This window comes from Palleronia aestuarii, assembly GCF_003253995.1.
In the GTDB taxonomy this organism is placed as follows: domain Bacteria; phylum Pseudomonadota; class Alphaproteobacteria; order Rhodobacterales; family Rhodobacteraceae; genus Palleronia; species Palleronia aestuarii.
The window spans coordinates 115,343-170,492 of the sequence record NZ_QKZL01000007.1; the positions used below are offsets into that span (position 1 = coordinate 115,343).

At 67.4% G+C, this 55,150-nt stretch carries 57 protein-coding genes (2 of these 57 cut by a window edge); 20 read left to right on the forward strand and 37 right to left on the reverse strand.

All coding sequences use genetic code 11. From position 1 onward, the window contains the following. Positions 1-433 carry the beginning of a proline--tRNA ligase gene (proS, locus tag LX81_RS10525; RefSeq protein WP_111537277.1) on the reverse strand. The gene continues 908 nt to the left of window position 1, outside the view, so the window shows 433 of its 1,341 coding nt (coding positions 1-433); the start codon lies at positions 431-433; the stop codon falls past the left edge of the window. A 58-nt stretch (positions 434-491) separates the two neighbouring features. Continuing rightward, positions 492-1,295: a glycosyl transferase gene (locus LX81_RS10530; protein ID WP_111537278.1), complete on the reverse strand. Its 804-nt coding sequence runs from the start codon at positions 1,293-1,295 to the stop codon at positions 492-494. A 125-nt stretch (positions 1,296-1,420) separates the two neighbouring features. Between LX81_RS10530 and LX81_RS10535 the strand changes: the two genes are divergently transcribed. The 4 genes from LX81_RS10535 (at position 1,421) to LX81_RS10550 (ending at position 7,039) form a co-directional block, all read left to right on the forward strand. Then, positions 1,421-2,536: an AI-2E family transporter gene (locus LX81_RS10535; RefSeq protein WP_111537279.1), complete on the forward strand. Its 1,116-nt coding sequence runs from the start codon at positions 1,421-1,423 to the stop codon at positions 2,534-2,536. After that, entirely contained in the window at positions 2,533-3,234 is a 702-nt protein-coding gene (locus LX81_RS10540; RefSeq protein WP_308418334.1) for an HdaA/DnaA family protein, read from the forward strand. Before LX81_RS10535 ends, LX81_RS10540 begins: the two co-directional genes overlap by 4 nt. Positions 3,235-3,240: 6 nt before the next feature. Continuing rightward, positions 3,241-5,421 (forward strand): RNA degradosome polyphosphate kinase, encoded by a 2,181-nt coding sequence (locus LX81_RS10545; RefSeq protein WP_111537280.1) that lies wholly within the window; start codon positions 3,241-3,243, stop codon positions 5,419-5,421. A gap of 70 nt (positions 5,422-5,491) precedes the next feature. Further along, a complete protein-coding gene (locus LX81_RS10550; RefSeq protein ID WP_111537343.1) occupies positions 5,492-7,039 on the forward strand; it encodes a Ppx/GppA family phosphatase in 1,548 nt (515 codons plus the stop codon). Between the two features lie 18 nt (positions 7,040-7,057). Here LX81_RS10550 and ureG read toward each other — a convergent pair whose 3' ends face one another. The 9 genes from ureG to LX81_RS10595 all read right to left on the reverse strand — a co-directional run bounded on the left by ureG (position 7,058) and on the right by LX81_RS10595 (position 12,852). Continuing rightward, positions 7,058-7,684, reverse strand: coding sequence for an urease accessory protein UreG (gene ureG / locus LX81_RS10555; protein ID WP_111537281.1), 627 nt, complete (start codon positions 7,682-7,684; stop codon positions 7,058-7,060). Next, complete coding sequence (locus LX81_RS10560) at positions 7,681-8,319, reverse strand: urease accessory protein UreF (protein ID WP_111537282.1); 639 nt, start codon at positions 8,317-8,319, stop codon at positions 7,681-7,683. The genes ureG and LX81_RS10560 overlap by 4 nt, the downstream gene beginning before the upstream one ends. Continuing rightward, a complete protein-coding gene (locus LX81_RS10565; protein ID WP_234822561.1) occupies positions 8,312-8,767 on the reverse strand; it encodes an urease accessory protein UreE in 456 nt (151 codons plus the stop codon). Before LX81_RS10565 ends, LX81_RS10560 begins: the two co-directional genes overlap by 8 nt. 16 nt (positions 8,768-8,783) lie before the next feature. Then, the gene (locus tag LX81_RS10570) at positions 8,784-9,008 is read right to left on the reverse strand and encodes a DUF1127 domain-containing protein (protein WP_234822562.1); all 225 of its coding nucleotides are present in this window, start codon (positions 9,006-9,008) and stop codon (positions 8,784-8,786) included. 120 nt (positions 9,009-9,128) lie between these two features. Beyond that, complete coding sequence (gene ureC, locus LX81_RS10575; protein WP_111537284.1) at positions 9,129-10,838, reverse strand: urease subunit alpha; 1,710 nt, start codon at positions 10,836-10,838, stop codon at positions 9,129-9,131. Positions 10,839-10,940: 102 nt separating this feature from the next. Then, the gene (locus LX81_RS10580) at positions 10,941-11,261 is read right to left on the reverse strand and encodes an antifreeze protein (RefSeq protein ID WP_234822563.1); all 321 of its coding nucleotides are present in this window, start codon (positions 11,259-11,261) and stop codon (positions 10,941-10,943) included. Positions 11,262-11,371: 110 nt separating this feature from the next. Then, positions 11,372-11,677, reverse strand: a complete 306-nt coding sequence (locus LX81_RS10585) for an urease subunit beta (RefSeq protein WP_111537285.1) — start codon at positions 11,675-11,677, stop codon at positions 11,372-11,374. Between the two features lie 11 nt (positions 11,678-11,688). Further along, positions 11,689-11,991: an urease subunit gamma gene (locus LX81_RS10590; protein WP_111537286.1), complete on the reverse strand. Its 303-nt coding sequence runs from the start codon at positions 11,989-11,991 to the stop codon at positions 11,689-11,691. Next, a complete protein-coding gene (locus LX81_RS10595) occupies positions 11,992-12,852 on the reverse strand; it encodes an urease accessory protein UreD (RefSeq protein WP_111537287.1) in 861 nt (286 codons plus the stop codon). A 226-nt stretch (positions 12,853-13,078) separates the two neighbouring features. Between LX81_RS10595 and LX81_RS10600 the strand changes: the two genes are divergently transcribed. The 3 genes from LX81_RS10600 to LX81_RS10610 all read left to right on the forward strand — a co-directional run bounded on the left by LX81_RS10600 (position 13,079) and on the right by LX81_RS10610 (position 15,974). Further along, positions 13,079-14,062 (forward strand): sialic acid TRAP transporter substrate-binding protein SiaP, encoded by a 984-nt coding sequence (locus LX81_RS10600; RefSeq protein WP_111537288.1) that lies wholly within the window; start codon positions 13,079-13,081, stop codon positions 14,060-14,062. A gap of 66 nt (positions 14,063-14,128) precedes the next feature. After that, on the forward strand, positions 14,129-14,689 hold the full coding sequence (locus tag LX81_RS10605) for a TRAP transporter small permease (protein ID WP_111537289.1): 561 nt from the start codon (positions 14,129-14,131) through the stop codon (positions 14,687-14,689). Positions 14,690-14,696: 7 nt separating this feature from the next. After that, complete coding sequence (locus LX81_RS10610) at positions 14,697-15,974, forward strand: TRAP transporter large permease (protein ID WP_111537290.1); 1,278 nt, start codon at positions 14,697-14,699, stop codon at positions 15,972-15,974. Between the two features lie 12 nt (positions 15,975-15,986). On the opposite strand, the gene LX81_RS10615 is transcribed toward LX81_RS10610, so the two are convergent. From LX81_RS10615 to scpA, 4 genes are all read right to left on the reverse strand, one after another. Next, on the reverse strand, positions 15,987-16,310 hold the full coding sequence (locus LX81_RS10615) for an AAA+ family ATPase (RefSeq protein ID WP_234822564.1): 324 nt from the start codon (positions 16,308-16,310) through the stop codon (positions 15,987-15,989). Between the two features lie 94 nt (positions 16,311-16,404). Next, the gene (locus LX81_RS10620; protein WP_111537291.1) at positions 16,405-17,088 is read right to left on the reverse strand and encodes a tellurite resistance TerB family protein; all 684 of its coding nucleotides are present in this window, start codon (positions 17,086-17,088) and stop codon (positions 16,405-16,407) included. Between the two features lie 8 nt (positions 17,089-17,096). Continuing rightward, positions 17,097-17,729, reverse strand: a complete 633-nt coding sequence (locus tag LX81_RS10625; protein WP_234822565.1) for a VOC family protein — start codon at positions 17,727-17,729, stop codon at positions 17,097-17,099. Between the two features lie 90 nt (positions 17,730-17,819). Beyond that, positions 17,820-19,946 carry a methylmalonyl-CoA mutase gene (gene scpA, locus LX81_RS10630; RefSeq protein WP_111537347.1) on the reverse strand — a complete coding sequence of 709 codons (2,127 nt, stop codon included), beginning with the start codon at positions 19,944-19,946 and terminating at the stop codon, positions 17,820-17,822. Between the two features lie 98 nt (positions 19,947-20,044). On the opposite strand from scpA, the gene LX81_RS10635 reads away from it, so the two are divergent. Beyond that, complete coding sequence (locus tag LX81_RS10635) at positions 20,045-20,551, forward strand: DUF4174 domain-containing protein (RefSeq protein WP_373280278.1); 507 nt, start codon at positions 20,045-20,047, stop codon at positions 20,549-20,551. A gap of 42 nt (positions 20,552-20,593) precedes the next feature. Here LX81_RS10635 and LX81_RS10640 read toward each other — a convergent pair whose 3' ends face one another. From LX81_RS10640 to LX81_RS10660, 6 genes are all read right to left on the reverse strand, one after another. Continuing rightward, positions 20,594-22,684, reverse strand: a complete 2,091-nt coding sequence (locus LX81_RS10640; protein ID WP_111537293.1) for an acetyl-CoA carboxylase biotin carboxylase subunit — start codon at positions 22,682-22,684, stop codon at positions 20,594-20,596. Beyond that, the gene (locus LX81_RS22500) at positions 22,681-22,842 is read right to left on the reverse strand and encodes a hypothetical protein (RefSeq protein ID WP_211322747.1); all 162 of its coding nucleotides are present in this window, start codon (positions 22,840-22,842) and stop codon (positions 22,681-22,683) included. Before LX81_RS22500 ends, LX81_RS10640 begins: the two co-directional genes overlap by 4 nt. Positions 22,843-23,134: 292 nt before the next feature. Then, the gene (locus LX81_RS10645; RefSeq protein WP_111537349.1) at positions 23,135-23,482 is read right to left on the reverse strand and encodes a hypothetical protein; all 348 of its coding nucleotides are present in this window, start codon (positions 23,480-23,482) and stop codon (positions 23,135-23,137) included. Positions 23,483-23,543: 61 nt separating this feature from the next. After that, positions 23,544-23,684: a hypothetical protein gene (locus tag LX81_RS22190; protein WP_170133915.1), complete on the reverse strand. Its 141-nt coding sequence runs from the start codon at positions 23,682-23,684 to the stop codon at positions 23,544-23,546. 181 nt (positions 23,685-23,865) lie between these two features. Further along, the gene (locus LX81_RS10655; protein ID WP_111537295.1) at positions 23,866-24,258 is read right to left on the reverse strand and encodes a RidA family protein; all 393 of its coding nucleotides are present in this window, start codon (positions 24,256-24,258) and stop codon (positions 23,866-23,868) included. A gap of 21 nt (positions 24,259-24,279) precedes the next feature. Next, positions 24,280-25,812 carry an acyl-CoA carboxylase subunit beta gene (locus tag LX81_RS10660; protein ID WP_111537296.1) on the reverse strand — a complete coding sequence of 511 codons (1,533 nt, stop codon included), beginning with the start codon at positions 25,810-25,812 and terminating at the stop codon, positions 24,280-24,282. A 165-nt stretch (positions 25,813-25,977) separates the two neighbouring features. On the opposite strand from LX81_RS10660, the gene LX81_RS10665 reads away from it, so the two are divergent. Then, the gene (locus LX81_RS10665; RefSeq protein ID WP_111537297.1) at positions 25,978-27,210 is read left to right on the forward strand and encodes a multidrug effflux MFS transporter; all 1,233 of its coding nucleotides are present in this window, start codon (positions 25,978-25,980) and stop codon (positions 27,208-27,210) included. Between the two features lie 4 nt (positions 27,211-27,214). On the opposite strand, the gene LX81_RS10670 is transcribed toward LX81_RS10665, so the two are convergent. From LX81_RS10670 to betI, 3 genes are read right to left on the reverse strand one after another with little or no spacing between them, the layout of a single operon-like run. Continuing rightward, positions 27,215-27,787: a hemerythrin domain-containing protein gene (locus tag LX81_RS10670; protein ID WP_111537298.1), complete on the reverse strand. Its 573-nt coding sequence runs from the start codon at positions 27,785-27,787 to the stop codon at positions 27,215-27,217. Next, entirely contained in the window at positions 27,766-29,409 is a 1,644-nt protein-coding gene (locus tag LX81_RS10675) for a choline dehydrogenase (protein ID WP_111537350.1), read from the reverse strand. The genes LX81_RS10670 and LX81_RS10675 overlap by 22 nt, the downstream gene beginning before the upstream one ends. 5 nt (positions 29,410-29,414) lie before the next feature. Then, the gene (gene betI, locus LX81_RS10680; RefSeq protein ID WP_111537299.1) at positions 29,415-29,963 is read right to left on the reverse strand and encodes a transcriptional regulator BetI; all 549 of its coding nucleotides are present in this window, start codon (positions 29,961-29,963) and stop codon (positions 29,415-29,417) included. Positions 29,964-30,044: 81 nt separating this feature from the next. Between betI and choX the strand changes: the two genes are divergently transcribed. Together choX and thpR are read left to right on the forward strand one after the other, a co-directional pair. Next, positions 30,045-30,968, forward strand: a complete 924-nt coding sequence (choX, locus tag LX81_RS10685; RefSeq protein ID WP_111537300.1) for a choline ABC transporter substrate-binding protein — start codon at positions 30,045-30,047, stop codon at positions 30,966-30,968. Positions 30,969-30,978: 10 nt separating this feature from the next. After that, positions 30,979-31,521 (forward strand): RNA 2',3'-cyclic phosphodiesterase, encoded by a 543-nt coding sequence (thpR, locus tag LX81_RS10690; RefSeq protein ID WP_111537301.1) that lies wholly within the window; start codon positions 30,979-30,981, stop codon positions 31,519-31,521. A 7-nt stretch (positions 31,522-31,528) separates the two neighbouring features. On the opposite strand, the gene LX81_RS10695 is transcribed toward thpR, so the two are convergent. The 7 genes from LX81_RS10695 to LX81_RS10725 form a co-directional block, all read right to left on the reverse strand. Next, complete coding sequence (locus LX81_RS10695) at positions 31,529-32,080, reverse strand: PNPOx family protein (RefSeq protein ID WP_111537302.1); 552 nt, start codon at positions 32,078-32,080, stop codon at positions 31,529-31,531. Continuing rightward, positions 32,073-33,122 (reverse strand): lipocalin-like domain-containing protein, encoded by a 1,050-nt coding sequence (locus LX81_RS10700; protein ID WP_111537303.1) that lies wholly within the window; start codon positions 33,120-33,122, stop codon positions 32,073-32,075. Before LX81_RS10700 ends, LX81_RS10695 begins: the two co-directional genes overlap by 8 nt. A gap of 3 nt (positions 33,123-33,125) precedes the next feature. Further along, positions 33,126-35,537 (reverse strand): FtsX-like permease family protein, encoded by a 2,412-nt coding sequence (locus LX81_RS10705; RefSeq protein WP_111537304.1) that lies wholly within the window; start codon positions 35,535-35,537, stop codon positions 33,126-33,128. Further along, a complete protein-coding gene (locus tag LX81_RS10710; protein ID WP_234822566.1) occupies positions 35,534-36,190 on the reverse strand; it encodes an ABC transporter ATP-binding protein in 657 nt (218 codons plus the stop codon). Before LX81_RS10710 ends, LX81_RS10705 begins: the two co-directional genes overlap by 4 nt. A gap of 178 nt (positions 36,191-36,368) precedes the next feature. Continuing rightward, positions 36,369-37,034, reverse strand: a complete 666-nt coding sequence (locus tag LX81_RS10715) for an SDR family oxidoreductase (protein ID WP_111537306.1) — start codon at positions 37,032-37,034, stop codon at positions 36,369-36,371. Continuing rightward, entirely contained in the window at positions 37,031-37,435 is a 405-nt protein-coding gene (locus LX81_RS10720; protein ID WP_111537307.1) for a DUF1178 family protein, read from the reverse strand. Before LX81_RS10720 ends, LX81_RS10715 begins: the two co-directional genes overlap by 4 nt. Positions 37,436-37,506: 71 nt before the next feature. Further along, the gene (locus LX81_RS10725) at positions 37,507-37,962 is read right to left on the reverse strand and encodes an NUDIX hydrolase (protein ID WP_111537351.1); all 456 of its coding nucleotides are present in this window, start codon (positions 37,960-37,962) and stop codon (positions 37,507-37,509) included. Between the two features lie 285 nt (positions 37,963-38,247). Here LX81_RS10725 and LX81_RS10730 point away from each other — a divergent pair, with 285 nt between their 5' ends. After that, on the forward strand, positions 38,248-39,366 hold the full coding sequence (locus LX81_RS10730; protein ID WP_111537308.1) for an acetoin utilization protein AcuC: 1,119 nt from the start codon (positions 38,248-38,250) through the stop codon (positions 39,364-39,366). Between the two features lie 5 nt (positions 39,367-39,371). On the opposite strand, the gene LX81_RS10735 is transcribed toward LX81_RS10730, so the two are convergent. Continuing rightward, positions 39,372-40,154, reverse strand: coding sequence for an HpcH/HpaI aldolase family protein (locus LX81_RS10735; RefSeq protein WP_111537309.1), 783 nt, complete (start codon positions 40,152-40,154; stop codon positions 39,372-39,374). 157 nt (positions 40,155-40,311) lie between these two features. Between LX81_RS10735 and amaB the strand changes: the two genes are divergently transcribed. From amaB to LX81_RS10755, 4 genes are all read left to right on the forward strand, one after another. Then, complete coding sequence (gene amaB, locus LX81_RS10740) at positions 40,312-41,811, forward strand: L-piperidine-6-carboxylate dehydrogenase (protein ID WP_111537310.1); 1,500 nt, start codon at positions 40,312-40,314, stop codon at positions 41,809-41,811. Between the two features lie 4 nt (positions 41,812-41,815). After that, positions 41,816-43,114 (forward strand): NAD(P)/FAD-dependent oxidoreductase, encoded by a 1,299-nt coding sequence (locus tag LX81_RS10745; RefSeq protein WP_111537311.1) that lies wholly within the window; start codon positions 41,816-41,818, stop codon positions 43,112-43,114. Between the two features lie 407 nt (positions 43,115-43,521). Continuing rightward, on the forward strand, positions 43,522-43,797 hold the full coding sequence (locus LX81_RS10750; RefSeq protein WP_111537312.1) for a hypothetical protein: 276 nt from the start codon (positions 43,522-43,524) through the stop codon (positions 43,795-43,797). Beyond that, the gene (locus LX81_RS10755) at positions 43,794-46,616 is read left to right on the forward strand and encodes a hypothetical protein (protein ID WP_111537313.1); all 2,823 of its coding nucleotides are present in this window, start codon (positions 43,794-43,796) and stop codon (positions 46,614-46,616) included. The genes LX81_RS10750 and LX81_RS10755 overlap by 4 nt, the downstream gene beginning before the upstream one ends. A gap of 108 nt (positions 46,617-46,724) precedes the next feature. Here LX81_RS10755 and LX81_RS10760 read toward each other — a convergent pair whose 3' ends face one another. Further along, the gene (locus tag LX81_RS10760; protein WP_111537314.1) at positions 46,725-46,997 is read right to left on the reverse strand and encodes a DksA/TraR family C4-type zinc finger protein; all 273 of its coding nucleotides are present in this window, start codon (positions 46,995-46,997) and stop codon (positions 46,725-46,727) included. A gap of 93 nt (positions 46,998-47,090) precedes the next feature. On the opposite strand from LX81_RS10760, the gene LX81_RS10765 reads away from it, so the two are divergent. Then, positions 47,091-47,687, forward strand: coding sequence for a LysE/ArgO family amino acid transporter (locus LX81_RS10765; RefSeq protein ID WP_111537352.1), 597 nt, complete (start codon positions 47,091-47,093; stop codon positions 47,685-47,687). A gap of 38 nt (positions 47,688-47,725) precedes the next feature. Then, positions 47,726-48,574 carry a DMT family transporter gene (locus tag LX81_RS10770; protein WP_234822567.1) on the forward strand — a complete coding sequence of 283 codons (849 nt, stop codon included), beginning with the start codon at positions 47,726-47,728 and terminating at the stop codon, positions 48,572-48,574. On the opposite strand, the gene LX81_RS10775 is transcribed toward LX81_RS10770, so the two are convergent. The 3 genes from LX81_RS10775 to choW are packed head-to-tail and all read right to left on the reverse strand — an operon-like array spanning position 48,571 to position 51,117. Next, the gene (locus LX81_RS10775) at positions 48,571-49,152 is read right to left on the reverse strand and encodes an exopolysaccharide biosynthesis protein (protein ID WP_146259412.1); all 582 of its coding nucleotides are present in this window, start codon (positions 49,150-49,152) and stop codon (positions 48,571-48,573) included. The two genes, LX81_RS10770 and LX81_RS10775, sit on opposite strands and share 4 nt — an antisense overlap. A gap of 49 nt (positions 49,153-49,201) precedes the next feature. Next, positions 49,202-50,227: a choline ABC transporter ATP-binding protein gene (gene choV, locus LX81_RS10780; protein ID WP_111537317.1), complete on the reverse strand. Its 1,026-nt coding sequence runs from the start codon at positions 50,225-50,227 to the stop codon at positions 49,202-49,204. Continuing rightward, complete coding sequence (gene choW, locus LX81_RS10785; protein WP_111537318.1) at positions 50,224-51,117, reverse strand: choline ABC transporter permease subunit; 894 nt, start codon at positions 51,115-51,117, stop codon at positions 50,224-50,226. Before choW ends, choV begins: the two co-directional genes overlap by 4 nt. Before the next feature lie 216 nt (positions 51,118-51,333). On the opposite strand from choW, the gene LX81_RS10790 reads away from it, so the two are divergent. Continuing rightward, complete coding sequence (locus LX81_RS10790; protein WP_111537353.1) at positions 51,334-52,125, forward strand: MBL fold metallo-hydrolase; 792 nt, start codon at positions 51,334-51,336, stop codon at positions 52,123-52,125. A 7-nt stretch (positions 52,126-52,132) separates the two neighbouring features. On the opposite strand, the gene LX81_RS10795 is transcribed toward LX81_RS10790, so the two are convergent. Next, positions 52,133-52,822 (reverse strand): DUF2306 domain-containing protein, encoded by a 690-nt coding sequence (locus LX81_RS10795; RefSeq protein WP_111537354.1) that lies wholly within the window; start codon positions 52,820-52,822, stop codon positions 52,133-52,135. 173 nt (positions 52,823-52,995) lie between these two features. Here LX81_RS10795 and LX81_RS10800 point away from each other — a divergent pair, with 173 nt between their 5' ends. Next, positions 52,996-55,150: the 5' portion of a selenide, water dikinase SelD gene (locus LX81_RS10800; protein WP_111537319.1), read on the forward strand. The gene runs 5 nt beyond the window's last position; 2,155 of the gene's 2,160 nt are visible here — the first part of the coding sequence; the start codon lies at positions 52,996-52,998; its stop codon lies beyond the right edge, outside the window.

Genomic DNA, 55,150 nt, shown 5'->3' on the forward strand with positions numbered 1-55,150 from the left:
GTCGGACCTCGTCGCGGAACTTCCACTGGATGTGGTAGAGCGTCATCGGCAGGTCGCGGTAGCTCGTCACGTGGGAGCGGAAGATGTCGGTGATCAGCTCCTCGTTCGTCGGCCCGTAGAGCATGTCGCGCCCCTGCCGGTCGGTGATCCGCAGCATTTCGGGACCATAGGCATCGTAGCGCCCGCTCTCGCGCCAGAGTTCGGCCGATTGCAGCGTCGGCATGAGCATCGGGATATGGCCCGCGCGCGCCTGCTCCTCGTGGACGATCGCCTCGATCTTCTTAAGCACGCGGTAGCCCAACGGTAGCCAGGAATAGATGCCGGCCTGCGCCTGCTTAATCATGCCCGCGCGCAGCATCAGGCGATGGCTCGCGATCTGCGCCTCCGCGGGCGTTTCCTTCAGGACGGGCAGGAAATAGCGGCTGAGACGCATGGGGAACCTCCGGGTAGCGGTCCGGGATCGGTATGCGATCACCCCAATGCGCGCAAGTTCACTCGCGCCAATGCTCCGCAACCCAGGGCGCCGGCCTGAGATAGTGGCGCAGATACTTGTCGATCCGCTCCGGCCGGTCGGACGAGAAGGCGCCGCGTAAGTGCTCGAGCGGGGCCTTCGGCGCGTAGCGGGGGCCGTAATGCCCGGCGATGGCATGGGGCGGATGCACGCCGCCCGGGAAGATCACGATGCGGGCGTCCTTCGGAAGCTTCGGCGCGAGAGCGTAGTTCAGGGGGAATGTCCGGGTGCAATCCTGCCGGTAGTGGAGCACCCACCGCCGAGGGAAGAAACTGATGCCGTTCGGCGCGTTGCGGGTGACGAAGCGCTGCTCGAACTTGTGCGCCTCGGCGAGCCGCTGCGGATCGGATGCGAGGTAGTCCTGCATCGGCTTCAGGCCGCCCACGGGGAAGCGGAAGACGGAGGTCTGGCCCAGCCGTTCGAAGGGCGTCGATTGGTTGCGGGCGAGGATCACGTCGTCGGAAGCGCCCACCTCGAAGAAGGGATCGAGCGATCCGGTGATCACGAGGTCGAGGTCGAGAAAGAGCACCGGCCCCTCGAGATCGCCGAGGCGTTCACCCCAGAGCCGCGATTTTGGCCAGATACCGTAGCGGGTCCTGGGAATCTCGTAGTCGACTTGCGGAAGGTCGAAAGTCCTGACCTCCGGCCGGAACCCCGAAGGATCGTCACAGAAGCATGTGAAGCTGAAGGGCGGCGTGATGTTGCGCGCGACCATCGCATAGAGGCGATTGACGAAGGGAGGGCCGTATTTGTCGCCCCAGTTGATGCAGATGACCTGTTTCATCGCCCCTCGCGCCGCATGCCGCCTTGTAGCCGCGGGACGCGCCGGGCGACAGTCCCGATGGCCTTGCGCGAGACCGGGGCATAAGAGACAAGGGGTCCGTCCGCCCCCTGAGCCCCGAGGTCGTCTTGGCCCTGCCCGTCCGAGATCAGTTGAAGTACTGGGGCATCGCCGCCCTCGTGTTCCTGTTGCTGCTCTGGTGGCTCGGCAACGTCATCATGCCCTTCCTGCTCGGCGCGGCGCTGGCCTACCTGCTCGATCCCATAGCCGACCGGTTCGAGCGGCTGGGCCTCTCCCGGGTGCTGTCGGTCGCGCTCATGACGGTGATCGGCATCGTCCTCTTCGCGGCGATGATCATCCTGGTCATCCCCACCGTCTTCACCCAAACGGCCTCCCTGGTGGATCGCATCGCGACCATCATCGAACGGACTCCCGACACGATCTCGGGCCTTCAGGACTGGCTCGTCGCGAATCATCCCGGTCTGGTCGAACGGTTTCCCGACATCGGCGATCTCGAGACGCAGATCCGCAATTCCGTAAGTTCGATCACCTCGGGCATCCGGCAGCGCGCGGGAACCCTGCTCGAAGGGGCGCTGGCCTCGGTGAACGGGCTCGTCAACATTCTCATCCTCTTCGTCATCGTCCCCGTCGTCGCCTTCTACCTGCTTCTCGACTGGGACAAGATGGTGTCGAAGATCGACCAGCTCCTGCCCCGAGAACATGCGCCGACGATCCGCGAACTCGCCGCTCAGATCGACGAGACGCTCGCCTCCTTCATCCGCGGCCAGGGTACGGTGTGTCTCATTCTCGGCACATATTACGCATTCGCGCTCTGGTTCGTCGGGCTGCAATTCGGCTTCATCGTGGGTGCGCTCGCCGGCGCGCTGACCTTCATCCCCTATGTCGGTGCGCTCGTGGGGGGCGTGCTCGCCATCGGGCTCGCGCTTTTCCAGTTCTGGGGCGACTGGCTCTGGATCCTCGCGGTCTGGGCGATCTTCCAGTCGGGACAGTTCATCGAGGGCAACATCCTGACGCCGAAGCTCGTGGGCGACAGCGTCGGGTTGCACCCGGTCTGGCTGCTCTTTGCGCTTTCGGCCTTCGGGGCGGTCTTCGGCTTTGTCGGGCTCCTCGTCGCCGTTCCGGTCGCCGCGGCGATCGGGGTGATCGCGCGCTTCGCCACCAAGCGCTACAAGCAAAGCGCGCTCTATCGCGGCACGGACGGGACCGAAGGCCCACGGCAATGATCGCCCGGCAGCTCCCGTTCGACCTGCCGGTCCGGCCGGCGCTCGATCGCGAGGCGTTCTTCGTTTCGCCCGCCAATGCGGACGCGGTCGCGCTTCTCGACGACGACGCCCGCTGGCCGGGCGGAAAGCTCCTCCTGACCGGGCCGGAGGCGTCGGGCAAGACCCATCTTGCCCATGTCTGGGCCGCGCGCGGGGACGCCGTCGTCGTCGCCGCCGAGCAGCTCGGACGCCTCGACGTCCCGACGCTCGCCCGCGCCCGCCATGTCGTGGTCGAGGACATCCCCGCCATCGCGGGACGCCGGCGGGAGGAAGCGGCCCTTTTCCACCTCCACAATCTCGTCCTCGCGGAGGGCGGGCGGCTTCTCCTGACGGGGCGCGGCCGCCCGGCAAGCTGGCCCATCGGCCTGCCGGACCTCGCGAGCCGGATCCGCGCGACGGCGCCCGCGATGCTCGACGCGCCGGACGATCCGCTCTTGGGGGCGCTGCTGATGAAGCATTTCCGCGACCGGCAACTCGTCGTGCCCGAACCGCTCGTGCCGTACCTGCTCGCGCGGATGCGCCGCACCGCGGCCGCGGCGCGGGCCATCGCCGCCGAACTCGACCGCCTGTCGCTCGCCGAGCATCACCGCGTTACCCTGCCGATGGCGAGACGCGCGCTCGAGGCCGACCCGACCCCGGACAAATCCGAGGAAGACTGAGACGTCATGACATCACCCACCGACTTCCTATCCGCCCCGTTCCCGAAAGCGTCGCAGATCGACGGTCAGGTCGATCTGAGCGGACCCGCCCGCTTCGTCAATCGGGAGCTTAGCTGGCTCGCGTTCAACTGGCGCGTTCTCGAAGAGGCGGAGAACCCGCGCGTCCCCCTTCTCGAGCGGCTGCGGTTCCTGTCGATCTCCGCCACCAACCTCGACGAGTTCTACACCGTTCGCGTGGCGGGCCTGCGGGAACTCGCGGGCGCGGGCAACGTGACGCCCGCCGCCGACGGGCTCACCCCCGCAGAGCAGCTCCGTCTCATCAACAGCGACGCACGCAACCTCATGGCACGGCAACAGACCGTCTATTCGGGTCTTTGCGAGGAGATGCGCGGCGAGGGGATCGCGGTTCTCGCCGCCGACGAACTGACCAAGGACGACCGCGACTTCCTCAAGGCCGTGTTCCTCGAACAGGTCTTTCCGGTCCTCTCGCCGCTCGCGATCGACCCCGCACATCCGTTCCCCTTCATCCCCAATGCGGGCTATTCGCTCGCGCTCGACCTCGAGCGCATCTCGGACAAGCTGACCGTGCGGGCGCTTCTGCCGATCCCCAACCAGATCGAGCGCTTCATCCGGCTTCCCGCGGAGGAGGGGCAATACCGCTTCCTGCCACTCGAATCGCTTCTGATGCTGCATCTCGGCACGCTCTATCCGGGCTACCGTTCCAAGGGGCATTGCACCTTCCGCGTGCTCCGCGACAGCGATCTGGAAGTCGAGGACGAGGCTGAGGACTTGGTCCGCGAGTTCGAGGTCGCGCTGAAGCGCCGCCGCCGGGGCGAGGTCGTGCGGATGACGATGAGTGCCGGCGCGCCCAAGGGTCTGCGCCAGATCATCATGTCGGAACTGCCGGTGCGGGAGGACGAGGTCGTCGAAGTCGACGGCGTGATCGGCGTGGCCGACCTGTCGGAACTCGTCCTGAAGGAGCGTCCGGATCTTCTCTGGCCGCCCTTCACCCCCCGCGTGCCGGAGCGGGTGCAGGATCACGACGGCGACATGTTCGCCGCGATCCGGCAGAAGGACATGCTGCTCCACCACCCCTACGAGACCTTCGACATGGTGGTCCGTTTCCTCGCGCAGGCGGCCAACGATCCGAACGTACTCGCGATCAAGCAGACGCTCTACCGGACCTCGCAGGACAGCCCGATCGTCGACGCGCTCTGTGAGGCTGCGGAGCAGGGCAAGTCGGTGACCGCCCTCGTGGAGCTGAAGGCGCGGTTCGACGAGGCCGCCAACATCCGCCAGTCGCGCAAGCTCGAACGGGCGGGGGCGCATGTCGTCTACGGGTTTCTCAATCTCAAGACCCACGCCAAGATCAGCGTCGTGGTCCGCCGCGAGGGCAAGAAGCTCGTCACCTACACGCATTTCGGCACCGGCAATTACCACCACATCACCGCGCGCATCTATACCGACCTGTCGTTCTTCACCTGCGACGCGGCCCTCGCGCGCGACGCGACGCGGCTCTTCAATTTCCTTTCGGGCTATGCCGAGCCGGGCGATCTGGAAAACCTCTCGATCTCGCCCATGATGCTCAAGAAGACACTTCTCGAACGCATCGCGGAGGAGGCGCGCAACGCGGAAGCCGGCAAGCCCGCCGCGATCTGGGCCAAGATGAACGCGCTAATCGAGAACGACGTGATCGATGCGCTCTACGCCGCCTCCCGATCCGGCGTGAAGATCAGCCTCGTCGTGCGCGGCATATGCGGGCTCAGGCCCGGTATCGAGGGCTTGAGCGAGAATATCCGCGTGAAGTCGATCGTGGGCCGCTTTCTCGAACACAGCCGGATCGTCTGCTTCGGCAATGGCAGCGACCTGCCCTCCAAGAAGGCCCGCGTCTACATCTCCTCGGCCGACTGGATGGGGCGTAACCTGAACCGCCGGGTGGAGACGCTGGTGGAGTGCAAGAACCCGACCGTGAAGGCCCAGATCGTCAGCCAGATCATGGCCGCGAACATGGCCGATGTGGCGCAGAGCTGGATCCTCGGGCCCGACGGAACTTTCGTCCGCCCCGAGCCGGAACCCGACGTCCGCAACTTCTCCTGCCACCGCTTCTTCATGGAGAACCCATCGCTCTCGGGCCGGGGATCGGCAGGCGCCGCGGACGTTCCGGAACTGACCCATTCGGAGGAATGAGGGCATGGCCCGCGAGACCGACCATGGACCAAACCGGGGACATCCCAAGCACGGCCAGCGTGAGGCGGAGATGACGCAAGACGCGACCGATCCGCAGGACGACAAGGGCCCTTTCGGCCGGCCCATCTTCGAGGATCCTTCGGCGCGCGCGCTGAGCCGGGTGGGCGTCGTCGATATCGGATCGAATTCCGTCCGCATGGTGGTCTTCGACGGCGCCGCTCGAAGCCCCGCCTATTTCTTCAACGAGAAGGTCATGGCGGGCCTCGGGGCGGGCTTCGCGGAGACGGGACGCCTCAATCCCGACGGCCGGCGCCGCGCCCTTTCGGCGATCCTGCGCTTTGCGGAACTCGCAAGGCGCATGGGGGCCGATCCCCTCACGGTGGTCGCCACCGCCGCGATGCGGGAAGCGGTCGACGGACCGGAATTCCGGGCCGAAGTCGAGGCTGCGACCGGATTGTCGATCTGGATCATCGACGGACAGGAGGAGGCGCGGCTCTCTGCGCAGGGTGTCCTTCTCGGCTGGCCGGAGGCGGAAGGCCTCGTCTGCGACATCGGCGGCTCCTCGATGGAGCTTGCGCGGATCGCGAACGGACGCGTCGGGCGTCGCCTGACCTCCGCGCTCGGCCCGCTGCGGCTCGAGGGTCTCGGAAGCGCGAAGGCGATGCGGGAAGAGATCAAGTCGACCGTCGCGCGGATCGCGGAGGAGATCGGAACGGGGCACCGGCGCCTGTTCCTCGTCGGGGGATCGTGGCGGGCCATCGCCCGGATCGACATGATCCGCGCCGATTATCCACTCCACGTCCTCCACGAATACCGGATGAACCCCGCCTCGCTTCGCACCACGCTTGCCCATATCGGCTCCCGCAGGATCGACGAACTCCGGGCGGAAACCGGAATCGGAGAGGCAAGGATGTCGCTGATCCCGACGGCGAGCCTGGTGCTCAAACACTTGGTGCGCGTCCTGAAGCCTCGGGAGATCGCCATCTCGAGCTACGGTATCCGCGAGGGCCTGCTCTACGAGCAGATGCCGCAGCGCCTGCGCGACCGCGATCCGCTGATCGAGGCCTGCCGTTTCGCGGAGCAGAAGGACGCGCGACTGCCGGGTTTCGGGCGCGCGCTCTACCGCTTCGTCCTGCCGATCTTCAAGGGTGAACCGGACAGCCGGAAACGGATCATCCAGGCCGCCTGCCTGCTGCACGACGTCAGTTGGCGGGCGCATCCCGATTACCGTCACGAAGCCTGCTTCGACAACGCCACGCGGGCCAATCTCGGTGGGCTCACCCATCGCGAACGGATCTTTCTCGGCCTGGCGCTCCTGCACCGGTACAAGAATTCGCGGCAGGGAACGCGCTTCGAGCAGATGATCCAGATCCTGAGCGAGAAGGAGGTCGCGCAGGCCGAGGTTCTCGGAAAGGCGATGCGGTTCGGTGCGATGTTCTCGGCCCAGACACCGGATACGCTCGGCGAGATACTGTGGCAGCCGAAGAAACGTCATCTCGTGCTGCAACTGCCCGAAGCGGCCGAGGATCTCTTCGGGGAGGTCGCGCAGGCGCGGTTCGGCGCGCTGGTCACTGCCCTCAAGGCGACCCCGGAAATTCGACGGGGTGCCGATCACTGAGCCGAGGCTGCGGTTATCCTATGCTACGGGCAATGCGAGCCCCGCGATCTCGCCGAGAAACGAAATAATCTCCTCGACGCCCGCACCGCGCTTGAGATCGGTGAAGACGACGCGCCCCTCGCCACGCATTCGCGCCGCGTCGCGGGCCATCACGTCGAGCGAGGCGCCGACATGCGGCGCGAGGTCGATCTTGTTCACGACCAGAAGATCGGAGCGCGTGATCGCCGGTCCGCCCTTGCGCGGTATCTCCTCCCCCGCGGCAACGTCGATGACGTAGACGGTGATATCCGCGAGTTCGGGACTGAACGTCGCCGAAAGATTGTCGCCGCCCGACTCGATCAGGATGAGGTCGAGATCGGCGTGGCGTTCCCGCATCTCGGCCACTGCAGCAAGGTTGATCGAGGCATCCTCGCGGATCGCGGTATGCGGACATCCGCCCGTCTCCACCCCGAGAATCCGATCGCCGGGGAGGATCTGCATCCGCATCAATGCTTCGGCATCCTCCTGCGTATAGATGTCGTTGGTGATGACGCCGAGCGACACCTGCGGATGCAGGCGCCGTGCGATCGTGGCGGTCAGCGTCGTCTTGCCGGCGCCGACGGGGCCGCCTATGCCGATCCGGACGGGTCCGTTCGGGCTTGTCATGTCTGGAAGATCCTCGGTTGAAGCGTTTCGTGCCGCATCGAGGCGATCTCGGCGGCGAAGGCGGATTGCGACAGATCGTCGAGGCCAAGACCGATACTCGACGCCGCGATCTCCGCGCAGAGATCCGACACGCCAGCGAGGACACTTTGTCCATCGGTCTGACCGAGAGGAACACGGCGCACGGCGGCGGAGACGAGATTGGCGGCGATGGCCTGGAGATAGAGACGAACGGTCAAGTCGATCGGAAGATCGAGCATCCGCGCGGCGCGGCCGACCGCGACGGGATAACTCGTCGCGTCGAGATGTATTTGCCACACCCGCGCGGTCGTCCCGGCGAAGGCGGCGCCTTGCCGCGTGGTCTCCCGCAGGCGCTCCGCGGTCCCAGCCCAAGCTTGGGCTATCGCGTCGATCCGTCGGACCTCGTCGGGCTCGGCGGCATGGGAAACGCGCAGAAGGATGGCGTCCGACCGGCCTGCACCGAAGGCAAGGATATCGGCGATCCATATCCTCAGATCGTCGGCGGATGCGATCTCCCAGTCCACGATCACCTGTTCGAGCCCGTGGGAATAAGCGAAGGCCCCCGTGGGATAGCCGGGCGACAGAAGCTGGAAGAGGATGAGGGCCGGATCATTCATGGGAATGCCCATGGGTCCGGCCATGCCCGTAGGCGCCGCCTTCTGGCGTGAACGGCGCGCTGATGGTGACGACGGACGCCCCGAGCCCCTCGAGCATCCGGCCGATCACCGGATCGTTCTGGATCCTCAGACGGTCCGGAAGAATCTCGCAAGGCTGATGGCGATTGCCGATATGCCAAGCATAGCGGGTGATCGCAGGTCCGCTGATCTCGAACAGATCCTCGGACGCCGCCTCGACCCCGATCGTCCGCCCGTCGTCGCAGAGGAAGGCGTCACCCTCCTCCACGGAAACGGTTTGCGGCAGGTCCACGAGGAAGGGCTGTCCGTCCGAACCCAGAAGCCGGCGCCGTCTCAGGAAGCGGCCCGCGTAGTCCAGCGTGACATGCGCATCGGCCGCGCCCGCAAATCCGCGCTCGAGCTTGCGGGCGACCGGCAGGTCCGCGCTCACGCCAACATGTCCGGGATCAGTAGTACATGACATCCCGGAAGACGTGACGGACGATGTCCTGACGGCGCAGTCCGAGCTTGGCGAGTTCCGCGTCCGATTTGGCGTTCAGGCGTTCGACCTGCTTGGTGCGGGCCTGGCTTTCCATGATGAGAACCATCGTTTCGGAGAACCGGGCGTAACCGTTCGCAAGCGCCTGCCGCAGGCCTGTGAGCGGAGCGTGATGTTTGATCGTAGCGTGCATTGGAAACCTCTTTGAACTTCCAGTCTGGTTTCCTCCCTTGCCTGACAAGATAGCCATTGGGCCCTGAACGCCTAGCCGTCGATCTCTCATAGCCGCATTGCAGCATTCGCAACCCCGATCTCAGAACAGGAAGTATCTCTGCGCCATCGGCAGCGTTTCCGCTGGTTCGCAGGTCAAAAGTTCACCATTTGCGCGAACTTCGTAGGTTTCCGGGTCAACTTCGACCGTCGGTAACGCATCGTTAAGGATCAGGTCCCGCTTACCAATACCCCGCGTTCGCTGCACCGCAGCGGTTCGCTTGGCGAGACCGAGCGTGCCGCGCAGATCCGCAGCCTCCGCGGCGGCCGAGACGAAGGTGATGGAGCTCTCGGTTCTGGCGCGTCCGTAGGCCCCGAACATCGGGCGGGTATAGACCGGCTGCGGCGTCGGGATGGAGGCGTTCGGATCGCCCATCTGCGCCGCGGCAATCGAGCCGCCGATCAGTACCATTTCGGGCTTCACGCCGAAGAAGGCCGGGTTCCACAGGACGAGATCGGCGCGCTTGCCGACCTCGACGGACCCGATCTCGTGGCTCATGCCATGCGCGATGGCGGGGTTGATCGTGTACTTCGCGATGTAGCGGCGGACGCGATAATTGTCGTTGTCGCCCGTCTCTTCCGGCAACCGACCGCGCTGCTTGCGCATCTTGTCGGCCGTCTGCCAGGTGCGGATGATCACCTCGCCGACCCGGCCCATCGCCTGGCTGTCGGACGCGATGATCGAGAACGCGCCCATGTCGTGGAGGATGTCCTCAGCCGCGATCGTCTCCCGCCGGATGCGGCTCTCGGCGAAGGCGATGTCCTCGGGGATCGATTTCGACAGGTGATGACAGACCATCAGCATGTCGAGATGCTCCTCGAGCGTGTTGACCGTGAAGGGCCGCGTCGGGTTCGTAGACGACGGCAGTACGTTCGCGTCGCCGCAGATCTTGATGATGTCGGGCGCATGACCGCCACCCGCGCCCTCGGTATGGAAGGCATGGATGGTCCGGCCCTTCATCGCGGCGACCGTATCCTCGACGAACCCGCTCTCGTTCAGCGTGTCGGTGTGGATCATCACCTGCACGTCCATGTCGTCCGCGACCGTCAGGCAGCAATCGATGGCCGCGGGCGTCGTTCCCCAATCCTCGTGCAGCTTGAGCGCGCAGGCGCCACCCTCGATCATCTCCACGAGCGCGTCGGGGCGCGAGGCGTTCCCCTTGCCCGAAAGACCGAGATTGACCGGGAAGGCGTCGAAGCTCTGCAGCATTCGCGCGATATGCCAGGGCCCCGGCGTGCAGGTCGTCGCCAGCGTGCCATGCGCGGGGCCGGTGCCGCCGCCGAGCATCGTCGTGATGCCGGAGGCGAGCGCGTCGTCGATCTGTTGCGGGCAGATGAAGTGGATGTGGCTGTCGAAGCCCCCCGCGGTGAGGATGCGCCCTTCCCCGGCGATCGCCTCCGTTCCGGGGCCCACGATGATGTCGATGTTCGGCTGCGTGTCGGGATTGCCGGCCTTGCCGATCGCCACGATGCGCCCGTCCCTGAGCCCCACATCCGCCTTCACGATGCCGGAGTGATCGACGATCAGCGCGTTGGTGATGACCGTATCGACGGCCCCTTCGGCGCGGGAGGCCTGGCTTTGCCCCATCCCGTCGCGGATCACCTTGCCGCCGCCGAACTTCACCTCCTCGCCATAGGTGGTGAGGTCACGCTCGACCTCGATGATCAGGTCGGTATCGGCGAGCCGGACGCGATCGCCGATCGTGGGGCCGAACATGTCGGCGTAATCGGCGCGGGAAATCTGGACGGGCATGGCACCTCCGGGGCATCGGTCGGATCGAGACTGACCGATGCCGCCGCCGTCCTCAAGGGATGCACGTCCGGGATCGCGTCCCGCGCGGCGGCATGCTCAAAATCAGAGCATGCAACCGTGCGTGAAGCCGCGCTTGGCCAGACGCTTCTGGTTCGCGCGCGTCTTCTGGCCGATGGGCTTGAGCCACGCGGAGTAGATTTCCTCCGCGGACCCGCCGCTGATCGCCTTCCGCATCGCCGCATTCTGCGCCGCCATGAGCGTCGGCCCCTTCTCGCTGATCATGCGGGAATTCTCGCTGGGCGCGACAGCCCAGAGCCCGGCCATCCCCATCATCCTGTAGACGATCACGGACTGTGCCTCCGCAGCCATTCGCCAGCCCGCGAAGGCGGCGTTCATCGTGTCGAGGGGGTTGAAGCCGTACATGCCTGTATCCTTTATACTGCGATACTGACGCTATGCCGCTTCCTTGGACACTACCAGAAATTAATGGGCATAGCCGCTGTGCAGAAATCGAGTGGAACCGGCAGACCGGTCTAGATCGGACCCATGACGGCTGCGTTGAACCCGAAGATCCGCCGGTCGCCTGCATAGGGTATGAGGGCGACCTCGCGCCGTTGACCCGGTTCGAACCGCACGGCCGTTCCCGCCGCGATGTCGAGGCGATGGCCGTGAGCGGCCTCCCGGTCGAAATCGAGCGCGGAGTTCGCCTCCGCGAAATGGTAGTGGCTGCCGACCTGGACCGGGCGATCGCCGGTATTCGCCACCATCAGCGTGATCGCCGCCCGCCCCTCGTTCAGCGTCAGCGTGCCCTCGGCGGGCAGGATCTCTCCGGGGATCATGGCGTGTCCTCTCAGCGGATGGGGTCGTGAACGGTGACGAGCTTGGTGCCGTCGGGGAAGGTTGCCTCCACCTGGACGTCGTGGATCATCTCCGGCACCCCCTCCATGCATTGCTCCCGCGTGATGACCTGCGCGCCCGCTTCCATCATGTCGGCGACGGAGCGGCCGTCACGCGCGCCCTCAACGACCGCGTCGGTGATCAGCGCGATGGCCTCGGGATGGTTCAGCTTCACGCCGCGCGCGAGGCGTTTCCGCGCGATCTCGGCCGCCATCGCGACCATCAGCTTGTCCTTCTCGCGGGGGGTCAGTTGCATTCAGAGCCTCCAGACAGCGGGCAGGGAGCGTCCGGTCAGCCGGTCGAGAACCGGCAGCACGATCCGCCTGAGCGCGTAGCCGTCACCGGCCAAGGCGCGCAGGGCGATCATATCCCCGGAGATCGCGGAGACACCAGCACTCTCGGGCAGAAGCGCGCGGATCGCCTCGAGATGCGCCGCGGCGTCCGGCGCGATATAGATAAGGGTCGCCACCGCGCCCGCACCGCCACCGATAGCGGGTCTGGACAGATGCGCCCGGAGATCGCCCGCCATGGCGATCGCGTCGAGATAGAGGGGCTCACCCTGCCGGCGGATGGCGACGCGATCCGAGACCCGCGCCGCCCGCAGAACCTCGCCGCGCGCGTGCCGTCCGAAGAGGAGCGATTCGATCATCAGGAACCGCGCATCTTCGGCAAGGTCCACGTCGAGACGGCGGTCGAGCGACGACCGCTCGTAGAGGATCGTTTCCTGCGGCAACCAGTCGATCCGTGCGCCGGACCCGACCTCGAGCCTCGTCCTGACCCGGCCGACTTCACCGGGCTGCGCGGCATAGGCACGCTCCGCCGCCTGGCTCGTCATCGTCAGATGCGCTCCCGCCTCTGCCGCGGCAGCGATCTCGAACCGGTCGCCGCCCGTGATCCCCCCGGCGGTGTTGATGAACACCGCTTCCACCCTTTCGCCGCGGCGGCGCGGGAATAGAAGCTTCGCCGCCCCCGATTGCCTGAGCGTCGCGAGGCGCGGACGCCCTCCCGCCCCGCGCGCGACGCGCAGGATGGCGGTGCCCACGGCGCGCGGCTGCCGCGGATCGGAGGCCAAGGCCACCGCCTCTCCGCAATCCGGTTTTTCAATGCGATCGGTCATCCCGGATGGCCTACGCCGTCCGGTGCGCGGCTCGCAAGGCGATCACGGAAGCTCCCGCATGAAAACCTTGCGGCGAGCCCGAGATGGTATACCGTTCGGGATGGGAGGAGTTCGCGACGATGGGAAACACGATCCCCCGGATTGCCGGGACGTCTGGGCAGGTGCCGAGACCTGCCGCGTGAGATCGCGCGAACGCTCGAAGCAAGACCTCAGGGAGGAGACCGACATGAAGAACACACCCGCCACGATGATCGCGATGGCCGCCACCGCGCTGACCGCCCTGCCCGTCACGGCGCAGGAAGCGGAGCGCGTTCTGCGGTTCGCACATGTCTACGAATCGAGCGAGCCGTACCAGAGCTGCGCCGTGGACGCGAACGCCGACATCATGGAAGCGACCGACAACCGGCTCGGCTGGGAGGTCTTTCCGGCCTCGTCGCTGGGATCGGAGGTCGAGATCAACGAGGCGCTGGGCCTCGGCACGGTCGACATCATCTATACCGGGCAGCTTTTCGCAGGCCGTGCGTACGGTCCGATCGCGATCGGCGGGGCGCCGTTCATGTTCCGCGACTTCGATCATTGGGACCAGTACCGGCAGAGCCCGCTTTTTGAGGAACTCGCGCAGGGCTACGAGGACACGACGGGCAACCACATCACGTCGCTGGGCTATTACGGCAACCGCCACGTCACCTCCAATAAGCCGATCGCGACGCCCGAGGACATGCAGGGCCTGAAGATCCGGGTGCCGAACGCGACGCTCTACATGATGTTTCCCGAAGCCGTAGGTGCGAACCCCACGCCCATCGCCTTTGCCGAAGTCTATCTCGCGCTCCAGCAGGGCACGGTCGACGCGCAGGAAAATCCGCTGCCGACGATCCAGGCCAAGAAGTTCTACGAAGTTCAGTCGGACATCAACCTGACGGCCCATATCACCGATGCGCTCCTGACGATCGTGGGCGGTCCGACCTGGAACAGCCTCGACGAGGCCGACCAGAAGGCGCTCGACACCGTGCTCGACGAGGTCTCGGCCTGCTTCACCGAGGCGATCCGCACGTCGGAGGAAGAGCTCAAGTCCTGGTTCGAGGAGCAGGGCGTGTCGGTCAACGAGGTCGACCGCCAACCGTTCATCGATGCGGTCCAGGCCGTCCATAACGGCGACATGGCGAGCTGGGATCAGGAGACCTACGACCGCCTCCAGGCGATCGGTCAGTAATCTGCTGTCGTTCGGGGCGCGGGCGGCATGGTCCGCGCCCCTTTCAAGGATACGAAAGGAGCGGCGATGGCGGAGGAGGAAAGACGCGAGGTGCCCGAGGTGCATCTCGAGGAGGCGGACATCGACCTGCGGGATTTGCGATGGGACGACAGTCTCGTCCTGGTGATCTTCTGGGTTCTGGCCTTCATCGTCTTCTTGCAGTTCTTCACCCGATACGTGCTGAACAACTCGCTCGGCTGGACGGAGGAGATCGCGCGGTTTCTGCTGATCGCCGTGACTTTCACCGGCGCCATCATGGCCACGCGCAAGAACGAGCATATCGCGGTGGAGTTCGTCTATCGCTGGGTCCCGCGTCCGGCCCGGCGGGTGGCGCAGACGCTGATCGACATCGTCACGACAGGTTTCTTCGCCATTCTGACCTACCTGACCTTCATGCTCTCCGGACGCACGTTCCAGATGATGGTCTCGATCGATGTGCCCAAGTCGCTCGTCTACTACTACGTATCCGCCTGCTTCGCGGCGATGACCCTCTATGCAGCCTGGAACACCTGGCGGCACCTGCGCGACAAGACGAGCCGCCTGATCGACCCCGAAGCACACGCGGCCGAAACCCGGACGATGGAGTAGGTACGAAATGAGCATCATCCTTCTCTTCGTCATCCTCTTCGCCCTGCTGATCCTGGGCGTGCCGGTGGCCATCGCCCTCGCGGGATCGAGCGCGATCTTCATCCTGTTCGGGCCGACCCCGCCGATGGTCGTCGCGCACCGCATGATCAACGGCGTCGACAGCTTCCCGCTCCTGGCCGTTCCGTTCTTCATCCTCGCGGGCAATCTGATGAACACCGCCGGCATCACCGAGCGGATCTTCAACTTCGCCCTCGGCCTCGTCGGCTGGATGCGTGGCGGGCTCGGTCACGTGAACGTGGGCGCGTCGGTGATCTTCGCGGGCATGTCGGGCGCGGCGGTCGCGGATGCCGGCGGCCTCGGCGCGATCGAGATCAAGGCGATGCGCGACGCGAACTACGATCCGGGCTTCGCCGTCGGCATCACCGCCGCCTCCTCCACGATCGGGCCGATCATTCCGCCGTCCCTGCCGATGGTGATCTACGGCGTCGTCGCCGGCGCCTCCATCGGACAGCTCTTCGCGGCGGGCTTCGTGCCGGGCCTCGTCATGGCCCTGTCGCTCATGCTGATGATCGCCTTCTTCGCGCGGCGGCGGAACTTCCCGCGCGACCGGCCCTTCGCGCTCGCCTATCTCTGGGCGTCGTTCAAGGCGGCGTTCCTGTCCCTCCTGACCCCCGTAATTATCGTAGGCGGCATCCTCTCCGGCGCCTTCACCCCCACGGAAGCCGCCGTCGCGGCCTGCGCCTACGCGCTGTTCCTGGGTCTCGTCGTCTATCGCACGCTCACCTGGCGGCGGTTCCTCCGGGTGAGTTTCGACACGATCGAGACGACCGCCGTCGTGCTTCTCGTCGTCGCCGCGGCAGCCATCTTCGCGTGGATCCTCACGTCGAACCGGGTACCGGAACTCGCCGCCGGGGCGCTGCTTTCGGCGTCCGACCGCCCGTGGGTGATCCTGATCCTCATCAACCTCATCCTGCTGGCCGTGGGCTGCTTCATGGAGACGGTCGCCGCGATCACCATCCTCGTCCCGGTGCTCCTGCCCGTCGCGGTAGAGCTCGGCATCGACCCGGTGCATTTCGGGGTGATCATGGTGCTGAACCTCATGCTGGGGCTTCTGACGCCGCCCGTGGGCATGGTGCTCTACGTGCTCTCGCGCGTCTCCGGCGTCCCGTTCGAGCGGTGCGTCGTCGCGACCTCGCCCTTCCTGATCCCGCTCGTGCTGGTGCTGATCCTCATCACCTTCGTGCCGGCGATCACCATGTGGCTGCCGACGGCCATCTACCGGTGAGACCCGACCGGATCAGAGGTCGATCTCACCGTCCATCGGCGTGTCGCGGGGCGTCTTGCGGCGGATGAGGATGTCGCCGTTCGGCAGGACCTCCGGCGGGTGGTAGCGGCCGAGATCGTCGATATCGAGGCCCTCGAAATCCCAGGCCTCGAGCGCATCGGCGAGCTTGCGCATCTCGGGGTCCACCGTGCCCATCAGCCCGCGCAGGAGCGTCCGGGCGCCCTCGCCGAGCTGGTCGAGACCGTTGCGGATGTCGTCCGGCTCGCCGGTTTGTTGGGCGTATGCCGGAGAGAGGCTCAGAAGAGCTCCGAGCAGCAGGGGTGCAAAGCGTTTCATGGGGACGGAGCATAGGGCGTCCGGCCATTATTGCGAAGCCGCTTCGATGCGGCCGCGCGATCACAACCCCGGCAGGCCACGACCGGTGGGGGCGTCAGGCAGCCCGCGCGGCCTGGATCTCGTCCCACGCCCGGTTGATCGCGACGAGCCGTGCTTCGGCAAGCCGGACGGCTTCCTCGGGAACGCCGCGCGCGATCATGCGGTCGGGATGCGTATCGCGGACCCGCTGGCGCCAGACGCGCCTGACCTCCGAAAGCGGCGCATCCGCGTCCACGCCCAGCACCGCCCAGGGATCGGGATCGGCCCCGGGCACGAAGCGGCTCCGCAAGCCGCGGAACTGCCGCTCGTTCAGCCCGAAGATCTCGCGCACGCGGTCGAGGAAGGCCTCCTCGTCCGGATGGTAATCGCCGTCGGCGACCGCGATGTGGAAGAGCCCTTCCATCAGGTCGATCAGGATTGGATGATCGGGGCCGAACATGCGCGCGATGCGCCGGGCGTATTCCTCGAACCCGGCGACGTCCTGCCTCGCGAGATTGAAGACCCGCGCCGCGGCGGGCTCGTCCGGTCCGGGAATGTGGAACACCTCGCGGAAGGCCGTCACCTCGTTGCGGGTGACGCGCCCATCGGCCTTGGCCATCTTGGCTCCGAGCCCGATCACGGCGATGGTGAAGGCGACGGTGCGCTCCGGTGACGTCCGCATACGGTCGAACACCGCGGCGAGGCCCTCGCCGGATGCCAGGGCCGCAAGGGCCTCGGTTATCCTCTGCCAGATCGACATGGGTGAGTTTAACCTGCGGCGACCGCGCTCGACAATCTCCGCATGCCCATGGCCGTGAGGATCTCGGCCTCGAGCGACGGAACCGGTCCCGGCTCCAGGGTCACGCGGTCCAACTGGCCGAGCACGGGCCAGTTCAACTGCAATTCCTCGGATCGCGGATGCCGCAGGATCAGACGCTCGAACCTCAGATCGGAGGGCGGCAGCAGATCCTGCGCGCATGTCCCGCCCGTCCACGAGATGAGAGGCGGTGCGATCCCGTCATACGGCATCCGTCCGCCGGGCGGGGCCGTCATCGACCAGGATAGATCGCCACGGGCAAGGTCGATGATCTCGCCCAGCATGTCCGGCGCCTGCGCGACCTCTGCGCGGAGATCGTCGCAGCGGGCCACCCATGACGCGAGCCGCGGCGCTCCGGGATCGGCGTCGAGACCGAACATCCGTGCGCGCGACGGCTCGGGCGCGTCGGGATCGACAGCGATCACCTCGATATAAACCTCCGGGCCGAGCGACAGGAGGAGGTTGTGCGTGCCCATACCGTCATGACGACCACCCGGACCCGGCGCGACGCCAAGCGCCTCGGCGACATGGTCCGATCCGGCCTCGAGGCTCGGGGCGGTCACGACGAGGTGGTCGATCCGCATGATCATCTCCTTTCGCGGGGCATGTTCCCGTGGCACGGGCGTTCGCTCGCACCCAAACGACGCGAGGACGGTCCCGGGTTCCCTGCGAGTTCAGGCGGCCTTGTCGCGCGCTTCGCGGATGAGCGAGAGGATGCGCGCGGCGGCGTCCGGGATATTCGTGCCGGGCCCGAAGATGGCGGCCACGCCAGCCTGCCGCAGGAAGTCGTAATCCTGGGCCGGGATCACACCGCCACAGACGACGAGGATGTCGCCCGCGCCCCGCGCGCGCAATGCCTCGACGAGCTTCGGTGCGAGGGTCCGGTGACCCGCCGCCTGGCTGGAGATGCCGACGACGTGGACATCGTTGTCGAGCGCGTCGTCGGCCGCCTCCTCCGGTGTCTGGAAGAGCGGTCCGACATCGACGTCGAAGCCGATATCGGCGAAGGCCGTGGCGATCACCTTGGCCCCGCGATCGTGCCCGTCCTGTCCCATCTTGACGACCAGCATCCGGGGCCGCCGCCCCTCGTCCTCCGCGAAGGCCTCGACGTCGCCCTGGATTCGGGCATAACCCTCGTCACCTTCATAGGCCGCGCCGTAGACGCCCGAGAGCGTCCTGACCTCAGCACGGTGGCGACCGAACACCTCCTCGAGCGCGTGGGAAATCTCGCCCACCGTCGCGCGCGCACGCGCCGCCTCCACCGCGAGCGCGAGGAGGTTGCCATCCCCCTCCGCCCCGGCCTTGAGCGCGGCGAGCGCCCGGTCGCAGGCGTCCTGGTCGCGGTCCGCCCGCAGCGTCTCGAGCCGCGCCATCTGGCTCTTTCTCACGCCCGCATTGTCGATGGAGCGGATATCGAGATCATCCTCCTTCTCTAGGCGGAACCGATTGACGCCGACAATGACCTCTTCGCCGCGGTCGATCGCAGCCTGCTTGCGGGCCGCCGCCTCCTCGATCCGGAGCTTCGGCATCCCGCTCTCGACGGCCTTCGTCATGCCGCCAAGCTCGTCCACCTCCGCGATCAGCGCGCGGGCCTTCTCTATCAGGTCGGCGGTGAGCTGCTCCACGTAGTAGGAGCCCGCGAGCGGATCGACGACGTTGGTGACCCCGGTCTCGTGCTGCAGGATGAGCTGCGTGTTGCGCGCGATGCGAGCGGAGAAATCCGTGGGCAGCGCGATCGCCTCGTCGAAGGAATTCGTGTGCAGCGATTGCGTGCCGCCGAGGACCGCCGACATCGCCTCGTAGGCCGTCCGCACGATGTTGTTGTAGGGATCCTGCTCCGCGAGGCTCACGCCGGATGTCTGGCAATGGGTCCGGAGCATGGAGGATTTCTCCTCCTTCGGCTCGAATTCCTGCATGATCTCGTGCCAGAGGAACCGCGCGGCGCGCAGCTTCGCGGCCTCCATGAAGAAGTTCATGCCGATGGCGAAGAAGAACGACAGCCGCCCGGCGAAACGATCGACATCCATGCCGCGCGCCACCGCCGTCTTCACGTATTCCTTGCCGTCGGCCAGCGTGAAGGCCAGCTCCTGCACCAGGTTCGCCCCCGCTTCCTGCATGTGGTAGCCGGAGATCGAGATGGAATTGAAGCGCGGCATCTCGGTGGCGGTGTACTCGATGATGTCGGCGACGATACGCATCGAAGGCTCGGGCGGATAGATGTAGGTGTTGCGGACCATGAACTCCTTGAGGATGTCGTTCTGGATGGTCCCCGAGAGCCGCGCGCGCTCCACCCCCTGCTCTTCTCCCGCGACGATGAAGCTCGCCAGAACAGGGATCACCGCGCCGTTCATCGTCATCGAGACCGAGATGTCCTGGAGCGGGATGCCGTCGAAGAGGACCTTCATGTCCTCGACCGAGTCGATGGCGACGCCCGCCTTGCCGACATCTCCCTCCACCCGCGGATGGTCGCTGTCGTAGCCGCGATGGGTGGCGAGGTCGAAGGCGACGCTTACCCCCTGCTGTCCCGCGGCGAGGTTGCGGCGGTAGAAGGCGTTCGATTCCTCCGCGGTCGAGAACCCCGCGTATTGGCGGATCGTCCAGGGGCGGCCCGCATACATCGTGGCCTTCACGCCGCGCGTGAAGGGCGGCTCGCCCGGCAGCGTACCCATGTGCTCATGCGGGGCCGGACCCGTCCCCGCATGGACTGGGGCGACGTCGATCCCCTCCGCCGTGCGCCAGGTCAGGTCCTCGATGGTGCGGCCCCGCAATTCGCCTTCCGCGCGCTTCTGCCAATTGTCCATCATCCAATCCTCGTCCCGCGGCGCACGGTCACATCCACGCAAGACCGTGCGGGGTTCCGCTTCTTATTACGCCCTTGCCGCACTATATCCATAACATGATGCGGCTGGCCCCATTCCTCATACTTTTCGCAGGTCTCTCGACGACGCTTCCCGGCGCCGCTCAGGAAACCGAACAGACCGTGGTTGCGACGGAGACGCCCGTGCTCACCGCCCCAGTGGATCGCTGGCGGGAAGACCCGCAGGTCCGGTTCGAGTCGATCGACGTCGAACTCGACGATTTCAAGTGGATCGCCCGACCGGTCGTTGTCTTCGCCGACAGCCCGAACGATCCTGCCTTCCAGGAGCAGATCGACCTGCTCGCCGGCCGTGCGGAGGATCTCGCGCGCCGTGACGTGGTGGTGATCACCGATACCGAGCCCGACGCCATGTCCGACCTGCGACGCCGATTGCGTCCTCGCGGCTTCATGATGGTGCTCATCGGCAAGGATGGCGACGTCAAGCTGCGCAAGCCTTTCCCCTGGGATGTGCGTGAGATCACGCGCAGCATCGACAAGATGCCCATGCGGCTTCAGGAGCTTCGCGAACAGCGCAACGCGAACCAGTAGCAGCCACCGCCCGCAAGGCCGAGGCCCGCCGCGCGCGATCCGTCATTCGAACTCCATGATCACGTCGTCCACCGCGAGGGAATCGCCCGCTGCGGCGCGGATGCGCGTGACCTTGCCCTTGCGTTCGGCACGCAGGATGTTCTCCATCTTCATGGCTTCGACGGTGCAGAGATTCTGACCGACCTCCACATCGTCGCCCTCCGCCACCGCGAGCTTCACGACGAGGCCCGGCATCGGGCAGAGCAGGAGCTTCGACGTGTCCGCCTCCTCCCGCACCGGCATCAGCGCGGCCAGACGCGCCTGCCGCGGCGACCAGACATGGACGTCGAGCATCGCGCCACGGGTTCGGAGCCGGTAGCCGCCGGTGATCGGCTCGACCTTCAGGACGAGCGGCGCGCCGTCCACCTGGAGCCGCGCGAGCGGTTCGCCGGGCCGCCAGTCGGAGGCCACGCGGCGCTCCGTCCCGTCCTCGAACCGGACCGTCGCGCCGTCGCGGTCGGCGTCGGTCACCAGGTTCCAAGTCCGCCCGTCGATATCCACCACCCAATCCGTGCCGATCTTGCGCTCGTGGTTGCCCATGCGGCCGGAGATGCGGGTTCGGCGGATCTCCTCGACACGGTGCATGGCGGCTGCCGACGCGGCGATCCGCGCGAGCGCGTCGTCGGAAAGCGCGACGCCCGAGAAGCCCCCCTCGTATTCCTCCGCGATGAAGGCCGTCGTCATCTCGCCGGCGACGAATTTCGGATGATCCATCACGGCGGCGAGGAATGGCAGGTTGTGACCGATCCCCTCCATCTCGAACCGGTCGAGCGCCAGCCGCATGGCTTCGAGCGCACCGTCGCGATCCTCGGCCCAGGTGCAGAGCTTGGCGATCATCGGGTCGTAGTACATCGAGATCTCGCCGCCCTCGAAGACGCCGGTATCGTTGCGGACCGCCGTGTCGCCCGCGGGCGCCTCGCTTCCGTCCGGCAACGGGAGCCACTTGCCCGAAACCTGCAGCGGACCTGCCGAGCGTTCGGCCGGCGGGCGGTAACGGATCAGCCGGCCGATCGAGGGCAGGAAACCGCGATAGGGATCCTCCGCGTAGACCCGGCTCTCGATCGCCCAACCGGTGAGCTTTACATCATCCTGGGTGAACCCGAGCGGCTCGCCCGCGGCGACCCGGATCATCTGCTCCACCAGATCGACGCCGGTGATGAGTTCGGTCACCGGATGCTCGACCTGCAGCCGGGTGTTCATCTCGAGGAAATAGAAGTTCCGGTCGCCGTCGACGATGAACTCGACCGTCCCGGCCGAGGTATACCCTACCGCCTGCGCGAGCGCGCAGGCCTGCTCGCCCATCGCCTTCCGTGTCGCCGCGTCGAGGAACGGCGAAGGCGCCTCCTCGATGACCTTCTGGTTGCGGCGCTGGATCGAGCATTCGCGCTCACCCAGGTAGATCGTGTTGCCGTGCTGGTCGGCGAGCACCTGGATCTCGATATGGCGCGGCTGCGTCACGAACTTCTCGATGAAGATCCGGTCGTCGCCGAAAGAATTGGCCGCCTCGTTCTTCGAGCTCTGGAAGCCCTCGCGCGCTTCCTCGTCGTCCCAGGCGATCCGCATTCCCTTGCCGCCACCGCCGGCGGAGGCCTTGATCATCACCGGATAGCCGATCTCGGAGGCGATCCGCACGGCCTCGTCCGCATCCTCGATGAGGCCCATGTGGCCCGGCACCGTGCTCACGCCCGCTTCGTCGGCGAGCTTCTTTGAGGTGATCTTGTCCCCCATCGCCTCGATCGCGCCCTTGGGCGGGCCGATGAAGGCGACCCCCTCCTTTTCCAGCGCGGCAGCGAATTTCGGGTTCTCGCTGAGAAACCCGTAGCCCGGATGCACCGCATCGGCGCCCGTCTCGCGGATCGCCCGAAGCACATTGTCGATGACGATGTAGGATTCGTTGGCCGGGGCCGGACCCACATGCACCGCCTCGTCGGCCATGCGGACATGCAGCGCGTAGCGGTCCGCGTCGGAGAAGATCGCGACGGTCGGGATCCCCATCCGCTGCGCCGTCTTGATCACGCGGCACGCGATCTCGCCGCGATTGGCGATCAGAAGTTTGGAGAAGAGTGCGCCGCCCGTGCGGCGTGTGGAACTCATCGCGGGCACATCTGGGGAACGACGCCCTTGCAGGGATCGTCGGGAGCGTATTGCGGGCCCCACGCCTCGTCGATGATCGGCCCCGATGGTACCGGTGGCGCGCATCCGGCGAGGCCGCAGACCACGATCAGGCCGGCAAAGGGCAAATATCGACGCATCTTCACTCCCTCGGTCTTTATTTTCGCATTGATGCCACGCCCGCGAAGGCCGAGACAACTGCCAAAACTTCAAGGATCGGGAAGGGGTTGCGCGATATACGCCCGAAGGAATGGTCCGATCGGGGAGATCGGACCACCTAGGCGTCATCTGCTATATATCATTAAAGCGTGAATTGTGCTGGATATATGGGCGCTCTAACGCGGTCGCGCCGCTCCAGTTCCACCGCAAGCAACGAAATTCCTCGGCGAGCCCATCTCGGGATCGACGATACGGCAACCGCAGGGTCTCGCATCACCCGTCGAGGAGGCCGGGAAACGTCGCATCCGCGCGTTGCCGGTCGATTCGGAGCATGGCGGTATAGCTCGTCGGATCGAAGGGCTCCTCCGCGGCCACGACTTCACGTCCAAACAGCCAGGACAATCGACCCGCATCGAGATTGCCGCGCTCGAACGGCTCCGCACCGAATTGCAGCCAGAGCGCGTGCAAGAACGCCTCGTCGGCGCGTCGGTCGCCCGCCCGGCGGTCTGCGAAGCGATCCCGTGCGACGATCCGGGTCGCGCCCTTCGGGTTCGACCGCCGGATCGTGAACTGGAAATCCGTTCCGGGGAGCCGCCCGGGAAAACCGCGATGCTTGATCATGTCGTGCACATCGCCTTTCGCCGGCCGGCGGACAGACCCGGGGTCCGTCCGCCAGGTGGGATCAGTACTTGCTGTAGGTCGGCTCGGGCTGAACCATCGGCGCGGGTTGCGTGTAGGTCACCGGCTCTTCGCGCGGGCCGCCACACGCGGCGGCGAAGGACACCAGGGCCAGGCCCGCGATGATCTTGATAGAGTTCGACATGGTCGGTTCCTTTGTCTCGTTTTCCGCGGGCTTCCGGATCGCGATCCGGGCCGCCCGACGCATCATGCGCGCGGGACCGTCGCATGGCCATAAGACATTGGCAATACGCGGCTATGTCGGACGCGGGACGACGGCAATCTGTGGCTGGCCGGCATCAAGCGGCGAGGCCGTCGCGGGGAGGTCAGCTCCGCGGGGCGGCCAGGCAATCGATCTCAACGAGCGCGCCCACGGCGAGGGCCGTCACCCCAATCGTCGTGCGCGCCGGGCGACGATCTTCGGGAAAGAACTCCGCATAGACCTCGTTGAAGCAAGCGTAATCGCGCTCGAACTCCGTGAGATAGCACCGGCACTGGACCACGTCGCCGAGATCGAGGCCGAGACCGTCGAGGACCAGGCGCAGGTTCTCCATCACCCGCCGGGTCTGCGCCTCGATCCCGTCCGGCAGGGGCGCGTCGGGCGCTGCGGGATCGGTCGGCATCTGCCCCGTGAGCGCCACCCAGCCCGAGGCCTCGACCGCGTGGGAGAATGGCGCGACCGGGCGGGGCGCGTCGGGAAACAGGTGGAACTGGGGCAATGGGGTTCTTTCGGTCAGGGATCAGAGCGGAATGTTGTCGTGCTTCTTCCAGGGGTTCTCAAGTCGCTTGCCCCTGAGCGAGGCGAAGGCGCGGCAGACCCGCTTTCGCGTCGAATGCGGCAGTATGACCTCGTCGATGAAGCCCCTCTCCGCCGCCTTGAACGGGTTGGCGAAGTTCTCCTCGTATTCCGCCGTCCGCGCGGCAATCTTGTCGGCATCGCCGAGCTCCGATCGGTAGAGGATCTCCGTGGCACCCTTGGCCCCCATCACCGCGATCTCGGCGGTGGGCCAGGCATAGTTGAAATCGCCCCTGAGGTGCTTGGAACTCATGACGTCGTAGGCCCCGCCATAGGCCTTGCGGGTGATCACCGTCACCTTCGGCACGGTGGCCTCCCCATAGGCGAAGAGGAGCTTCGCGCCGTGCTTGATGACGCCCCCGTATTCCTGCCCCGTACCGGGCAGGAAACCGGGTACGTCCACAAGTGTGAGGATAGGGATGGAGAAGGCGTCGCAGAACCGCACGAACCGGGCCGCCTTGCGCGACGCATCGATGTCGAGGCACCCCGCGAGCACCATCGGCTGGTTCGCCACGACCCCCACGGTCGAGCCCTCGAGGCGGACGAAACCCGTCAGGATGTTCTTGGCGAAATTCTCCTGGATCTCGTAGAAATCTCCCTCGTCGGCGAGTTTCGCGATCAGTTCCTTCATGTCGTAGGGCATGTTGGGATTGTCGGGGATCAGCGTGTCGAGACTGTCGTCGATCCGGTTGGGCGCATCGAAGAAGGGACGGACCGGAACGGTGCCGCGGTTGGAGGCGGGCAGGAAATCCACGAGCCGGCGCACCTCGATCAGCGCCTCGACATCGTTCTCGAACGCCGCGTCGGCGACCGACGACTTCCGCGTATGGGTCGAGGCGCCGCCGAGCTCCTCCGCCGTCACGACCTCGTTCGTCACCGTCTTCACGACATCGGGCCCGGTGACGAACATGTAGGACGAGCCCTTCACCATGAGGATGAAATCGGTCATCGCGGGCGAGTAGACCGCGCCGCCCGCGCAGGGCCCCATGATCACGCTGATCTGCGGGATCACGCCCGACGCCATCACGTTGCGCTGGAACACCTCGGCATAGCCCGCGAGGCTCGCCACGCCCTCCTGGATGCGGGCGCCGCCCGAATCGTTGAGCCCGATCACCGGCGCGCCGTTCTGCATCGCCATGTCCATGATCTTGCAGATTTTTTTCGCGTGCGTCTCGCTGAGCGAACCGCCGAGCACGGTGAAATCCTGCGAAAAGACATAGACCTGCCGACCGTTGATCGTGCCCCAGCCGGTGATGACGCCGTCGCCGTAGACCTTGTTCTCGGCCATGCCGAAATCCGTCGCCCGATGGGTGACGAACATGTCGAACTCCTCGAAGGAATCCTCGTCGAGCAGCAGGTCGAGCCGCTCGCGCGCGGTCAGTTTGCCCTTTCCGTGCTGCGCCTCGATCCGGGCGTCGCCGCCGCCTTTGCGCGCATCGGCACGCCGTGCTTCCAGTTGATCGAGGATATCCTTCATCTCGTCCCGTCCTTCGGTTCCGTCCGCGCCACAGTATGACGGTGCATCTCGCCTCGGAAAGGGCAAAGTCCCCGGCGGACGATCCGAACGTCGATGGAGAGGCATGTCTACAGCGCATACCGGCCATGCATTGGATCACCGGCGGCTGCGGCTTAGCTTCGCAGGATGACGAATTTTTCACCAGTCCGCTTCCTCGATTCGCGCACACCGCCGCATATCGCGACACTGATCCTCGTCACCTCCCTCTCGGCGCTGTCGATGAACCTGTTCCTGCCGTCGCTGCCGAACATGACGACGTTCTTCGAGACCGATTACGGCATCGTGCAGATTTCCGTCGCGGGCTACCTTTTCGTCAACGCGGCGATGCAGCTCATCATCGGCCCCGTCTCCGACCGTTACGGGCGGCGCGCGGTTCTCCTGACCTGCATCGTGATCTTCATCCTCGCCTCCTTCGCCTGCGCGGTGGCGACGAACATCTGGGTGTTCCTGTTCTTCCGCATGGTGCAGGCGTCGATCGTCGCCGGGATCGTGCTGCCGCGGGCTGCGATCCGGGATCTCTTCTCCTCCGATCGCGCGGCCTCCATGATCGGATGGGTGACGATGGGCATGTCGGTCGCGCCGATGATCGCGCCGGCCTTCGGCGGCATCCTCGACGGATTTTTCGGCTGGCAGGCGAACTTCGTCACGCTCGGCCTTCTGGGCATCGGCGCCCTCGCACTGGTCTGGTTCGACATGGGTGAGACGGCGGAGCGCTCGACGGGCAACATGCGCGAGCAGATCGCGCAATATCCGCAACTCCTGAAGTCGAGGCGGTTCTGGGGCTACGCCGCCACGTCCGCCTTCGCTTCAGGCGCGTTCTTCGCCTATCTCGGCGGCGCGCCCTATGTCGGATCCGAGGTCTTCGGGCTCACCCCGTCCGCCCTCGGCATCCATTTCGGCATGCCCGCCATCGGCTACATGATCGGAAACGGCATCTCGGGGCGCTATTCCGCGCGCATCGGCCTCCAGCGGATGCTGGTCTGGGGCACGATCATCAACGCGGCCGGCCTCGTCGCCGCGGTCCTCGTCTTCTATTCGGGCCTCGCCTCCGCGGTTCTCTTTTTCGGGTTCATGACCTTCGTGGGCCTCGGCAACGGTCTCGTGATGCCGAACGCGACCGCCGGCATGTTGAGCGTGAAACCGCATCTCGCGGGAACGGCCTCGGGCCTCGGCGGCGCGATCCTGATCGCCACGGGCGCGGTGCTCTCGGCCGTCGCGGGCTTCATCCTCTCCGGCTCCGCGAGCGCGCTGCCGCTTCTGGAACTGATGGCCGGCTCCGCCCTTCTCGCGGTGGTGACGATCGCGCTGACGATCAGGCGGGAGGCCCGGCTCGCGGCGGCGGGCGCCCCCGCCGAGTGAGCTTTCAGCCGATCTCCGGGGCGTAGGTCAGGATCACCGGCACGACGAGGTCCTCCTCGTCGGTCAGGTGCCGATCGAGGAAGGTTTCGAACCCGCCGAGCGTTTCCTCGAGCGTCCCGGCACCCGCTTTCGGATCGGCGGACGACAATCCCCGCAGCATCCCGTTCGTCGTCTCCGCGAGCCCGTTCAGATGGCCATCGAGCGCATGATGATCGGCGTCGAGGAGCGTGAAGCCCCGTTCGAGCCGTGCGTCGAGCCCCTGCAGGACCGGGAAGTAATGGTGGTCCTCGATCGAATGATGCGCGTGCAACTCACCGAGGAAGAATTGCGCCAGGCGCGCCGTCTCGCGCCCGTAGCGCTCCGGCGCGGTGCGACCGTCGAGGAAGGCTTGCGAGCCGCCGCGCAGCTTGCCGAGCACGTCCCGGAACATGAGGTGCCTGTCGAGCCAGAACCGCGTCAGCGGGCTGAAGTTCGGATGCGCCTCCCAGGTTCCGCGCGGCAGTTTCTCGACCAGGACGCGAAGCGCGTCGGGCAACCCCTCGCGTGTCTCGAGGCCTATCGCTGTGCCGTCCGCCATGCAGGATGCTCCCAGGGTTCCGCCGCATCGCGCGGCAATCTCCGGCCCAATATATGATCGGATGCCTTCTCGCCCACCATGATGGAGGGCCCGTTGAGATTGCCGTTCGTGACCTGCGGAAAGATCGAACTGTCGACGACGCGCAGGCCCTCCACCCCGATCACGCGGCAATCGGGATCGACGACCGCGCCGGGATCGTCCGGCATGCCCATCCGGCAGGTACCACAGGGATGATAGGCGCTCTCGGCATGGTCGCGGATCACCGCGTCGAGATCGTCGTCGCTCGCGACCTCCGCACCGGGAAGGAGTTCGCCGGCGGAGAAGGCCTCGATGGCGGGCTGCGCGAAGATCTCCCGCGTTAGCCTGATCGCGGCGCGGAAGTCGCGCCAGTCCTCATCGGTCGACATGTAGTTGAACCGGATCTCGGGCGCGCCCGCCGGCGTGCCGTCGCGCAGCCGCACGGTCCCGCGCGAGGGCGAGCGCATCGGCCCCACATGCGCCTGGAACCCGTGACCCGGCGCGATCATCTTCCCGTCGTAGCGCACGGCGAGCGGCAGGAAATGGATCTGGATGTCGGGATAGGGCACACCCGGCGCGGAGCGCAGGAAGGCGCAGGTCTCGAACTGGTTCGACGCGCCGGGACCACGCCCCGCGAGCGCCCAGAGAAGCGCGACCCGCGCGCGTCCGATGGGCCCCCAGTGGCGAAAAAGCGAGACGGGCTTCGACGCGCGCATCTGCACGTAGAGTTCCAGGTGATCCTGCAGGTTCCCGCCGACGCCGGGCCGGTCGACCGCGACCTCGATGCCCCGCTCCGCCAGATGTGCCCCCGGCCCGATGCCCGACAGCATCAGAAGCTGGGGCGAGTTGATCGCGCCGGCCGAAAGGATCACCTCCCGCCGCGCCCGGACCGTCTGCTTCTTCAGCACGATGCCACGGGCACGCCCGTCCACGATCTCCACCCGCTCCACCCTGCCCCGGACGAGGCGGCAGCGTTTCGTAGCGAGCGCGGGGCGAAGGTAGGCTTTCGCCGCCGACCAGCGGCGCCCGCGCCAGATCGTGGCCTCCATCGGCCCGACCCCCTCCTGCCGGGCGCCGTTGTAATCGGGCGTGGGGGCGTAGCCCGCCTGTGCACCGGCCTGCTCGAAGGCAGCGACGAGCGGGTTGTCGCGGGTCCCGCGCGAGATGTGGAGCGGCCCGGTCCGGCCGCGCCACTCGGGGTCCCCGCCATGCCCGCCATCGTGCCACTGCTCCATCCGCTTGAAGTACGGCAGCACGTCGGCAAAGCCCCACCCCTTCGCACCCAATCTCTCCCAGGTGGCGTAATCGCCGGGATGGCCGCGGACATAGACCATGCCGTTGATCGAGGACGAACCGCCGATCACGCGGCCCCGCGGGCAGGCGAGACGGCGATCGCCCAGATGGGGCTCAGGCTCGGAACGGTAACCCCAATCGTAGCGCGGCATGTTCATCGGAAAGCTGAGCGCCCCGGGCATGTTGATGAGCGGCCCCCAATCGCTGCCGCCATCCTCGACGACCACGACGGAATGCCCGGCCTCGGCCAGACGATAGGCCACCGCGCAGCCCGCGGATCCCGCTCCGACGACGACGTAATCGATCTCGATCATGGTCATGCCCGGACCGCCGCGAGGATCCGCGCGACCGCCGCCCTGCCGTCGAAGCGAGGCTCCGTCACGGCCCGAAGGTAAGTCCCGTCGATGAGCGCCGCCACCGTCTCCGCCGCCTCCGCGGCGCGCGGGTGTCCCTCGGAACGCAGCGCGTGGCGCAGGTTCGAGCGCAACCGCAGCTGGTAGATCCGCAGGAGCCGCCGCGCCCAGTCGGACCTCTGCGCCTCCACGTAGAATACCAGCCAGGCCGCGACGGTGAGGGGACGGAAATTCTCCGGCGCGACGCTCGCCGACACGATCGATGCCAGCCGGTCGCCCGATCCGGAAAGACCCTCGCGGACCGCGCTGCTGTAATCGGCGAGGATCTGGCGCATCGCGCCCTCGAGCATCTGCGCCTTGCCGCCGAAATAATGATGCGCCAGCGCCGGGGACATGCCCGCCTGCCGCGCGATCGCGGCCACGGTGACGTCGAGCCCGGAGGTGCCCACCTGCGCTATGGCGGCGTTGACCAGCGCCTTGCGCCTGATACCTTCGCTGTCGGGTCTCGCCATCGTCTAGGTCCTTCCAAGGGATCGTGCGACATCGATAAATTTGTTTGATTGATCAGTCAATCAACAGCGTAGGGGAAGAACATGATGAAATCGTCCATCGGAGCCGTGGCGCTCACCGCCGCTGCCACGACCGCTCTCGCCGATTGCGAAACGGTCACCTTCTCCGATGTCGGCTGGACCGACATCACCGCCACCACCGCGGTCGCGACCGTGGTGCTCGACGCGCTCGGCTACGACACGGAGACGAAGGTGCTCAGCGTGCCCTTCACCTACGCGTCCCTCGCCGAAGGCGATGTCGACGTGTTTCTCGGCAACTGGATGCCCACGATGGAGAACGACATCGCCCCCTACCGCGACGATGGCAGCGTGGAGACGGTTCGCGCCAACCTCGAAGGGGCGAAATACACGCTCGCGACCAACGCCGCCGGCGCCGCGCTGGGGATCGAGAGCTTCTCCGACATCGCCGGGCATGCCGACGCGCTCGAGAGCGAGGTCTATGGCATCGAGCCCGGCAATGACGGCAACCGCCTGATCCAGACGATGATCGAGGAGGATGCGTTCGGGCTGGGAGATTTCGACATCGTGGAAAGCTCCGAACAGGGCATGCTGGCGCAGGTCGAGCGGGCGAGCCGTCGCGAACAGCCGATCGTGTTCCTGGGCTGGGAGCCGCATCCGATGAACGCGCAGTTCGACCTGACCTATCTGACGGGGGGCGACGAGTATTTCGGTCCCGATCTCGGCGGCGCCACGGTCTATACGAACGTCTCCGCGGGTTATGCGGAGAGCTGTCCGAATATCGGGGCGTTCCTCGACAATCTCTCCTTCACGCTCGAGATGGAGAACGAGATCATGGGCGCCATCCTGAACGACGGCACCGATCCCGAGGCCGCCGCGACGACTTGGCTGACGGAGAACCCGGAGGTGCTTTCCGATTGGCTCGACGGGGTGACGACGCAATCGGGAGAGCCGGGGCTCGAGGCGGTCGAGAACGCGCTCGGGTTCTGATCCCGGCCCGATGCGCGCCTTCCTCGCCCTCGACCTGCCCGAAGAGCTGACCGCGGCGCTCGCGACCGCGCAGGAGGGGATCCGCGCGGGGCGGGTCGTGCCGGAGGAGGATCTGCACCTCACCCTCGCTTTCCTGGGCGAGGTCCGGCTCGACGCGCTCGACGATCTTGTTCTCGATCTGGAAATGTTGCGGCCCGGCCCGATCCGGATCGAGGCCGCCGGGCTCGAGATGTTCGGCGGTCCGAACCCGAGCTCGCTCCATATCCGCGTCGACGCCGCGCCCGAGCTTCTCCATCTCCAGCGCAAGACGGAGACGATGATCCGCCGCGCGGGCCTTGCCCTGCCCCGTCGCCGCTTCGTGCCGCACGTGACGCTCGCGCGCTTTCCGCGCACCATGAGTGCCGAGGACCATGCCCGGCTGGGACGTTTCCTCGCGGCGAAAAGCGACCTGCGGCTGCCGCCCGTCTGGAGCGACAGCCTCAGCCTGATGCAGTCGCGGCTGACCTCGGAAGGCCCGATCTACGACCCGATCGAAACCTTCGCGCTCGCCTGAAGTGGTATCATGGCGCGAGCCATTTGCCCTGGAACCCGTCGCCGCGGTCGAACACGGCGCGAAGATGCGGGTCTAGGCTCAGGTCGACCACGTCGAGCGACACGACATGCCCCGTCAGCACCGCGAACCTCTCCCGATCGGCGGTTCGGTCGTGGTCTTCCGGCGTCTCGATCGGCGTGCCCGGCGCAGGCCGGTTGCCGTAGTTCAGCCGCGCGACCTCCGGCATTGCCGCCCATACCGCGTTCAGCTCCGTGCCCGCGATGACCTTCATGTCCACCCGCGCGCGGAGCTGGACCTGTGTCTGCGGATCCCAGAAGAGAAAGGTCGCACGCGGCTCCGCGCGCAATTCCGCGACCTTCGGCGAAGCGAGATCGGTCTGCGCCCCGATCACCGCCCTGTCGCGGCAGGCCTCCCGCAGGACCACGAGCCGTGCCTCGGCGCCGCCGTCGAGGCCCGTCGTCGCCAGTACCGGGCTGCGCCAGGGATGGGCGGCGTCGTCTACCGCATCCATCAATCCCTGCCAGCACCGCGTCCAGATCGCACGTGGATCATCATTCATAACCCGTCATCTCAAGATACCCCCCACCAGAATGACTGCCTTCCACCATGAAGGGACCTTCCCAATAGGGAAAGGCAAGTGGCATCCAGCATTCGGGGTTGAGGGCGCGGACCGTGACGTCGAGCCCGTGATCGGGCAGCGTGACCCGCCAGACGACGGGAACGTCGCGTCCGGCCACCCGCGCGGTCTCGAGAGGTTCGGCGCCGAACGCCCCGTCGGGATACGGCGTGGGCGTGCCATCCGCGGCGATCCATGTCGCTGCGGTGAAGTCCGGCCCCGTCCCGCGGAGCCGGAATCCCATCAGCTTCTCTCCGCCATCGAGATGGAGAGAGAACCAGTCCCACCCGTTCTGCCCCTCGTCGAGCGGCTGCGACGACCATTCGCGGTCGAGCCAGGCCTGGCCCGTCACCTCCACATCGCCGTCCGGCAGTCGCAGCGTTCCCTCCGCGCGGTAGAAGGGCTGGGAATAGTAATGGCTCGCCTGGCCGGAGGCGGACTTGACCGAATATCCCTCGTCGCCCTGCAGGACGAACGGTCCCTGCGCGGCAAGCCGCAGGTCGTAGGAAAAGTCCGTCCCGGCGGCGCGCATGGTGACATCCGTGAGGGAGGGGCCCTCGAGCGCCCAGTCGTCGATCGCCGCGCGGAACGGATCGACCGTGACCCCCGCCTGACCGATCCCGCCCCGTGCGAGCCGCTCGGCCGCGAGGTGCCGGGTCTCGCTCGTCACCGCCGCATGGCCCATCCAGGCCTGCGGGTTGCCCCACCCGTCCGTCGGACCGTCGGGCGCGAGCGCGGAGCGGAAGAGCGTCCACTGCACGCCGTAAGGCGTCCCGTCCGCCGCGGCGAGGTTGGCCGTGACGTACCACCATTCGATCCGGAAGGCCGGATGCGGCGCGTGATCGCCGGGAAAGACGAGCCGCGTGTCCGGCGAGGGCTGCGCGAACGTCTCCGACGTCTCCCCGAGGCCGGCGAAACCCTGCGCGCGGAGGGGGCCCGCCGCGAGCGTCGCGCCCGCCCCGAGGATCAGCGTGCGACGGCGCATGGATCACCTCTCATTTGCGAAGACCTTCAGGAGATCGGAGGGCGGCATCCGCACGAGCCGGCGCGCCGGCGCGAGACCGGCAAGGAGCGCCGCGAGCAACGACAGACCTGCCAGGACCAGCCAGTCGCGCGGGAAGAAATGCAGAGGCAGCTTCCACCCGAACGCCTCCACATTGACGACCTGGAGGAGGATCCAGGCCAGCATGAGCCCCACCGGCAGCGCCGCCACGAAGGTCAGGGCCGCGAGAAGGGCCGCGCGCAGGAGCTCCAGCCGGGCGAGCCGCGCCCGTGTCAGGCCCAGCGCCCAGACCGGCGCGAGCTGCGGCTGGCGCATCGTGGCGAGCGTCATGAGCGAGGTGAGGATCGCAAAGCCCGCCACCCCCAGCGTCAGCACGTTGAGCGCTGAGGTCACGGCGAAGGTCCGCTCGAAGATGGCGAGGGAGAACTGCTTGACCGAAGCCTGATCGGAGATGTTTCCGGGCGGCAGGCCGAATTCGGTCACGAGGGCCCGCGTCAGCTTCTCGACTCGGCCCTCGTCGAGCCGCAGGGCGAATTGGCGGCGCGGGATACCGGGAAAGAGGGCGTCGAACCGGTCGAGCCCGATCATCGCCTGCGCGTTCGGGTTGCCGTAATCGCTGTAGACGCCCGCCACCGGTACGTTCTCCCCGTCCGGCAGGGCGATCTCGTCGCCGGGCCAGAGATCCGCCCGCCGGGCGAGCTGCTCGTTGACGAGGACGGCCTGCCCCGACGAGACGCGCGTCCAGACGTCGGGAGATTGATCGATAAGGGGCCAGTGATCGGTATAGATCACGTCGTGGGCGAAGCCGTAGAATTCCACCGGGCGTCCGGCGATCTCTCCGTCCGCGCTCCGGATGGGCAGGACGGCATCGACGCGAGGCGCGAGGAATTCCTGCAGCCGCCGCCCCTCGGCATCCGTCTCCGTGGTGACGTAGAGCTCCGCCGCTAGCCGCTGGTCGAGCCAGCCGGTGAAGGTCAAGCGGAAGGACTGCACCATCGTGCCCACGCCGATATTGGCCGCGAGCGCGAGGAGGAGCGCCATCAGCGCAAGGCTGAGCCCCGGGAGCTGCTGCCGCGTATCGGCCCAGAACCATTCCGCGAGCGGCCCCCTCGTCACGCGCGCGAGGCCCGCCAGTACCGCATGGAGAAAGATCGGCAGCATGAGGGCTGCCGCGACGAGAAGCGAGCCCAGTAGCAGGAAGGAGGAGACGAGCCCCGACCCCACCCAGCCCACGAGAAGGCCGGTGACGGCGAGCAGGACCGCCCCCACCGCCTGCCAGCGCATCGTCGCGGCCGACGCACGTGCCCAGGCACGGGGCTGCGCGGGCGCGAGGAGCGGCAGCCGCGCGACCTGCACCAGCGAGCCCGCGGCCGCGATGGCGGTGCCGAGAACCGCGATGGCGATCCCCGCGAGCCACCAGACGGGCCGCAGGCTCAACGTGCCCTCCACGTCCGCGCCGTAGAGCCCGCGCAGCGTCGCGGCGACATCGGGAAGCAGCATCGTCGCGATGAGCCAGCCCAGCGCCACGCCGAGCGTCCCCGCGATGAGCGCGAGGACGAGAAGCTCCGCGGACAGGAGGCCGAGCAGCACCCCGCGGCCGATCCCGAGAGCGCGAAGCGTGCGGAAGACGGGCCGGCGCTGTTCGAAGGCCAGACCGATCGCGCCGCGGACGATGAAGAGGCCCACCGCGAAGCTCAGCAGCCCGAAGGCGGTGAGGTTCAGGTGGAAACTGTCGGTCAGCCGCGCGATCTCGCCCCCGCCCGTCTCCGGCGCCTCCCGCACGAGATCCGGCGCGACCTCCTCGAGCGGCGGCGCCGTGAGATCGCTGGGTCCCGTGACGACGAGCCGGCTCAGCTCCCCGTTCCGCCCGAGAAGCCGCTGCGCCGTGCCGATATCGACATAGGCCGCGTTGGGCGGCACGTTCCTGCCGGTGATCCGCGGCGGCAGGTCCGTGCCCTCGAGCCGGTCGGCCGTGTCCTGATCGACGACGAGTTGTCCGGGCGGCGTCAGGAACGACAGGTCGACCCCGGATTGCCCGAGTTCCTCCGGCAGGTCTTCCGCGGGGAGGGTGAAGGGATCGACCCCGATGATGCGAAGCGACGTGCCGTCGAGATCGAGCCGCCCTTCCAGAAGCGGGCTCACGGCCCAACCCGCCCGCCGCAATGCGATATACGTCTCCTGCGCGATCGGTTCGCCGTCGCGCCGGGCGAGCGTGTCGCGCGCGGGACCCGCGAGGGTCTGTGCCGCACGGTCGTAGCTCGCGCGCGCCTCCGCGTTGATCGCCTGCACGCCCGACCAGAGCGCCGTCGCGGTGGCGAGGCCGAGCATCAGCGTCACGAGCTGGAACGGATGCCGCCACCAATGCGACAGGAGCGCTTGCAGGCCGGCGGCGATCATGCGGAGACGACGCCCCGCGAGAGATGGACACGCCGACCCATGCGTTCGGCGAGCGCGCGGGAATGCGTCACGGTCAGGAGCGCCGCACCGGTTTCGGTCACGAGCTCGAGCATCAGGGTCAGGACCGCCGCGCCGCTCTCCTCGTCGAGATTGCCCGTAGGTTCGTCGGCGAGAACGAGGCGCGGTCGCGCCGCGAGGGCCCGCCCGATCGCGACGCGCTGCTGCTGCCCCCCCGATAGCTGTTCGGGATACTTGCGCAGATGCGCCTCGAGCCCGAGACGGCGGGCGAGCTCGGCGTTCCAGTCGGGATCGCATCTGCCGGCGAGCCGCGCCTGGAACGCGACGTTCGCGGCCGCGTCGAGCGAGGGGACGAGGTTGAATTGCTGGAAGATCACGCCGATCCGTTCGCGCCGAAGCCGCGCGCGGCGGTGATCGTCGAGCGCTCCGATCTCGACATCGTCGAGGACGACACGTCCGGCATCCGGCGTGTCGAGGCCGCCGATCACGTGCAGGAGGGTCGATTTGCCCGACCCGCTCTCCCCCGTCAGGGCCAGCGTCTCTCCCGCGTCGAGCGCCAGATCGATTCCGCGGAGCACCGGCACGGGCCCGTCCGCACCGGGGTAGGATTTCGTAACGCCTTCGACGCGGAGCAAATCGTCATCCTCATACTGACCACAAGGGACGTAACCTTCAGGTCCGCCGAAGGAACGGGGTGCGACAATCGTACAACTGCCGGATCGACCTGCCGGTTGCGCAACCATTGATTGCAAGATGACGCCGCCCGAGCAGCTTATACATGCGTCAGGTTGCCCCGCACGTCATGCGGAGCCATCAGAAGGGATGTGGACGCCCATCCCAGGTCTCGAAAGCTCCGGTCGTGGCGAGATCGAGCGCATCGAAGCGCTCCAGCAATCCCGCGGCGGAGTTCTCCGGCGTGAGCGCCGCGGAGGCTCCCCCCATGTCCGTCCGGACCCAGCCCGGATGATAGATGGCGACGGCGACCCCGTCGGATTTCAGATCGCGTGCGAGATTGCGGCCCAGGTTGATCGCCGCGGCCTTCGAGGCGCGATAGATCAGGCTGCCGCCCGACGCGATCTCGGACGAGCCCATCTGGGAGGAAATGATGGCCACTTTTCCACCCGCCTGGCGCAAGGCCGGCAGGAAGGCCTGGATCGTCAGGAAGACGCCCGTGACGTTCGTCGCGAAACCCGCCTCCCACATTTCCGGCGGATAACCCTCCGCAAGCGACTGTCCCTTGTCGGGATAGATACCGGCGTTGCAGACGAGAAGATCAAGCGGTGGCTCTCCCCAGGCTTCGCGGCAAGCGGTGACGGAGGTGGGATCGGTCACGTCGAGTGCGAGCCAGCCCTCTTCCCGCGCCTGCCGGGCGGTACCGGTGACCTCGACACCCCTACCCCGCAACGCCGCATGGAGCGCCGCTCCGATGCCGCGGTTGGCGCCCGTGACGAGCGCCCGGCGGGCCCTGTCGCCGCTCAATTGACTTTCGCCCGGGGCAGGAACGGCAGCGGCGCGACCGGGATCCCGTCCTCGACAAGCTTGCGGGCCTCGCCGATGCGGGCCTCGCCGTAGATCGCGCGCCTTGCGCTGCTGCCCTCGTGCATCGCCCTCGCCTCCTTGACGAAATCCGCGCCAACGTAGTCGGACTGCGCCTCGACGCGACGGCGAAGTTCCGCGAGCGGATGCTCCTCCTTGGCCGGCTCCGGGGCGGCGTCCTGCCCCGACACACGAGGGGCCATCAAGGCTTTCTCGACCTCCGTCGAATTGCAATCCGGACAGGCGACCTGACGCGCATCGCGCAGCGCATCGTATGCCGATCCGGAGCGGAACCAGCTTTCGAAGGCATGGCCGTCGCGACATCTGAGACTGTAACGGATCATCTCTGGCGGAACTCCCGCGTGATTTCCGTATCATGTAGGAAGCTTGCGGCCCTCGGTCCAGCCGGGGCCGGTCAGCGGCGGATGCGGCGGGGATCGAAATCCTTCAGGATGCGGGCGAGCTCGGGCTCCTGCACCAGGGCGGACGCCTTCGACGGGGTCGTCCAGCGCCGCCGCCGCTCGTCGCGCTCCGGCCAGTCGTCGAGGACCGTCTTCGTCTGCAGCGGAAAGACCGCGACGACGCAGGGCAGGTCGTCGCCGCTCATTTCCTTCGTGTAGGTGAAGATGCCGATGCAGCGATCGTCGACCTTGCCCTTCACGCCCGCCTCCTCGAAGGCTTCGGTCGCGGCGGCCTCGGCCGGGGTCGCGCCATCCATCGGCCAGCCCTTCGGCACGACCCAGCGTCGCGTCCTGCGCGATGTCACCAGCAGGACCTGGACCTTGTTCTTCCGCACGCGCCAGCACAGGGCGCCGAACTGCGTCCGGACGTCACGCTTCCCGTTCGGCGGGACATTCATCGGGCGGATCATGGGGCCGGACAAATCCATCGGGCTACTCGATTGCTGCGGTGCTTTCGGCATTATCCTGCCGCAAATTTTTATATTTCATTAATCTCGATCGAGACCCCCGCTCGCTTTCCAGCATTCGCCGTGATTTGACCTGGACGATCGACTACCTATCCTCCCGGTAATGTATGACAATGCCGTAGAATCGTGCCTCGCCGCAATGCCTGCTCCGCCGCCGGCCATTCGGCCAGGTGTCGTTGTGCCGCGGCGGCGTCGGATCCCGGGGGCCATCCTCTCTGCGGTCCCTGCGTGACGCCGCGCTTCATCGGCTCGGAGATCTACCGCGGATCGAGCTACGGAACACTCCATCCCCTGCGGATCCCGCGCGTCTCCACCGTCATCGACCTCGCCCGGGCCCTGGGGTGGCTGTCGTCGGAGCGCTATCTCACCTCGCCCCGCGCCAAGCCCGCGGCGCTCGCCGCCTGGCACGATCCCGTCTATCTCGACGTCCTGCAGCGCGCGGAGCGGGAGGGGACGGTCTCCGACGAGATCCGCCTGCGCCACAATCTCGGCACCGCGTCGAACCCGGTCTACCCGGAGGTGTTCCGCCGCCCCGCGACGGCGGCCGGCGGCTCCATCATGGCGGGCGGGCTCCTTGCTGCGGGGGGACGCATCCACAATCCCGGCGGCGGGACGCATCACGGGTTGCCCGACCGCGCCAACGGCTTTTGCTACCTGAACGATCCCGCGCTCGCGATCCTGAGTCTGCGCCGGGCGGGTGCCACGCGCATTTCCTACGTCGATATCGACGCGCATCATTGCGACGGCGTGGCGCACGGATTCGCCGACGATCCGGAGGTGCAGATCGTCTCCACCCACGAGGAGCGGCGCTGGCCCTTCACCGGGCATATCGAGGAGCGCGGCGCGGGAGAGGTCTGGAACCTGCCGGTCCCGCGCGGCTTCAACGACACGGAAATGGCGGCGATCCGCGAGCGGGTGATCCTGCCGCGCGTCGCCGCGTTCCGGCCGGATGCGATCATCCTGCAATGCGGCGCGGACGCGGTCGAGGAGGATCCGCTCTCCCGCCTTGCGCTGTCGAACAATGCCCATGCCGACATCCTCCACGGCCTGCTGCCGATGGCGCCGCGCTTCCTGCTGCTCGGCGGGGGCGGCTACAATCCCTGGTCGGTAGGTCGGCTCTGGACGCGCATGTGGGGCGAATTGTCGGAGGCGGAGATGCCCGACATCCTGCCGCCCGCGGCCGAGGCCGTGCTGCGCGGGCTCGAGTTCCGGCACAACCGGCTGGGTCGGAACCCGCCGGAGCACTGGTTCACCACGCTCGTCGATCCGCCCCGGCCGGGTCCGCTCCGCCCGGACGTCGCGGACCGTATCGCGGCGCTCGAGGCCCGCGCGCGCGTCTGGGTCTGAGCGGTTCACGAGGCCGCCTTCTCCCGGTCCAGTGCCGCCTTGCACCGTGCCACCGCATCGCGCGAGGCGGCGGCGAGGAGGGAGACGTCGTTCGAACAGACGATCAGGCGGTAGCCGTCGCGCCCGAGCGCGCCGCAATCGCGCGCGCCCTCGATGCCGCCGACGAGCATGTCCGCCTGCGACGCGGCCTCCTCCACCCGTGACATCGCCGCGACCACGTCCGGCGCGTCGAGTTGCTCGAAATGGCCCATGGAGCCTGCGAGGTCGTTGGGCCCGATGAAGACCATGTCGATCCCCTCGACCGCCATGATCTCCTCCGCCGCCTCGACCGCGTCGCGATGCTCGATCTGCACGGCGAGGAAGACCTCCTCATTGGCTTCCGCGCCGTAGAGCGGCCACGCGCCGTAGCCCGAGGCCCGGACGATGGACGCCGCGTAGCCCCGCCGTCCCATCGGGGGGTAGCGGACGAAGGAGGCGATGTCGCGGGCCTGCGCGACCGAGTTCACCATCGGCACGATCAGCGACCGCGCGCCCCGGTCGAGCGCCCGTTTCAGCGTCGCCTCCGACGGGTCGGGCACGCGGACCATCGCGTCGCCGCCCGAGGCCTCGACCGCGCGGATGAGGCCCAGTCCCTCCTCGAGCCCGGCCGCGCCATGCTCGCAGTCGATGACGAGGACGCTCCAGCCGGTGCGTACGAGGATCTCGGCCACCTCGGGGGATCCGGTCTCGAGCCAGGCTGCGATGATCGTCTCCCCGTCCCGCAACCGGCGCTTCACTCCGTTCCGCATCGCACGTTCCTCCTGCTGTCCTCTGCCTCGACCATCCGACGTCGCGCAGGGCGCTGCAACCGCTTCCAACTCGGCGGGCGGTACGCCAGTGTCGGGCCGAGATTCGCGCGCCCCCGCGATGCGGCGCGCGGCGCAATGAAAGAAGGAACCCCGCCCCATGTCCCACGACGCCATCCTCGCTGCCTGCGGTCTGGACCGCGACCGGATCACCGGGGGAACGCTCGCCGTCACCACACCCGTCGACGGCAGCGAGATCGCCCGGGTTCCGGTCACGGACAGGTCCGGCGCGGAGGCGGCGATCGCCCGGGCGGCGACGGCCTTCGAGGTCTGGCGGCAGGTCCCCGCGCCGCGGCGGGGCGAACTCGTGCGGCTCCTCGGCGAGGAATTGCGGCGGGAGAAGGAGAACCTCGGCCGCCTCGTGACGCTCGAATGCGGCAAGATCCTGCAGGAGGGCCTCGGCGAAGTGCAGGAGATGATCGACATCTGCGACTTCGCCGTGGGCCTGTCGCGACAGCTCTATGGCCTGACCATCGCCTCCGAGCGCCCCGGCCACGCGATGCGGGAGAGCTGGCATCCGCTCGGTGTCGTGGGCATCATCACCGCCTTCAACTTCCCCGCGGCGCCGTGGAGCTGGAACGCGGCCATCGCGCTCGTCTGCGGCGACCCGGTGATCGCGAAGCCGTCGGAGAAGACGCCTCTGACGCAGCTGGCGATCCAGGAGATCTGCGACCGTGCTCTGGCGGCCTTCGGGGATGCGCCGGAGGGCCTCATCCAGACGCTGATCGGCGGGCCGGAACTCGGTGAGGCGCTGACCGCGTCGCCGGACGTGGCGCTCGTCTCCGCCACCGGCTCCGTGCCGATGGGCAAGGCGGTCGCGGGCGACATGTCGAAGCGCCTCGGCAAGACCATTCTGGAGCTTGGCGGCAACAACGCGATGATCGTGGCCCCCTCCGCCGATCTGGAGATGGCCGTGCGCGCCATCGTCTTCTCCGCCGTGGGTACGGCCGGTCAGCGCTGCACGTCGCTCAGGCGGCTCATCGTGCACGAGGACATCTACGACGAGCTCGTCCCGCGCCTCGTGAAAGTCTACGAGGGGCTCGCCATCGGCTCCCCGCTGGAGAACGGTATCCTGGTCGGGCCGCTGATCGACGCCGCCGCCTTCGACGCGATGCAGGCCGCGCTCGATACCGCCCGTGCGGAGGGCGGCACGGTCCATGGCGGCGGCCGGGCGATGGGAGAGACCTATCCCGACGCGGCCTATGCCACACCCGCCATCGTCGAGTTGCCCGCGCAGGGCGAGATCATGCGGCAGGAGACGTTCGCGCCTATCCTCTACGTCGTGAAATATCGCGAGATCGGTGATGCCATCCGGATCCAGAACGACGTGCCGCAGGGACTTTCCTCCTGCATCTTCTCGACGGATGTGCGGGAGACGGAGCTCTTCCTTTCCGCGCAGGGCTCCGATTGCGGCATCGCCAACGTCAATATTGGCCCCTCGGGCGCGGAGATCGGCGGGGCCTTCGGCGGCGAGAAGGAGACGGGCGGCGGCCGCGAAAGCGGATCGGATGCGTGGCGCGCCTACATGCGCCGGCAGACGAGCACGGTGAACTATTCCACCGAATTGCCGCTCGCGCAGGGCATCTCCTTCGAGATCTGAAGAGGTGGCACGGCGCCCCGCCCCCCGGATCCTCTGGCGCGAGACGGCGCCCGAGGACGCCTCCTACCCTCCCCTCGAGGGGACGCTCGACGTAGATGTGGCCGTAATCGGAGGCGGGTTCACCGGAATCTCGACGGCCTACCACCTGGCCGCCTCCGGTGTCACCGTCGCGGTGCTTGAGGCCGAGACGATCGGCTTCGGCGGGTCGGGGCGCAACGTGGGGCTCGTCAATGCCGGGCTCTGGATGCCGCCCGACGCGGTCGAGGCGGAACTCGGTGCGGAGGAAGGGGCCGCGCTGAATGCCCGGCTGGCCGACGGACCCACTCTGGTCTTCGAGCTAATCGAACGGCTGCAAATCGAATGCGAGGCGGTGCGGCAGGGCACGCTTCACCTGGCGCATTCGCCCTCCGGTCTGCGCGACCTCGAGGATCGACATGCCCAGCAGCGCACCCGGGGATCACCGGTACGGCTTCTCGATGCGGAGGAGACGGCGCGGCGCACCGGCTCGACGGCCTTCCACGGGGCGCTCTGGGACGCGCGCGCGGGGACGATCCAGCCACTCGCCTATGTCCAGGGACTGGCCCGCGCCGCCGCCGCGCAGGGCGCACGGATCTGCGAGCATTCCGTCGTCGAGAGCACCGTCCGCGATGGCGGCGCCTGGCGGCTCGTCACGCGGAACGGAATTGTGCGGGCCCCGCGCCTCGTACGGGCCACGAACGCCTATGGCACGGGCGGCGGCGGCCCGAACCCGATCATCGCGGCGCATTACTTCCAACTCGCGACCGCACCGCTAGCCCCGGCGGAGCGGGAACGGATTCTCGCGGGGGGCGAGGGATGCTGGGATACGGCGACGATCATGTCGTCCTTCCGGATGGATCGGGCGGGCCGCCTGATCCTCGGCGCACTTGGCGATCTTGGCGGCGCAGGAGGCTCGGCGCATCGTGGCTGGGCGAAAAGGAAACTTCGCCACCTTTTCCCACGGCTGCGCGATCTCGACTTCGAACACGCCTGGACAGGGCGCGTGGCGATGACGTCGGCGCACCTGCCGCGGGTGGAGCGGCTGGGCGAAGGCGCCGTGTCTATCTTCGGATATAGCGGCCGCGGGATCGCACCCGGTACCGTCTTCGGACAGGCGGCCGCCAACTGGGCCACCGGACAGGGAACGTTCCCGGTGGTGATTACCGACCCGGTTCGCGAACCGCGTGCCGCGCTTCGGTCCGCCGCCTACGAAAGCGGCGCCACGCTTTTTCACCTCATCGATTCTCGCCGGAGCGCACCGATCGGCCCGGACCGAGGGACCTGATCCGGCCGCTAGTCGAATAGACCGCGCCGGTTTCGAAGACCTATCTTTCAACACGAACGGGCCGTTACCCGATCCGATAATCGGTCCGCGACCGTACGATCGGTAAAGATTCCCTGAACGTGCGGCAGGTTATCCCGGTATCCGACGGCCGCGTCGCCTGTCTGGAAAGGTTTCCGGGCTCGGCGATCTGGCCGTCGGACCTGACCCCCAGAGGTTTCGAACCCGGCGCCCTCCTCCAACCCTGACCGCCCGCGCAGCGCGCAGGCCTCGCCCCGGACATCCTACCGACCGACCGGATCATTCGAACCTTTCCGCCGAAAGGCGCGTGTTCGGGTCTCGAAACGTCAAACGTCACCTGCCGGCTTCCCGGCGGGCGATCCGCCCTGAAAATCAGACGGAAGGACGACATGCCACGGATGAAGTACCAATCGGAAACGAAGTACCTGCCGCCTGGCGAACCACATTACCGCGACATCACGCTGATGGTCGATCCGGGCAACGGCGGTGGCCGAATCGAGATTCAGGTGATGGATGCCAGCGGCGATACCGAAGCCGCCTGGTACACTCCCGAGGACGGGGCGACCTACCAGGTCAAGGGCGCCTTCGCGGTCCGTCGGGCGAACACCCCCCCCATGCGCATCATCAGCTTCAACGGCGCAAAATTCGAGGTTATCGGCAAATGAGCGATTCAATCCACCTGGGATCCATTTTTCTCAAGCGTAGCGTGACGGCCGGCGCGGGGACGATGATCCCGGTCATTTCGATCTCCCCCACGACAGGTGTCGTCGAGAGCACGATTCCGGGCGCGCCGCATCCGTGGAAGGTGAACGATGTCACCGTCACTGGCGTGACGGAGAACCCGACGACGCTGGCAGAACTCGGGGCCAATGCCGGGGACGTCATTTCTGCAAAGATCAAGAGGTATTCCGCCCAGGCCATCGTTCCCGATCTCCCGGAGGTCTCACCGCCATCGGATAACCCGATCATCATCACGATCAATGCCACCTTCGATCCCGCGAGTCCCACCGATCAGACCGAGATCCGTCTCGTCGCGCCGGAGACTGCGGATGCCACGGCCAAAGTCAGTCTCGATGCACTGACACTCGACTCCCGCGATATCCGCGCAGAGGTCATCGAACGCGACGGTGATCTGGTCCTGCCGCAGTCCACGGCGGGCGTCCTCCAGGCTGAATGGCGGATCTCCACCGACGCCGGATATTTCGTCACCACCATCGAAACGACCGTTACGGCAGCGACGGCCGAAGAAGAAGCCGATGCCGGCACCCCCGTCACGGACGGTGGAACCGATAACGCGACGGATCAGGTCGAGGCGCCGGGCTCCAATGTGCCGGGCAATGATCTTCCCACGATCACCTCCGAGCCCAGCTTCGAACCCGCGCTTCCCAAGACGGGCCAGACCGTCTCGCTGCTCCCGCCGACCGTCGACTCGCAGACGGCCTCGATCACGCTGAAGAGCGTTCTTGCCGGCGGCATCGATGTCACCGGTCAGGTGCGCGAAATCTCCGGGACGCAAACGATCACGGTTTCCGCGCCGGGCGAGCTCGTTGCCACGTGGCGCGTCGCGGATGGCGGAGCGGAACTCGCCGTCGAGGCGAAGGTCGTCGTGTCGTCCAGTGCCGGCGCCGATCTCGAGAAGGCGAGCGTGATCGTGCACAGGGTCGACGACGTCGCGCCATCCGGAGCGATCTTCGAGATCAAGGACATTTCCGAAGACGTCTACGCCACGGCGGGATTCGTCTGGGAATTCTCCGATGGCGGCGATTACAAGGCGTTGCGCGATGGCCATCCGTGGAAGATCGACGGCAAACGCTGGTGCCTCACGCCGAAGGCCGTTCGGGTCTTCGAGACGCCGGGTCAGGTCAAGTGGACACTCGATATTCACTACAAGGGCCAGCATCGTCGTCTGTCCGGTTCGCTCGACGTGCGCGATCCGGCAACGGTCGTTCCCGATGCCAACCGCTTCCACGTATCGCCTTCCGGAACCTTCCCAAAAGGTGCCGCCAATACGTTCGCGAGCTTCGATGCGGCGCAGAAGGGTGCGCTCGCCCGATCGAAGGACATCAAGTCCCCGGTGGCGATCCTGTTCCGGGCGGGCGAAGAGCATTCCGCAGGCTTCATCGAGGCTGCCGACGGTTTCAAGAACGGATTGTGGATCACGCGGTACGGCGATGGCGTCAATCCGCTGCTCAAGCCGCGCAGCGATCAGGGCAGCATTCTGACCCTCCGGTCGTTCCAGGGCGTCAAGACCTCGGGGCTCGACTTCAAGGCCGGATGGGACCAGTCGACGGAGACCAACTCGCTCGACAAGCTCTATGACGGGATCGCGGTCGAGAACTTCAATCGGCACGATTACCGGACGAACCTCCTCCTGCACGATTGCCGGTTCGAGGGCTGCCGCTTCGGCGTCAACATGACGGTTTCGGTCACCAATCAGGACGGAAAGGCGGTTGATTTCGGCTATCACAGCGGCACGGCCGTGCTCTCGGAACTGCAGGCGATCCGTCCCGACACGAAAGGGTGGTCGAGCCTCGACTACAACTTCTACGGCGCGGCGGAGCGGATCGGTTTCTGCGGAATACGATCAAACCAGCATCCCGATGCGCTCGGCGGCGGTTACGGCAAGAACAACACCCACAACCAGCACGGGATCGTGCGCCTGGTTTCCGCAAGATCGGCGGTCATGTGGGCCTTCGACGGCGACTCGAAGGTCGGCTGGACCAAGGTCGGCTCCAACAAGGACGGCGGTTTGCTGAAACAGATCCCGGCCCACCAGCCCGTGATCCGGTGGGGTGCCTCGGGGTGGCTGCTCGGGTCCGAAAGCTGCCTCGGCGGGGCCGTGGCGGAAGGTGGATCCGGCATCCATGTCGGGACCTCGTCGAGCAATGCTGTTTCCCGTCCCGGTCGCCACACGATCTGCAACAATCTCGTCGTCGCGTCGGCGAACAGCATGTCGGCCATCACCGCGGCCTATGCGGGGACGAGCGTGCATACGAACATCGTCATCTGTCCCGATTCCCGCCCGGAATATTACAGCGGGTTCCAAAACTTCATCCAGCTCTGGGGTCCGGGTACGCAGGACGAATTCGGCAGTATCGACTTCAAGTTCTGGGCCTTCAGCAACTCGCTCATCAACCTCAACGGCAAGCCCTGCAACAAGGGCAACGTCGCGACCGGTGGCGCGGTCAAGGAGATCATCGTCTCCAACAACCTCGTCCATGCCCCGAAGGAGTATACCGGCGCGGTCACGTCGCATGGTCCGCTCGACGACACGGTGATCCTGCAGCCGCAATACAAGGGTCACCGCTGGGCGGACTCGCCGAAGCTCGACACCGCCTACGCCACGCCGGCCAACACGGTGTCGCTCTACCGGCCACTGGAGGGTGCGGGAGCGATCGGAGCGGCGGATCCCGCCAAGCCGGTCTCCGAACTCGATTTCTTCGGTCGGCTCAGGGGCGCCGTGAAGAACATCGGCGCGATTTGAACGCGGATCCCGGTACCCGGCGACGCCGCAGCGCATCTTAATTGTCAGAACCAGACCGGCCCGTGCGATCCTCGCGCGGGCCGATTGCGCATGTCGGCGACCGGGTCCCTACTTGAGCTGGCTGTCCTTACTCGCGCGGCGATTGATGCCGGCCGCAGGTCTTTGGCGAGCGTCCCGCTCGGATTGACACTCGATGCAAAGCTGAACGCCCGGGCGGGCCGCCCGGCGGGGTTCCGGGATCGGCTCCTCGCATTCGGCGCAATGGGTACGCGACGCTGCACCCGTGGGGACCTGGCGGGACCTGAGACGGGCGAGTTCGTCGGCGACCGACGCCTCGATCTGCTCGTTCACCGCACCGTCGCGTGCCCAACCGCCTGCCATGTCCGATCCTCCTGCCAGTACCATAGGAATATCACCCGGGGATGGCAACGCGCGGGGCTGGACCTCCCCTCGGGGGGGGCGTAGGTCGGCGCCATGACGTCGTTCGTTCCCGGCTTTGCGCTCGGGCTGTCCCTCATCGTTGCCATCGGTGCGCAGAATGCCTTCGTCCTGCGACAGGGTCTCGCCCGCGCGCACGTGTTCCCCGTCTGCCTCACCTGCGGGCTTTCCGATGCCCTGCTTATCGCCGCGGGCGTCGCGGAGTTCGGCTGGGTGGTTTCGTCCGCGCCGTGGATCGAGCCCGTGTTCACCTGGGCGGGGGCCGCGTTCCTCGCCGTCTATGGCGCGTCGTCGATGCGTCAGGCGCTGCGCGGAACCGCCGTGCTCTCGGTCGAGGTGCGCGCGGCCGGGCGGCTGCCGGCGGTGCTCGCGACATGTCTCGCCCTGACCTGGCTCAACCCGCATGTCTATCTCGACACGGTGGTGCTGCTCGGATCGGTGGCCAGCACCTATCCCGACCGGCTCCAGTTCGCGCTCGGCGCGATCACGGCCTCCTTCGCCTTCTTCTTCGCGCTGGGCTACGGCGCGCGGCTCTTGGCGCCGCTCTTTGCGCGCCCTGTCGCGTGGCGCGTGCTCGACGGGATCGTGGGCCTCACCATGTGGACCCTCGCCGCCATGCTGCTGCTGAAATGACCCCCCGGGAGAGCCGTCCGGCCGCGGGATTTCTCTGGATGCTCGCGACGAGCTTCCTCTTCGTCGGCGTGACGGCGGGGGTCAAGCATCTGGGCGACCGCGTTCCGGCCCCGGAAGCCGCGTTCCTGCGATATCTTCTCGGGCTCGTCTTCCTGCTGCCGATCATGGGAGGGCTGCGCAGGGCGCGGATCGGGCGGCGGGCCATGTCGCTCTTTGCCCTGCGCGGCTTCATCCACGCCCTGGGCGTGATGCTCTGGTTCTACGCCATGACGCAAATCCCGCTCGCGGAAGTCACGGCGATGAATTACCTCACGCCCGTCTACCTGAGCCTTGGTGCCGCGCTCTTCCTGGGCGAGCGGCTCGCCTGGCCGCGGATCAGCGCCATCGTCGCGGCGCTGATCGGGGTGGCCATCATCCTCAGGCCCGGGTTCCGGGAGATCGACCCCGGCCATCTCGCCATGCTCGGGACGGCGATCTTCTTCGCCGCCTCGTACCTCATCGCGAAGATCATGACGGATACGGTGGCCCCGTCCCTCGTCGTGGCGATGCTGTCGATCACGGTGACGATCGGGCTCGCGCCCTTCGCGATCGCCGTCTGGGTCTGGCCGACTTGGAACGAGATGGGCTGGCTCCTGCTCATCGCCTGCCTCGCGACCTCGGGGCACCTGACGATGACGCTCGCCTTCCGCGCGGCGCCGATCACGGTGACGCAGCCCGTGACGTTCCTGCAGCTCGTCTGGGCGACGATCCTCGGCTACGTCATGTTCGGAGAGGCGGTCGACATCTACGTGATCACGGGCGGGCTCATCATCATCGCATCGGTGGTCGTCATCACCATCCGCGAGGCGCGGCGGCCGAAACCGCCGCAACCGCCGATCGCGCCCTAGAAGACGATCGAGGCGAAGGCTGTGTAGAGCGCGCCGGCCGATACCGCGAAGGCCAGGAGCATCAGGATCCCGTCGCGCAGGACGAGGGCGAGACCGATCGCGGCGATCGCCCCGTGCGGCAGGGCGGCGGCGAGGGGGACGAATTCGAGCGGCGGCACGATGCAGGCGAGAACGGCGCACAGGATCGCGGCGACGCGGTTCGCAGCCGGGCCCGTCAGGATTTCCAGGCGGTTTCCGAACCACCGGTCGAGCCGCCGGGCCGGACCGCGCATCCATTCCACGGCGGAGTGCAGCCTGTCGTCGTCGACGGCACGGGACTTGATGATGCGGGGCATCCAGACCCGGTCGCGCCCGAGGGCGATCTGCACCGCCACGATCAGGACGATCAGCGCGAAGAACGTGGGCAGGGTCGGGATCGCGGACAGGGGCGAGACGCCAAGGATCGCCGGCACGAACAGAAAGACGCCGCTGCCGCGATGGCCGAGCTTGTCCATGACGTCGGCGACGCTCACCGTGTCCTCGCTGCCCGCAAGATCGTCGAGATCGTCGAGAATGCCCCCGATGCCGTCCTGAGCCATGTTCGCGCCTCCCGCAGCCTTGCGCGGATCCGTCCGCGCCTCGGCGCCGTCAGTCGCGCGGATCGGCGAGGCGTGCAAGGACGGACGCACGGCTGACCTGACCGATGAGCTCTCCGGCCTCCGTCACGCCGATGGGCGCGTCGCTCTCGCCGGTAGCGGAGATCACGGTCCGGATGCCGGTTTCGGCGTCGAGCGTACGGTCGGGCGCACCCGCCGCGGGCTCCATCGCGTCGCGCGCGGTCAGGACGCCCAGGGGATTCATGTGGGCTACGAAATCGGCGACGTAATCGTTGGCGGGCGCCTTGTAGATGTCGCGGGGCGTGCCGTGCTGGACGATGCGCCCCCCTTCCATGATCGCGATCCGGTCCCCGAGCCGGAACGCCTCGTCGAGGTCGTGGCTGACGAAGAGGATGGTCCGGCCAAGGCGGGATTGCAGATCGACGAGCTCGTCCTGCAGCCGCGTGCGGATGAGCGGGTCGAGCGCGGAGAAGGGCTCGTCCATCAGGAGGATCGGCGCGTCGGTGGCGAAGGCGCGGGCGAGGCCCACACGTTGCTGCATCCCCCCCGACAGTTCGCCGACGCGGCGATCGGCCCAGTCCCCGAGGCCCACGAGGTCGAGCTGCTGCCGCACCCTTTTGTGCCGCTCGCGGCGCTTGAGGCCGCCGAGCTCGAGCCCGAGGCCCACATTCTCCGCCACGCTGCGCCAGGGCAGGAGGCCGAATTGCTGGAACACCATCGCCACGTGGCGCAATCGCAGGCGCCGCAACTCCCGGCCCCTGGCGCGCGTGACGGCGATCTCCTCCCCTCCGGCCCGGACCAGGACCTCGCCGCGGGCGATGGGGTTGAGCCCGTTGACCGCGCGCAGGAGCGTGGACTTGCCCGATCCCGACAGCCCCATCAGGACGAGAATCTCGCCCTCCGGCACGTCGAGGGAGCAATCGTGGACACCGAGGACCTGCCCCGTCCGGGACTCGATCTCGCGCCGGTCGAGGCCCTCGTCCATGAGCGGCAGGGCCGCCTCGGCTTCGTCGCCGAAGACGATGGAGACGGCCTGGAACGTGATCGCGGCGTTCACTTGCCCTTCACCCGCAGCATCCGGTCGAGCACGATCGCCACGACCACGATGACGAACCCGCTTTCGAAGCCGAGCGAGGTGTTGACCTGGTTGAGGGCGCGCACGACCGGCACGCCGAGACCGTCCGCGCCGACGAGCGCCGCGATCACCACCATCGAGAGCGACAGCATGATCGTCTGGTTGAGCCCCGCCATGATCTGCGGCAGTGCGGAGGGCAGTTCCACCTTCCACAGAAGCTGCCGCCGGGTCGCACCGAACGCCTCCGCCGCCTCGACGAGCGGGGCGGGCGTGGAAGAGATCCCGAGATGCGTGAGCCGGATCGGCGCGGGCAGCACGAAGATCACGGTCGCCATGAGGCCCGGCACCATGCCGATGCCGAAGAAGACGATGGCCGGGATGAGGTAGACGAAGGTGGGCAGCGTCTGCATCAGGTCGAGCACCGGGCGCATCCAGGCGTAAAGCCGCGGCCGGTGCGCCGCCGCGATGCCGATGGGAACGCCCAGCGCCATGCAGACGACGCAGGCCGACAGCACGAGCGTGAGACTTTCCGCCGTCTCCTCCCAATAGCCCTGATTTAGGACGAAGAGGAAACCCAGCGCCACCAGGAGACAGGTCTGCCAGCGCCGTTGCAGCGCCCAGGTCAGCGCCACGAACACCGCGATGACCACGATCGGATGCCAGGCTGCGGGGTAGAGCGGCACCGGCTCCGCGCTGCCGGTGAGCCAGCCGATCCCGGGCGGCGAGAGAAAGAGCGCGAGGAGCGCGTCGATCAGCGTCTCGAGAAAGATCGCGAGGGTGTCGAAGACGAAGGCGCCGTTGTCCTGCAGCCAGTCGAAGATCCGGCCCGCGATGGCGCCCACGGGGATCTTGTGGTCGGTCAGGAAATCCACGTGTCCGGCCCCGTCATCTCTCGCCCCTGCCTCGGTTCGGTCCGACCATGGCCGGATCGCGGGGCAAAGGGAAGCATTCCCGCGCTTCTGCATGGTCCGGGAATGCCATGGACGCGAGGAGGCGAGCATCTTGTCGCCGAATGGCACCGATGTAGGGTGTACGTCGCGCGTCCATGTCTAAATAGGAGGGAATTCCGACCAATGAGGACGACGACGATGACCAGCAGACGCACGTTTCTGACCATGACGGCCGCGACCGGCGCCGCGATCACGATCCTGCCCTTCGCCAGCCGGGCCCAGGGCGGCGGAGAGAACGTCTTTCCGACCGATAGCGGTGAGATCGTCGTCCATCCGATCGAGCATGCGAGTTTCGTGATGGAGACACCCGTGGGTGTCATAATCGTCGATCCGGTCGGGGATCCGAGCCTCTACGCGGACTTTCCCGATCCCGACCTGATCCTCATCACCCACGAGCACGGCGATCATTTCAACCAGGAGACGCTCGACGCGATCTCGAGCGCGCGGACCCAGATGATCGTCAACACCGCGGTCTACGACATGCTCCCCGAGGCGATGCGCGCGATGACCCAGCAGATGGGCAACGGCGAGACCACGGACGTGCTCGGCTTCGACGTGGAGGCGGTGCCCGCTTACAACATCACCGAAGGACGGCTCGACTATCACCCGATGGGCCGCGACAACGGCTACATCCTGTCGATCGACGGCCTGCGGATCTACATCGCGGGCGATACCGAGGGGACGGAGGAGATGCGCGCGCTCGATGAGATCGACATCGCCTTCGTGCCGATGAACCTCCCGTTCACGATGGATGCGACCCAGGCCGCCGACGCCGTCGCGGCCTTCGCCCCGGCCTATGTCTACCCATACCATTACCGCGGCCGCGACGGCGGCACGCAGGATCCGCAGGAGTTCGCGCAGCTCCTCGGGGAAACGGATGCGGGGACGGAAGTGCGGATCGGGGAGTGGTATCCGAACGGCATGGGCTGATCCCGGCTCAGAGCACGTGCGCGGCCCGGGGCGTCGCCCGGCGGAGATAGACCTCGACGAGCACGAGGTAGGGCAGGTAGAAGGCGAAGACCTGCACGCGGTCGAAAGGGCCCGTCAGGCCTTCGTTCGACCAGAGGCCGCCGGTGACCGCGTACCAGAGCACGTAGTGGACGCGGAAGAGCCACGATCCGAGGATGAGCACGGCGAGGCGGAGCGCCCAGCGCCGATGGGCCGCGAACTCACCGGCCCGCGCCCGGCTTATCGCCATGATCGCGGCGAGGCCCAGGAGCAGGCCGTAGATCGCGAAGCCCGCATCCATGACCGGACCGCCGATCGTGCCGCGCGTGCCGATGAAGACGAGGCCGCCCAGCGCCGCCACGAGCCCGAGCGTCACGATCCCGCGCCCCGTCCAGCGATGGAGCGCGGGCCAGCGGCGGCGCAACGGGGGCAGGATCTGCAACGGCACCGCGAGGGTGATCGCGGCGCCTGCGAGCATGTGGAGGGAGAGCCCCGTCTCCGCCACCGGGGCGCGGCCCGCGAACAGGTAGCTCTCCGACCCGAGATCGCCTGTGAGCGACCGCCACCCGAACGCGGCGGCGTAGAGAATGAAGGGGACGACCGCGAGACCGAAGACGACCGCGCCCGCGATCGCGAGGATGCGGGTCCGGCGACGCTTCGAAACGGACTGCTCGATCATCCTTCGCCCCTGAGCTTTTCTGGGGATCGTAATCGCGGGCTTGCGAAGTTCCAGATCGCCGCGCCGAAAGGTCGCCATCCGTCAGGTGCCGCTGACGGGGCCTCGCCTCCCTCCGACGCTTCTGCGAGAAGGCGCCACCGCTTCCCGTGCGGCCCGCGCGAAAGGACGAACCGATGCGAGACCCTCTGCCCCTCAGCCGCGACCTGGTGCTCGTGGGCGGCGGGCATGCCCATGCGCTCGTGCTGAAATCCTGGGGGATGAAGCCGTTGCCGGGCGTGCGGCTCACCCTCGTCAATCCCGGCCCGACGGCGCCCTATACGGGGATGCTGCCGGGCTTCGTCGCAGGCCACTACACGCGCGACGACCTTGAGATCGACCTCGTGCGGCTCGCGCGGTTCGCAGGCGCGCGGATCGTGCTCGGACGGGCCGTGGGCCTCGACCGGGCGGCCGGGGAGATCGCGATCGAGGACGACATCCTCGGGATGCGCCATATCGGCTACGACGTGGCCTCCCTCGATATCGGCATCCATTCGGAGATGCCGGACCTACCGGGCTTCGCGGAGCACGCCGTTCCGGCAAAACCCCTCGCGCGGTTCGCCGAACGCTGGGCGGCCCGGCGGGAGGCGGGCGAAACCGGGCCCATGGCCGTGATCGGCGGGGGCGTCGGCGGCGTGGAGCTCGCTCTGGCCATGGCCTTCGCGACCGGTGGCCGCGTGACGCTCATCGATGGGGGACGGATCCTCTCCGGCGTCGGACCGGCCGCACGAACGGAACTCCTCCGGGCGCTCGACCGGCATGGCGTCGAGCGGGTCGAAGGCGCCGAAGTCGTGGCGATCACGGGCGACGGCGTGACGCTCGCCGACGGACGGGAGATCGCGGCCACCTTCGTGACCGGCGCGGCGGGGGCGCGGCCGCACGACTGGCTGCGAAAGACCGGGCTCGACCTGCACGAGGGCTTCGTGCGGATCGACCGTCACCTCCGGTCCATTGGCGATCCGGCGATCTTCGCGGCGGGCGATTGCGCGCATATGGATTTCGCGCCCCGTCCGAAGGCCGGCGTCTTCGCGGTCAGGCAGGCGCCCGTCCTCGCGGAGAACCTGCGCGCGGCACTCTCGGGGGGGCGGCTCCGCAGCTACCGGCCGCAACGCGACTACCTCAAGCTCGTCGCCACGGGGGAGAAATCCGCAGTGGCCGACAAGTGGGGCCTGCGCCTCTCGGGGCCCTGGCTCTGGCGTTGGAAGGACCGGGTCGACGCGAAGTTCATGGCGAAACTGAGGGATCTGGAACCGATGGCGCCGCCGCCCCTGCCCCGTCGGCATGCCGAGGGTCTCGCGACGCTCACGGCACAGACGCCCTGCGGCGGCTGCGCGGCGAAGGTCGGCCGCGCCACGCTCGGGGCCGCGCTCGCGGCACTTCCGGGGGCCGCGCGCGATGACGTCGAACTTGGCGCGGGCGACGACGCCGCGATCCTCCGGATCGGCGGGGCGCGGCAGGTGCTGACGGTCGATCAGCTCACCGGCGTGACGGAGGACCCGGCGCTTCTCGCCCGGATCGCGGCGCATCACGCGATGGGCGACTGCCTCGCCATGGGAGCCGTCCCGCAGGCGGCGCTGAGCCTCCTGACGCTGCCCCGCGCCTCGCCGCGGATAGAGGCCCGAATGCTCGCGGAGATCAGCGCCGCCGCGGGGGCGGTCTTCGTCGATGCCGGCGCGGCCGTGGTGGGCGGGCACAGCGCCACCGGACCCGCGCTCGCGATCGGCTACACCGTGACCGGCCTCCTCGAAGCGGAGCCGCGGGCGCTCGGCGCCGCGCGGGCGGGCGACGTTCTGCTTTTAACCCGTCCGCTCGGAACCGGCATCCTGCTCGCGGCCGAAATGGCGCTCGCCGCCCGCGGGCCCGATGTGGCGGCGGCTTGGCGGCAGATGGCCGCGCCGCAGGCCCCGCTCCTCAAGGCGCTTGCCCCCGCCCATGCGATCACGGACGTGACCGGATTCGGGCTGGCCGGGCATCTCATGGGACTTCTCGACGCCTCCGTCCTCGCCGCCGATCTCGACCTGGGTGCGCTGCCGCTTCTCGACGGCGTGGCGGCCCTCCTCGACCGGGGCGTCCGGTCGTCGCTCCACGCGTCGAACCGTGCCGCCCTCGACCGGATGCGGATGCCCGAGGACACCCGGAGCGAGATCCTCTTCGATCCGCAGACGGCGGGCGGCCTTCTCGCGTGCCTTCCGGAGGGGGAAGCTGAGGCCGTCCTGCGCGCGCTCCGGGCGGCGGGGGGGCGCGCTTGGCGGATCGGGCGACTGACGGAGGGGCCGCCGGAGATTCGCGTCG

Excerpts from the sequence above, each read along its gene's own strand:
- LX81_RS10590 (WP_111537286.1), bottom strand. The coding sequence starts at position 11,991 with ATGCAACTGACCCCCCGCGAGAAGGACAAGCTGATGGTCGCGATGGCG.
- LX81_RS10645 (WP_111537349.1), bottom strand. The coding sequence starts at position 23,482 with ATGATCAAGCATCGCGGTTTTCCCGGGCGGCTCCCCGGAACGGATTTC.
- LX81_RS10585 (WP_111537285.1), bottom strand. The coding sequence starts at position 11,677 with ATGATCCCCGGAGAGATCCTGCCCGCCGAGGGCACGCTGACGCTGAAC.
- LX81_RS10625 (WP_234822565.1), bottom strand. The coding sequence starts at position 17,729 with ATGCGGATCGACCACCTCGTCGTGACCGCCCCGAGCCTCGAGGCCGGA.
- LX81_RS10545 (WP_111537280.1), top strand. The coding sequence starts at position 3,241 with ATGACATCACCCACCGACTTCCTATCCGCCCCGTTCCCGAAAGCGTCG.
- amaB (WP_111537310.1), top strand. The coding sequence starts at position 40,312 with ATGTCCCACGACGCCATCCTCGCTGCCTGCGGTCTGGACCGCGACCGG.
- ureC (WP_111537284.1), bottom strand. The coding sequence starts at position 10,838 with ATGCCCGTCCAGATTTCCCGCGCCGATTACGCCGACATGTTCGGCCCC.
- LX81_RS10595 (WP_111537287.1), bottom strand. The coding sequence starts at position 12,852 with ATGACCGATCGCATTGAAAAACCGGATTGCGGAGAGGCGGTGGCCTTG.
- LX81_RS10540 (WP_308418334.1), top strand. The coding sequence starts at position 2,533 with ATGATCGCCCGGCAGCTCCCGTTCGACCTGCCGGTCCGGCCGGCGCTC.
- LX81_RS10620 (WP_111537291.1), bottom strand. The coding sequence starts at position 17,088 with ATGTCGATCTGGCAGAGGATAACCGAGGCCCTTGCGGCCCTGGCATCC.
- LX81_RS22190 (WP_170133915.1), bottom strand. The coding sequence starts at position 23,684 with ATGTCGAACTCTATCAAGATCATCGCGGGCCTGGCCCTGGTGTCCTTC.
- choX (WP_111537300.1), top strand. The coding sequence starts at position 30,045 with ATGATGAAATCGTCCATCGGAGCCGTGGCGCTCACCGCCGCTGCCACG.
- LX81_RS10635 (WP_373280278.1), top strand. The coding sequence starts at position 20,045 with ATGCGGCTGGCCCCATTCCTCATACTTTTCGCAGGTCTCTCGACGACG.
- LX81_RS10640 (WP_111537293.1), bottom strand. The coding sequence starts at position 22,684 with ATGAGTTCCACACGCCGCACGGGCGGCGCACTCTTCTCCAAACTTCTG.
- LX81_RS10670 (WP_111537298.1), bottom strand. The coding sequence starts at position 27,787 with ATGGCGGACGGCACAGCGATAGGCCTCGAGACACGCGAGGGGTTGCCC.
- LX81_RS10570 (WP_234822562.1), bottom strand. The coding sequence starts at position 9,008 with ATGCACGCTACGATCAAACATCACGCTCCGCTCACAGGCCTGCGGCAG.
- LX81_RS10560 (WP_111537282.1), bottom strand. The coding sequence starts at position 8,319 with ATGAATGATCCGGCCCTCATCCTCTTCCAGCTTCTGTCGCCCGGCTAT.
- thpR (WP_111537301.1), top strand. The coding sequence starts at position 30,979 with ATGCGCGCCTTCCTCGCCCTCGACCTGCCCGAAGAGCTGACCGCGGCG.
- LX81_RS10760 (WP_111537314.1), bottom strand. The coding sequence starts at position 46,997 with ATGGCAGGCGGTTGGGCACGCGACGGTGCGGTGAACGAGCAGATCGAG.
- LX81_RS10530 (WP_111537278.1), bottom strand. The coding sequence starts at position 1,295 with ATGAAACAGGTCATCTGCATCAACTGGGGCGACAAATACGGCCCTCCC.
- LX81_RS10720 (WP_111537307.1), bottom strand. The coding sequence starts at position 37,435 with ATGATCCGTTACAGTCTCAGATGTCGCGACGGCCATGCCTTCGAAAGC.
- LX81_RS10765 (WP_111537352.1), top strand. The coding sequence starts at position 47,091 with ATGACGTCGTTCGTTCCCGGCTTTGCGCTCGGGCTGTCCCTCATCGTT.
- LX81_RS10660 (WP_111537296.1), bottom strand. The coding sequence starts at position 25,812 with ATGAAGGATATCCTCGATCAACTGGAAGCACGGCGTGCCGATGCGCGC.
- LX81_RS10725 (WP_111537351.1), bottom strand. The coding sequence starts at position 37,962 with ATGATCCGCCCGATGAATGTCCCGCCGAACGGGAAGCGTGACGTCCGG.
- LX81_RS10700 (WP_111537303.1), bottom strand. The coding sequence starts at position 33,122 with ATGCGCCGTCGCACGCTGATCCTCGGGGCGGGCGCGACGCTCGCGGCG.
- LX81_RS10600 (WP_111537288.1), top strand. The coding sequence starts at position 13,079 with ATGAAGAACACACCCGCCACGATGATCGCGATGGCCGCCACCGCGCTG.
- LX81_RS10610 (WP_111537290.1), top strand. The coding sequence starts at position 14,697 with ATGAGCATCATCCTTCTCTTCGTCATCCTCTTCGCCCTGCTGATCCTG.
- LX81_RS10750 (WP_111537312.1), top strand. The coding sequence starts at position 43,522 with ATGCCACGGATGAAGTACCAATCGGAAACGAAGTACCTGCCGCCTGGC.
- LX81_RS10705 (WP_111537304.1), bottom strand. The coding sequence starts at position 35,537 with ATGATCGCCGCCGGCCTGCAAGCGCTCCTGTCGCATTGGTGGCGGCAT.
- LX81_RS10795 (WP_111537354.1), bottom strand. The coding sequence starts at position 52,822 with ATGATCGAGCAGTCCGTTTCGAAGCGTCGCCGGACCCGCATCCTCGCG.
- LX81_RS10695 (WP_111537302.1), bottom strand. The coding sequence starts at position 32,080 with ATGAATGATGATCCACGTGCGATCTGGACGCGGTGCTGGCAGGGATTG.
- LX81_RS10665 (WP_111537297.1), top strand. The coding sequence starts at position 25,978 with ATGACGAATTTTTCACCAGTCCGCTTCCTCGATTCGCGCACACCGCCG.
- scpA (WP_111537347.1), bottom strand. The coding sequence starts at position 19,946 with ATGGACAATTGGCAGAAGCGCGCGGAAGGCGAATTGCGGGGCCGCACC.
- LX81_RS10775 (WP_146259412.1), bottom strand. The coding sequence starts at position 49,152 with ATGGCTCAGGACGGCATCGGGGGCATTCTCGACGATCTCGACGATCTT.
- ureG (WP_111537281.1), bottom strand. The coding sequence starts at position 7,684 with ATGACAAGCCCGAACGGACCCGTCCGGATCGGCATAGGCGGCCCCGTC.
- LX81_RS10755 (WP_111537313.1), top strand. The coding sequence starts at position 43,794 with ATGAGCGATTCAATCCACCTGGGATCCATTTTTCTCAAGCGTAGCGTG.
- LX81_RS10615 (WP_234822564.1), bottom strand. The coding sequence starts at position 16,310 with ATGAAACGCTTTGCACCCCTGCTGCTCGGAGCTCTTCTGAGCCTCTCT.
- LX81_RS10550 (WP_111537343.1), top strand. The coding sequence starts at position 5,492 with ATGACGCAAGACGCGACCGATCCGCAGGACGACAAGGGCCCTTTCGGC.
- LX81_RS10580 (WP_234822563.1), bottom strand. The coding sequence starts at position 11,261 with ATGTACGGCTTCAACCCCCTCGACACGATGAACGCCGCCTTCGCGGGC.
- LX81_RS10605 (WP_111537289.1), top strand. The coding sequence starts at position 14,129 with ATGGCGGAGGAGGAAAGACGCGAGGTGCCCGAGGTGCATCTCGAGGAG.
- betI (WP_111537299.1), bottom strand. The coding sequence starts at position 29,963 with ATGGCGAGACCCGACAGCGAAGGTATCAGGCGCAAGGCGCTGGTCAAC.
- LX81_RS10770 (WP_234822567.1), top strand. The coding sequence starts at position 47,726 with ATGCTCGCGACGAGCTTCCTCTTCGTCGGCGTGACGGCGGGGGTCAAG.
- LX81_RS10790 (WP_111537353.1), top strand. The coding sequence starts at position 51,334 with ATGACCAGCAGACGCACGTTTCTGACCATGACGGCCGCGACCGGCGCC.
- LX81_RS10735 (WP_111537309.1), bottom strand. The coding sequence starts at position 40,154 with ATGCGGAACGGAGTGAAGCGCCGGTTGCGGGACGGGGAGACGATCATC.
- LX81_RS22500 (WP_211322747.1), bottom strand. The coding sequence starts at position 22,842 with ATGCGTCGATATTTGCCCTTTGCCGGCCTGATCGTGGTCTGCGGCCTC.